This window comes from Rhodobacter sp. JA431, assembly GCF_900217725.1.
Taxonomy (GTDB): Bacteria; Pseudomonadota; Alphaproteobacteria; order Rhodobacterales; family Rhodobacteraceae; genus Rhodobacter; species Rhodobacter aestuarii.
The window spans coordinates 1-41,340 of sequence record NZ_OBMP01000013.1; the positions used below are offsets into that span (position 1 = coordinate 1).

General features: G+C 61.4%; 42 protein-coding genes and 3 pseudogenes. 19 read left to right on the forward strand and 26 right to left on the reverse strand.

The genetic code is table 11. The features are described from left to right. The coding region (locus tag CRO18_RS17640; protein ID WP_249276105.1) for a cache domain-containing protein at positions 1-896 on the reverse strand (896 nt) is incomplete at its 3' end. Between the two features lie 421 nt (positions 897-1,317). On the opposite strand from CRO18_RS17640, the pseudogene CRO18_RS17645 reads away from it, so the two are divergent. The 6 genes and pseudogenes from CRO18_RS17645 (at position 1,318) to CRO18_RS17670 (ending at position 8,967) form a co-directional block, all read left to right on the forward strand. Further along, positions 1,318-2,116 (forward strand): annotated as a pseudogene (locus CRO18_RS17645) (IS110 family transposase). A gap of 509 nt (positions 2,117-2,625) precedes the next feature. Next, entirely contained in the window at positions 2,626-3,630 is a 1,005-nt protein-coding gene (locus CRO18_RS17650; protein ID WP_097083104.1) for an HlyD family secretion protein, read from the forward strand. Positions 3,631-3,634: 4 nt separating this feature from the next. Continuing rightward, positions 3,635-6,343 carry a ribosome-associated ATPase/putative transporter RbbA gene (gene rbbA, locus CRO18_RS17655; RefSeq protein WP_097083105.1) on the forward strand — a complete coding sequence of 903 codons (2,709 nt, stop codon included), beginning with the start codon at positions 3,635-3,637 and terminating at the stop codon, positions 6,341-6,343. Then, a complete protein-coding gene (locus CRO18_RS17660) occupies positions 6,344-7,462 on the forward strand; it encodes an ABC transporter permease (RefSeq protein ID WP_097083106.1) in 1,119 nt (372 codons plus the stop codon). Between the two features lie 441 nt (positions 7,463-7,903). Next, on the forward strand, positions 7,904-8,350 hold the full coding sequence (locus CRO18_RS17665) for a MarR family winged helix-turn-helix transcriptional regulator (RefSeq protein WP_097083107.1): 447 nt from the start codon (positions 7,904-7,906) through the stop codon (positions 8,348-8,350). Continuing rightward, on the forward strand, positions 8,347-8,967 hold the full coding sequence (locus tag CRO18_RS17670) for a cysteine hydrolase family protein (protein ID WP_097083108.1): 621 nt from the start codon (positions 8,347-8,349) through the stop codon (positions 8,965-8,967). Before CRO18_RS17665 ends, CRO18_RS17670 begins: the two co-directional genes overlap by 4 nt. 134 nt (positions 8,968-9,101) lie before the next feature. Here CRO18_RS17670 and CRO18_RS17675 read toward each other — a convergent pair whose 3' ends face one another. The 5 genes and pseudogenes from CRO18_RS17675 to CRO18_RS19265 form a co-directional block, all read right to left on the reverse strand. Then, entirely contained in the window at positions 9,102-9,554 is a 453-nt protein-coding gene (locus CRO18_RS17675; RefSeq protein ID WP_170952730.1) for an integrase core domain-containing protein, read from the reverse strand. Between the two features lie 159 nt (positions 9,555-9,713). Continuing rightward, positions 9,714-10,151 carry a YMGG-like glycine zipper-containing protein gene (locus CRO18_RS17680; RefSeq protein WP_097083109.1) on the reverse strand — a complete coding sequence of 146 codons (438 nt, stop codon included), beginning with the start codon at positions 10,149-10,151 and terminating at the stop codon, positions 9,714-9,716. Between the two features lie 232 nt (positions 10,152-10,383). Further along, positions 10,384-10,665 (reverse strand): WGR domain-containing protein, encoded by a 282-nt coding sequence (locus tag CRO18_RS17685; protein WP_097083110.1) that lies wholly within the window; start codon positions 10,663-10,665, stop codon positions 10,384-10,386. 146 nt (positions 10,666-10,811) lie between these two features. After that, positions 10,812-11,735: pseudogene (locus CRO18_RS19260) on the reverse strand (strawberry notch C-terminal domain-containing protein); the annotation flags it as partial. Continuing rightward, complete coding sequence (locus CRO18_RS19265; RefSeq protein ID WP_394341462.1) at positions 11,690-12,334, reverse strand: hypothetical protein; 645 nt, start codon at positions 12,332-12,334, stop codon at positions 11,690-11,692. The gene CRO18_RS19265 and the pseudogene CRO18_RS19260, both read right to left, overlap by 46 nt. Positions 12,335-12,509: 175 nt before the next feature. Here CRO18_RS19265 and CRO18_RS17695 point away from each other — a divergent pair, with 175 nt between their 5' ends. From CRO18_RS17695 to CRO18_RS17705, 3 genes are all read left to right on the forward strand, one after another. Beyond that, positions 12,510-12,806 (forward strand): hypothetical protein, encoded by a 297-nt coding sequence (locus tag CRO18_RS17695; RefSeq protein WP_076367748.1) that lies wholly within the window; start codon positions 12,510-12,512, stop codon positions 12,804-12,806. A gap of 84 nt (positions 12,807-12,890) precedes the next feature. Continuing rightward, on the forward strand, positions 12,891-13,154 hold the full coding sequence (locus tag CRO18_RS17700) for a hypothetical protein (protein WP_076367746.1): 264 nt from the start codon (positions 12,891-12,893) through the stop codon (positions 13,152-13,154). Then, positions 13,155-13,844: a nucleotidyl transferase AbiEii/AbiGii toxin family protein gene (locus tag CRO18_RS17705; protein ID WP_076367744.1), complete on the forward strand. Its 690-nt coding sequence runs from the start codon at positions 13,155-13,157 to the stop codon at positions 13,842-13,844. On the opposite strand, the pseudogene CRO18_RS17710 reads toward CRO18_RS17705, so the two are convergent. The 9 genes and pseudogenes from CRO18_RS17710 to CRO18_RS17750 form a co-directional block, all read right to left on the reverse strand. Next, positions 13,816-14,049: pseudogene (locus tag CRO18_RS17710) on the reverse strand (antitoxin of toxin-antitoxin stability system); the annotation flags it as partial. The gene CRO18_RS17705 and the pseudogene CRO18_RS17710 overlap by 29 nt on opposite strands. Before the next feature lie 32 nt (positions 14,050-14,081). Continuing rightward, the gene (locus CRO18_RS17715; RefSeq protein WP_076367740.1) at positions 14,082-14,660 is read right to left on the reverse strand and encodes a PIN domain-containing protein; all 579 of its coding nucleotides are present in this window, start codon (positions 14,658-14,660) and stop codon (positions 14,082-14,084) included. Continuing rightward, the gene (locus CRO18_RS17720; RefSeq protein ID WP_076367738.1) at positions 14,657-15,121 is read right to left on the reverse strand and encodes a helix-turn-helix domain-containing protein; all 465 of its coding nucleotides are present in this window, start codon (positions 15,119-15,121) and stop codon (positions 14,657-14,659) included. Before CRO18_RS17720 ends, CRO18_RS17715 begins: the two co-directional genes overlap by 4 nt. 108 nt (positions 15,122-15,229) lie before the next feature. Next, a complete protein-coding gene (locus CRO18_RS17725; RefSeq protein ID WP_097083111.1) occupies positions 15,230-15,874 on the reverse strand; it encodes an antitoxin of toxin-antitoxin stability system in 645 nt (214 codons plus the stop codon). Then, the gene (locus tag CRO18_RS17730; RefSeq protein WP_097083112.1) at positions 15,867-16,286 is read right to left on the reverse strand and encodes a hypothetical protein; all 420 of its coding nucleotides are present in this window, start codon (positions 16,284-16,286) and stop codon (positions 15,867-15,869) included. The genes CRO18_RS17725 and CRO18_RS17730 overlap by 8 nt, the downstream gene beginning before the upstream one ends. A 75-nt stretch (positions 16,287-16,361) precedes the next feature. Beyond that, positions 16,362-16,643, reverse strand: coding sequence for a hypothetical protein (locus CRO18_RS17735; protein ID WP_394341464.1), 282 nt, complete (start codon positions 16,641-16,643; stop codon positions 16,362-16,364). Between the two features lie 103 nt (positions 16,644-16,746). Next, positions 16,747-17,262 (reverse strand): DNA repair protein RadC, encoded by a 516-nt coding sequence (locus CRO18_RS17740; RefSeq protein ID WP_097083113.1) that lies wholly within the window; start codon positions 17,260-17,262, stop codon positions 16,747-16,749. A 110-nt stretch (positions 17,263-17,372) separates the two neighbouring features. Beyond that, the gene (locus CRO18_RS17745; RefSeq protein WP_097083114.1) at positions 17,373-17,813 is read right to left on the reverse strand and encodes a RadC family protein; all 441 of its coding nucleotides are present in this window, start codon (positions 17,811-17,813) and stop codon (positions 17,373-17,375) included. Positions 17,814-17,940: 127 nt separating this feature from the next. After that, positions 17,941-19,140 carry a DUF932 domain-containing protein gene (locus CRO18_RS17750; RefSeq protein WP_097083115.1) on the reverse strand — a complete coding sequence of 400 codons (1,200 nt, stop codon included), beginning with the start codon at positions 19,138-19,140 and terminating at the stop codon, positions 17,941-17,943. Positions 19,141-19,443: 303 nt separating this feature from the next. Between CRO18_RS17750 and CRO18_RS17755 the strand changes: the two genes are divergently transcribed. After that, positions 19,444-20,583 (forward strand): hypothetical protein, encoded by a 1,140-nt coding sequence (locus CRO18_RS17755; protein ID WP_249276106.1) that lies wholly within the window; start codon positions 19,444-19,446, stop codon positions 20,581-20,583. Positions 20,584-20,719: 136 nt separating this feature from the next. Here CRO18_RS17755 and CRO18_RS17760 read toward each other — a convergent pair whose 3' ends face one another. Next, entirely contained in the window at positions 20,720-21,124 is a 405-nt protein-coding gene (locus CRO18_RS17760) for a single-stranded DNA-binding protein (RefSeq protein ID WP_076367712.1), read from the reverse strand. Between the two features lie 424 nt (positions 21,125-21,548). On the opposite strand from CRO18_RS17760, the gene CRO18_RS17765 reads away from it, so the two are divergent. Then, positions 21,549-21,869, forward strand: coding sequence for an H-NS family nucleoid-associated regulatory protein (locus CRO18_RS17765; RefSeq protein ID WP_097083116.1), 321 nt, complete (start codon positions 21,549-21,551; stop codon positions 21,867-21,869). Positions 21,870-22,142: 273 nt separating this feature from the next. Next, entirely contained in the window at positions 22,143-22,619 is a 477-nt protein-coding gene (locus CRO18_RS17770; protein WP_097083117.1) for a thermonuclease family protein, read from the forward strand. A 260-nt stretch (positions 22,620-22,879) separates the two neighbouring features. Here CRO18_RS17770 and CRO18_RS17775 read toward each other — a convergent pair whose 3' ends face one another. From CRO18_RS17775 to CRO18_RS17800, 7 genes are all read right to left on the reverse strand, one after another. Further along, positions 22,880-24,700 carry a UvrD-helicase domain-containing protein gene (locus CRO18_RS17775; RefSeq protein WP_097083130.1) on the reverse strand — a complete coding sequence of 607 codons (1,821 nt, stop codon included), beginning with the start codon at positions 24,698-24,700 and terminating at the stop codon, positions 22,880-22,882. Further along, positions 24,687-26,567, reverse strand: coding sequence for an ATP-dependent endonuclease (locus tag CRO18_RS17780; RefSeq protein ID WP_097083118.1), 1,881 nt, complete (start codon positions 26,565-26,567; stop codon positions 24,687-24,689). The genes CRO18_RS17775 and CRO18_RS17780 overlap by 14 nt, the downstream gene beginning before the upstream one ends. A 318-nt stretch (positions 26,568-26,885) precedes the next feature. Then, positions 26,886-27,050, reverse strand: coding sequence for a hypothetical protein (locus CRO18_RS18935; protein ID WP_170952728.1), 165 nt, complete (start codon positions 27,048-27,050; stop codon positions 26,886-26,888). Between the two features lie 405 nt (positions 27,051-27,455). Further along, complete coding sequence (locus tag CRO18_RS17785) at positions 27,456-27,929, reverse strand: hypothetical protein (RefSeq protein ID WP_097083119.1); 474 nt, start codon at positions 27,927-27,929, stop codon at positions 27,456-27,458. A 98-nt stretch (positions 27,930-28,027) separates the two neighbouring features. Beyond that, entirely contained in the window at positions 28,028-30,184 is a 2,157-nt protein-coding gene (locus tag CRO18_RS17790) for a ParB/RepB/Spo0J family partition protein (RefSeq protein ID WP_097083120.1), read from the reverse strand. A 188-nt stretch (positions 30,185-30,372) separates the two neighbouring features. Next, positions 30,373-31,479, reverse strand: coding sequence for a ParB N-terminal domain-containing protein (locus CRO18_RS17795; protein ID WP_097083121.1), 1,107 nt, complete (start codon positions 31,477-31,479; stop codon positions 30,373-30,375). Beyond that, positions 31,476-32,783, reverse strand: a complete 1,308-nt coding sequence (locus CRO18_RS17800; protein WP_097083122.1) for an AAA family ATPase — start codon at positions 32,781-32,783, stop codon at positions 31,476-31,478. The genes CRO18_RS17795 and CRO18_RS17800 overlap by 4 nt, the downstream gene beginning before the upstream one ends. A gap of 522 nt (positions 32,784-33,305) precedes the next feature. Here CRO18_RS17800 and CRO18_RS17805 point away from each other — a divergent pair. Then, a complete protein-coding gene (locus CRO18_RS17805) occupies positions 33,306-33,971 on the forward strand; it encodes a DnaA N-terminal domain-containing protein (protein ID WP_097083131.1) in 666 nt (221 codons plus the stop codon). 25 nt (positions 33,972-33,996) lie between these two features. Here CRO18_RS17805 and CRO18_RS17810 read toward each other — a convergent pair whose 3' ends face one another. Both CRO18_RS17810 and CRO18_RS17815 read right to left on the reverse strand, forming a co-directional pair. Then, positions 33,997-34,839 carry a hypothetical protein gene (locus CRO18_RS17810; protein ID WP_097083123.1) on the reverse strand — a complete coding sequence of 281 codons (843 nt, stop codon included), beginning with the start codon at positions 34,837-34,839 and terminating at the stop codon, positions 33,997-33,999. A gap of 238 nt (positions 34,840-35,077) precedes the next feature. Continuing rightward, a complete protein-coding gene (locus CRO18_RS17815) occupies positions 35,078-35,752 on the reverse strand; it encodes a hypothetical protein (RefSeq protein WP_349290227.1) in 675 nt (224 codons plus the stop codon). Positions 35,753-35,934: 182 nt separating this feature from the next. On the opposite strand from CRO18_RS17815, the gene CRO18_RS19130 reads away from it, so the two are divergent. The 5 genes from CRO18_RS19130 to CRO18_RS17835 all read left to right on the forward strand — a co-directional run bounded on the left by CRO18_RS19130 (position 35,935) and on the right by CRO18_RS17835 (position 40,044). Continuing rightward, positions 35,935-36,288 (forward strand): hypothetical protein, encoded by a 354-nt coding sequence (locus CRO18_RS19130; RefSeq protein ID WP_249276108.1) that lies wholly within the window; start codon positions 35,935-35,937, stop codon positions 36,286-36,288. Positions 36,289-36,441: 153 nt separating this feature from the next. After that, positions 36,442-37,188, forward strand: a complete 747-nt coding sequence (locus CRO18_RS19135) for a hypothetical protein (RefSeq protein ID WP_249276109.1) — start codon at positions 36,442-36,444, stop codon at positions 37,186-37,188. 489 nt (positions 37,189-37,677) lie between these two features. Next, on the forward strand, positions 37,678-39,042 hold the full coding sequence (locus CRO18_RS17825; protein WP_097083124.1) for an FAD/NAD(P)-binding oxidoreductase: 1,365 nt from the start codon (positions 37,678-37,680) through the stop codon (positions 39,040-39,042). 10 nt (positions 39,043-39,052) lie between these two features. Beyond that, a complete protein-coding gene (locus tag CRO18_RS17830; RefSeq protein WP_097083125.1) occupies positions 39,053-39,415 on the forward strand; it encodes a DUF5368 domain-containing protein in 363 nt (120 codons plus the stop codon). Between the two features lie 173 nt (positions 39,416-39,588). Beyond that, a complete protein-coding gene (locus CRO18_RS17835; RefSeq protein ID WP_097083126.1) occupies positions 39,589-40,044 on the forward strand; it encodes a hypothetical protein in 456 nt (151 codons plus the stop codon). Positions 40,045-40,111: 67 nt separating this feature from the next. Here CRO18_RS17835 and CRO18_RS17840 read toward each other — a convergent pair whose 3' ends face one another. After that, positions 40,112-41,035: a hydrogen peroxide-inducible genes activator gene (locus tag CRO18_RS17840; RefSeq protein ID WP_170952729.1), complete on the reverse strand. Its 924-nt coding sequence runs from the start codon at positions 41,033-41,035 to the stop codon at positions 40,112-40,114. A 99-nt stretch (positions 41,036-41,134) separates the two neighbouring features. Between CRO18_RS17840 and CRO18_RS17845 the strand changes: the two genes are divergently transcribed. After that, the coding region (locus CRO18_RS17845; RefSeq protein WP_143128680.1) for a redoxin domain-containing protein at positions 41,135-41,340 on the forward strand (206 nt) is incomplete at its 3' end.

Below are 41,340 nucleotides of genomic sequence, written 5' to 3' on the forward strand. Positions count from 1 at the left end.
GCCTCCGCTTCTGCTTCGCGGCGGGCCAGTTCCTCGTCGCGGGCGCGGGCTTCTTCTTCGGCGCGGGCAAGGCTTTCGGCCTGTGCCCGCTGCTGAGCCTCAAGCGCGTCCTTTTCAGCCAAAGCGGCGCGGAATTTTTCTAGCGCGCGGGCCATGTCGCCAACTTCACTGCTCCCATTCGTGCCCGGCACATCGCTTTGCGTATCCCCTGCGGTCATACGCTCCATCCGCGCATGTACCGCCGAAATGGGGCGCGTCACCGAGCGCGCCAGAACCGTGGCGACACCAATCAGGGCGAACGCGGCGATCACCATCGCAAAATTCGAAACCCTGCGCAAATGGGCCAGTGCTGCCTGAATATCGCTTAGATAGGAGCCGGTGCCCACGATCCACCCCCAAGGGGCGAATTCGCGCACGAAACCCACTTTTTCCTCAGGAATGTCGCTGTCAGGCTTGTTGAAGAAATAGCGCAACGCCCCGCTTTGTTCCGCCTCGGCCAGCGCGATCATCTCTGCAAAGATGCGCGTGCCATGGGGATCGGTGAAATCGATTTGGGAGGTACCGACCCAGTCGGCCCTTGTCGGATGCATCACGATCTTGCCGTCATGATCCAGCACATAAAAGTAGCCAGATTCGTCAAATCGCAGCCCGGCAAGACGTCGCGCGCCTTCTGCCCGGGCGTCCTCTGGCGTGATTGTGCCGGCGGCGACCTCTTCTTCCAATTCGCGCAAAACACTGATCGCGGTGTCGGTCACATCGCTCAGGTGCTGGCTACGCATCTCAAAGGCGTTATCAGCCGCGAACCCCAGAAGCATCTCGGACAAGATAACAAGCGACAGCGCGGCAACGGCCACGATGCCGTAAATACGGGCAGATATTCCAGTCAGTCGGGTCAAGGTGGGCCTGCTTGCTCGAAAAGGATTACATCGTTCCCGGCCACCACTCAAACATCACTATTAGCACCAAACCGGAGTGCAATAAGATCGCTTCAAAAGGTCAAGAAACCCTTATAATAGAGAATAACTCCCCAATTGGGTCCCGAGCCCCTATCGCTTTGTCAAAACTCGGCCGGATGATTGACATACGAGGCGCGCAGATGCCTCTGCAGATTCGGCGCTTTCGAAGGGCGGCAAGAGGGCCGATACAACGCACATTAAGGCAGGGTCGTTTGAGTGCCAATCCAATCTGAGCCGCGCCGCAGAGCCGGGTAAGACCGCACCTCAGCTTTAACGGAGTGAACTGATGCGGTGGATGCCCCCACCAACGGCATCTCATATGCCATGATGGTTCCATCGGAACCGAACGGAGGGCACATCGATGACGACGAAGATCAGCACTCTGGCGATCGATCTTGCGAGAACGGTAGCTTCCAGGTCTGTGCCGTCGGGCCAGAGGGGACGACGTTTCCATAAAACAGAAGGTTGTCGCGGACGCGGCTTGTGGCGCTTCTTGCCGAGCAGCCAGCTTGCATCGTTGCGATGGAGGCTTGGGCCACGTCGCACCATTGGGGCCGGATGGCGCAACGGCACAGCCACGAGGCTCGGCTTGTTCCGGTGGCCTAGTGAAGCCGTTCGTAAAGCGACAGAAGAATGATCGCGCCGACGCGGAAGCCATCGCGAAGGCGGCCTTACGCCCGACCATGCGCTTCGTGGCGATGAAGAGCGCCGAGACCCAAGGGCGCGCGGTCGCATTCCGGACGCACCTATGCCTAGTCCGGCAACGCACGCAGCTTATCAACGGGCCACGAGGAAACCTGGCCGAGTTCGGCATCATGGGGCCAAAGGGATCGGCATTCGCACCGGACCTCGATACATTCAACAGCGGACGAAACTTCGCAGCGTGGCTCGGTCTGGTGCCACGACAGAGGTCCACCGGCGGCAAGACGTGGCTGGGTTCGGTCAGCGAGATGGGCCAGACGGACATCCGCCGCCTGCTGATCGCCGGCTCCATGAGCGTTATCCGCTGGGTTGTTCGCACTGCCGCCCTTGCGAACCGCTGGCTGGCTGCGCTGGTGGCGCACAAGCCCAGGATGGTCGCGGCCGTCGCGCTGGCGAACAAGATGGCTCGCATGATCTGGGCTATGACAACGAAGAAAGAGGATTATCAAATGGCGTGATCCGAGCCCGCGCAGGGTCTGGACACGGCATGGCCGCAAGGCTGGGGTGAGCGATCGACGAGGAGTAGGCGACACGGACTTCGAAGTTCAAGGCGGGAGATTCAGTCCCGGGGCTCGAGCGCTTGCAGTTCTCTGAACCGATGAGAACCCAACCTTCCGAACAGCATACCGGCCCGTGGCGTCATGGAAGGCCACGTTCAGAGGCCTTACACACGTCCAATCGAAGACCCCGCCGACGAACCGAAGATATCGCTCGCCAAAGAGCGGGCATCCACCGCATCAGTTCACTGTCCTGTGGGAAGGCTGCTGGATATGTCGCTGCAATTGCTCGTGCCCATCATCGCTCCCGCTCCTTGAGATACGCATCTATACAACATCGGGCAGATCAAACGCAAAAATCGCTGCGCTCTTCAAAGGCTCACGCGGTTGGGATGGGCTGGCGGGTTGACCTAGGGCGGAAATGGGTGAACGCTTCTGTTCAGATTTTAGAAGCCCACCGGAGGCCTTCCATGTCCTTAAAAGCCGTCGCCATCTTTTCCCTTGCCAGTTTGTGTGCTGTGGCAGCCCCGGTGCAGGCGCAATCGCCGTTTGCCGGGCTTTTGGCGCGGCTCGAAGGCGCGAAGGATCAGACGGGTGTGACGGCCTCAAATGGTCGGATCGAGGCGCAAAGCGTCGATGTGGCCGGAAAATATGCTGGCCGTTTGACCGAGGTGGCCGCCACAGAAGGCGAGATGGTCGAAGCGGGTGCGGTGCTTGCCCGGCTGGATGACCGCGAGGCGCAGGCACAGGTTTTGGCGGCCGAGGCATCGGTCTTGCAGGCCAAAGCGGCCAAGGCCCAAGCCGATGCGGCTGTGATGCAGGCAGAAAGTGCGCTTGATGTCGCCAACACGAACCGTGACCGGGTGACCACCTTGCATGCAGAGGGCCATGCGGCACAGGCTGCGCTGGATGATGCGGTGAATGCGGCCACAGCCGCCAAAGCCGCCTTGGCCACGGCGCAGGCGCAGGTGGAAAATGCGACCGCCTTGATTGCCGCGGCCGAGGCGAGCCGTGAACAGGCCAAGATCGCACTGGAGGATTTGACAATCCGCGCCCCGATCGGCGGGCGGGTGCTCTATCGGCTGCACGAACCGGGCGAAGTGATCGCGACGGGCACGCCGGTGGTGACGCTGCTCGATCTGACCAATGTCTATATGGTTGTGTATCTGCCGGCCTCGGTCGTGGGTACATTTGCCGTGAACGATGAGGCACGGCTGGTTTTAGATCCGGTGCCGCAATTTGTGGTCCCCGCGCGGGTCAGTTTCGTCGCGCCGCAAGCGCAGTTCACCCCGAAATCGGTTGAGACAAGCGCCGAACGCGCTGATCTGGTGTTTCGGGTCAAGCTGGCGGTCCCGCACGATCTGCTGATGCGCTTTGCCGATAGGGTCAAGGTCGGGGTGCGCGGCATCGGGTTTGTGCGCGCAACGCCCGACACGCCTTGGCCCGCCGATTTGGCGGTCAATGTGCCCGAGTAGCCGCATGGAACCGGTGGCCCGCCTGATCGATGTGTCCCATCGTTATGGGGGCGTCACGGCACTTGATGCGGTGACGCTCGACATTCCCGCGGGCGGAATGGCGGGGTTGATCGGCCCCGATGGGGTCGGGAAATCCACGCTTTTGGCCTTGGTCGCCGGGGTGCGACGCGGGCAAACGGGACAGATCGAAAGCCTTGGCGGGTCAATGGGGCAACGCGCGCATCGCGCAGCGATCGCCCCACGTATCGCCTATATGCCGCAGGGTTTGGGACGAAACCTTTACCCCACACTGACAGTGACGGAAAACCTTCAGTTTTTTGGCCGCCTGTTTGGGCAAGGCGCCGCAGAGCGCGAGGCGCGCATCGCGATGCTGTTGGAGGCAACGGGGCTCGCGCCCTTTCCCGACCGCCCGGCGGGCAAGCTTTCGGGTGGGATGAAGCAAAAGCTTGGGCTCTGTGCGGCGCTGATCCATGATCCGGATTTGTTAATCCTTGATGAGCCAACGACCGGGGTCGACCCACTGTCGCGGCGCCAGTTTTGGGAACTCATTGACCGGGTCCGGGACGCCCGGCCCGGCATAAGCGTGCTGACCGCCACCGCCTATATGGAAGAGGCTGACCATTTCGACTGGATCGCCGCGCTGGACGCGGGCCGTGTCATTGCCACTGGCAGCCCGGAGGAGCTACGCACCCGAACCGGGGCCGACAGTTTGGAGGAGGCGTTTGTCGCGCTGCTGCCGGAAGAGATCCGCACCCGTCACAAAGCGGTGCCAAGCCCGCCAAGACCGCAATCAGGTGGCCGGATCGCCATCGAGGCCAAAGGCTTGGTGAAGCGCTTTGGCGATTTTACCGCCGTCGATCATGTCAGCTTTTCGATCCCCGAAGGCGAGATTTTCGGCTTTCTCGGCTCGAATGGCTGCGGCAAAACCACGACGATGAAAATGCTGACCGGGCTTTTGGACCCGACCGAGGGCACCACCAAATTGTTCGGGCGCGCACTGGGCCGCGCCGATATGGCCGCGCGGCTGGGCATTGGCTATATGTCGCAAGCGTTTTCGCTATATGGCGAGCTAACAGTGCGGCAAAATCTGGTTTTGCACGCAAGGCTTTACGGCGTCGCCCCCGAACGGCGGCTGGCTCGTGTGGCGGAAGTGATGGCCGAATTCGATCTGGCCGAGGTTGCGGATAAAATGCCCGAAAGCCTGCCACTGGGGTTGCGCCAGCGGCTGCAACTGGCGGTGGCAATGATCCATGAGCCGCCGATCCTGATCCTGGATGAGCCGACCTCGGGCGTGGACCCGGTGGCGCGCGACGGATTCTGGGCCACGCTGATGCGGCTGTCGCGCGAAAAGGGCGTGACGATCTTCATCTCGACCCATTTCATGAACGAGGCCGCGCGCTGCGACCGGATCTCGCTGATGCATGCGGGACGGGTGCTGGACATTGGCACGCCGGAAGACATTGTGGCGCGGCGCGGGGTCGAAAGCCTTGAGGCTGCCTTCATCACTGCCCTTGAGGCCGAGGCCGAAAGCCCCGCCCCAGCGCCCGAAGATGCGCTGCCTGCGTCCGCAGAGCCGACGCCGCACAAACGCTTTGCCGCAGGAACCCGGCTTTATGCCTATTCTTGGCGCGAAACCTTGGAACTCGCTCGCGACCCGATACGACTGTTCTTTGCGCTGCTTGGCCCGGTGATCTTGATGCTGGCGATGGGCTTCGGGATCTCTTTTGACGTAGACCGTCTGTCCTTGGCGGTGCTGGATCAAGACCAAAGCGCTGCGAGCCACCGCCTGACCGAGGGGTTCGCTGCAATCCCACAATTTGCGCTGGCGCCCCCCTTCGCCAGCCCCTCGGACTTGCCAGACCGAATGGGCTTGGGCGCGGTGGCGCTGGCGCTTGACATCCCCGAGGGGTTCGAGCGCGATCTACACCGGGGCGATGTTCCCGAGATCGGACTGACTTTTGACGGGGCGATGCCATTTCGGGCGCAAACCGCGCAGGGCTATGCGCTTGGCGTGTTGCAAGATTATGTGCAAAAGGCCGCCCTGGAAGATGGGCTGGGCACCACCAGTCAGGTCGGCTTTGAAACCCGTTACCTTTTCAACCAGACCTTCGAAAGCGCCAATGCGATGGTGCCCTCGGTCTTGATGCTGATCTTGATGCTGGTGCCTGCGGTGATGGCAGCGGTCAGCGTTGTACGCGAGAAAGAAACCGGCACGATTGCCAATTTCCACGCTACGCCGGTGAGCCGGATCGAGTTTTTGGTCGGCAAGCAACTGCCCTATCTGGCGCTGGCGTGGATCAGTTTTTGGGTGTTGGTGATTTTGGGGCTCACCGTCTTTTCGGTACCGCTGTCGGGGAACCTAGTGGCGCTGGGTCTTGCCGCCTTAGCCTATGTCACGGCAACAACGGGTTTTGGCCAATTGATTTCGGCCTTCACCCGCACGCAGGTGGCCGCCGTTTTTGCTACGGCGGTGATCTCGATCATTCCCACGGTAAACTTTTCGGGGCTGGTCGTCCCCGTTTCGTCACTGGGGGACGGCGGGCGTTTGTTCGGGCTGGCCTTTCCCGGGGCGTGGTTTCAGCCGGTTTCCGTCGGCACATTTCTCAAGGGCTTTGGCTGGACCGAGGCGCTTTCCGCAACCGCTGTTCTGGGCTTGTTCGCCGCGACCTATCTGGTGTTTGCGATCCTTTCCCTTCCCAAGCAGGAGCGATGAATGCGCAGCCTTCGCAACATTCTATGGCTGACCGGGAAGGAGCTGCGCGCGATCCGGGGCGACCGGGTGATGCTGGTGCTGATCGCCTATATCTTTACCTTGGCGGTTTGGCTGGTGTCGGATGCCGGCAGCACCGAGGTCGATCATCTGGCCACCGCCGTGGTGGATGAAGACCGAAGCCAGCTTTCCGCGCGCTTGATCGATGCAATACAACCGCCGCTTTTCGCGCCTCCAGTGGTCCTCTCCGCACCGCAAGCGCAAGCGGCCCAACGGGCGGGCGAGGCGATCTTGGTGTTGACCATACCGCCCGATTTTGAGCGCGACCTGCATGCTGGGCGCGACGTCACGCTACAGATATTGGTCGATGCGACGGCGGTGGCGCAGGCGGGCAATGGCGCCAGTTTCCTGCGCCAGACCCTCGCCCGGGAGCTTGGCGAGGCGCTCTCGCCCGGGGCGGAAAGCGGCGATCTCGTCACCGTGGCGATGCGCAATTTCTTCAACCCGAACCTGACCTCGAGCTGGTTCACCGCGGTGATGCAGTTGATGAACAATGTCACCATCCTGATGCTGATCCTCTCGGGCGCCTCGATGATCCGCGAGCGCGAACATGGCACGATCGAACATGTGCTGGTGATGCCGGTGCGCCCGCATGAGATCGTCGTCTCGAAGATCATCGCTTCGGGGGCGGTGATCCTGACGGCCTCGCTGCTCAGCCTTGTTTGCGTGGTCGAGGGGGCGATGGGGGTGCCGATTGCGGGGGCGCTTTGGCTTTATGCCTTTGGCGCGGCGATCTATGTGGTGGCGGTGGCGAGCCTTGGGCTGCTCTTGGCGTCCTTTACCCGGACGATGGGACAATTCGGGCTTTTGGTCATTCCGGTGATCGTGCTGATGATCTTGCTTTCGGGGGGCATGACCCCGCTTGAATCGATGCCTGACTGGCTGCAAGGGCTCTTGCGCACAATCTCACCGGCAACGCATTTCGTGATCTTTGCGCAGGCGGTGTTGTACCGCGGCGTCGGTTTCAGCCTTGTCTGGCCCGAAATGGCGATGATGGCCGGGATGGCAGCGGTGGCGGTCGTGATCGTTCTGGCCAGGTTTCGCAAAGTTCTTTCGGGCTGAAGATTTGCTCTTTGTGGTCGCTCGTCCGGCCACGGACGGCGCGCCTGAGACGCCGCGTCCGCGCAAGCGATGCTCCGGTGCAAGGTCTTAGGTCATGCGTCGCTCGGGGTATCGGGGCTACTGCCGATACCATCCACCCCGACCTTTTAGCCTGAAGGCATGTCTGCCCGCTCGGGAAGGTCGCACCGCGCAACCTCAGTGGGCTGGCGTTTCCAGTCGCTGTGGCCCGCTCGAGAAGCCGCTTCGGGGAAGGCGTTCTGCGGCGTATGCATCACCCCGACCGGCGGTAAAAGCCGAGCACGTCAATACGACTGCGATGGCGTCAAAACGCCTTGCCGCGGTGCCTTAAGTCCGTTTTGAGCCCAAGTTGTTCGAGGCCGAACGATGCACGGACGTCAGATTTGACATTGCACTTGTCATTATGGCGTGTATGATGTCACAATGAAAGCAGAACAACTTCACCAACTGATTTGGGAGTCACGCCCATTGATGCAAGCTGCGGAAGGCTGCGTAGAAGCTGGTTTGGCCGGAACCAAACTTACAGTCCGTATGCGGGCAGTTCTGGAGATACTATACAAGCACGGAGAGCAAACCGTGCCGGAACTTGCGGCAAGGCTCGAGATTCAACGGCAATACGTCCAGGTCATGTGCAACGAAGCGCTGGCATCAGGTTTCATTGAGCAACGCACAAATCCCCGCCACAAGCGCTCACCGATCATGGCGTTGACCGATCACGGCAGCATACTCATCCAAGAGATCATTGCCAATGAGATGAAGATTATGAAGGAGATGGGTGAAAATCTAAGCAATGAAGACATTGCTACAGCGCTTAAAGTTGTTCTCGCAGTGTCGGACAATTTGAAAAAACGGGCCAGAAAAAAGGAATGACATTCGGATATATCCTTGGTGCTGCGGTCCTTTTCCTCATAATCTGGCTCGGCGACGGAATTAGACGCATTGGCTCAGTCAGTGTCGGAAAAACGATAGGAGAACGTGGTGGATCAGCTCTTCTGCTGATTGATCTGCAGTCAGTCTTCTGGGACTGCGGTCCCTATTCGGACGCTTCAAAAAAATCTGCTTCAGCAGTCATTCTTGAGGAGGTAGCAGCGGCGCGGGTTCAAAACCATCCCGTCATAGCGGTCCGTCAGGAGTGGTCGATTCCTTCAACGAAAGTTCTGGCAAGGCTCACGATGAGGGGACAGGCAATAGAAGGCTGTGAAGGGACGGAACTTGCATGGCTATTCTCGTCATGTCCTGACCATGTCATTGTAAAGCGTGTGCAGGATGCATTTGAAACCGGCGAACTTGATGCTCTTTTGGAACGCCTCGACGTCGGCGAGCTGCGTGTTGTTGGTCTGGATCTAAACTATTGCGTGCAGAAGACGGCGCTGGCTGCCAGAAACAGAGGTTATGGCGTCACTGTCATGAAGTATGGAGTTCTCGCAGCTGGGCCGATGGAAGCTGCTGAGAAGCGGATGTCGTCAGCCGGTGTGGTCTTTTCATGAGCAAACATTAATCCTTCGAGTGCGAGCCGCAGGAATTGTCTGCGCTGCCGCCCTAGAGCCGCCAAGCCGCGCTGCACGATGACATGGATAACCGGTTTGGGAAAGCTGTATTATCCTGGCGGAGTCTGCCTAGGTTAAGCCGCTAATACGAATGCCTCGACAGGCGTGCGCATGGCAAGGGCCTGATGAGGGCGACGGTGGTTGTAGAAACTGATCCAGTCGCCGATGACACGGTTGGCGTGCTGGATGCTATCGAAGCGGTGGCAGTGACTGCATTGCTCCTTGATCGTCCGGATGACGCGCTCCAACATGCCGTTTTGCTGCGGGCAATGCGGGGTGATGAACTCGTGCTTCATGCCATAGCTGCGCACCAGCGCCGTGAAGTGGCGACTGGTAAAAATCAGGCCATTGTTAGACCTCACCAGGAATTCCCGGTTGACCCGGCCAAGCTTTCCGAACCGGCTGATCAGGGCGTGCTCGAGCACGGCGCTGACGGTCGTGGCCTTGCCGGAGCGGGGCAGGTGCCAGCCTAGCAGTTCGCGCGTGTGGCAATCGATCACCAAGGTGAGCGACGCCCAGAGAAGCAGCGCACTTGCTCAAAGAACAAGACCGCGCCGCGGCGGCCCAGGTCGCATGCGGAAAACCGCTTGACTGGGACACCCCCGTTACCGAAGTCATAAGCCTAGGGGAGCAAACGTGTCGTGCCGCGCACTGTATCCGAGAGATGCGCGCGACAGCAAAGTTAGTTATGCTTTTCCGGGATCGGTGAGGACGTTGTATCCCCTGCCGGTCATGCAGCGATCGACCACACGACGCGGGCCATAGGTGACAAGGTCGTGGTCATAATCACCTGAAGTTGCGCCTGCCATGGCGCCTGTGGCTGCCCCTGCGGCAATGTAATCGCCCTGGTAGCCCGAGTTCGACCCTGCAACGGCACCGGCAACTGCTCCAACAAGAATGCCAACCATCATGTTTTGCTGCATCTCTTTTTGCTGGCGTTCTTTGTATTCCGCCTCAACTTTGAATGCGATTGCGCGACACTGTTCGAGGTCTGCCTCATATTTAGCAGGGCGCACCCTAGCGGTGTCGACGACAGGCCGGTATTCTGCAAGGGTCTGAACCGGCTCACAGGCCGCAAGGACTGCGGTTGCCGCGATGAAAAGAGTGACGGGTATCCGTTGCATCGAATATCTCTCCAATTCCAATATCGGTCAGATTTCGCGCAAAACTCCAAGATTCGCAACGTGTTATATGCTTACGTAAGGGCACGCATGATAGTTCGACGCTTCCCGATGTAGTCGACCAGATCACGAATTGGAAAATAATCTATTAGTTAAGGATGAAGATCGGCAAACGCCTATAACTACTACAAAAACACACAAAATATCCGTTTAACAAAATCTGCTTTTCGAAGTCTCACTCTGCGCACTGCTCGGTGACGGCGCGATACCCGCGCCGCGTTTTCCTCGCAGAGAGTTTCATCAGCGCCGTGACCGCTTTGCCTTCGTCATCGTGCTGCTCGATTAGCATCTGCCCTCGAAACCCAATGCGCCCCCATTCCCGAACGAGACAGGCGCCACCAAAGAGATCTGGCTGAACGCTCATCCGATAGAAGCGCCGCATGTTGAGGGACAGATCGATCCGCTTGAGATCAATTGCGGTTGGGAACACGTCCAATTGCTGCGTCAGGTCAAACATGTTGTGGCCGCTCCTCACAATACCACACTATCAAGCGCCACCTTACGTTTCCACAATGTTCTATCGCAGGCAAGAAAAAGGGGGCTTACGCCCCCTTCTCGAACTTCACGACCGGGATACCCAGCTTCTTGGCCTTGTCGGCGAGGTTCATCCTTCAGACCGTTGTCGTCGGTCAGGCTGAGACCCGTCGCATCCTCAAAATCCCCGAGCGAACAGCCTGCGACATCGCCGCGATAGAGGCGGCGATAGAGCTGGCGCAACGCGTCGCGGGCATACGGGCTCTCGAGGTTGTCCTCGGGGCGAAAGAGCCCCTGCCCGCCGGTCTGGCGTTGGCCGCGCGTGATCGCGCCGAGCGTGTCGAGACGGCGGGCAATGGTCGAAAGGAACCGCTTCTCCGCCTTCACATCGGTCGCGACGGGGCGGAAGAGCGGCGGCTGCGCCTGATTGGTGCGGTTGGTGCGCCCCAGCCCCTGGATCGCGGCATCGGCCTTCCAGCCCGGTTCGAGAAGGTAATGCACCCTCAGGCGCTGGTTCTTCGCGCCGAGATCGGCGTGATAGCTGCGCCCGGTGCCGCCCGCATCGGAGAAGATCAGGATGCGTTTTTGATCATCCATGAAGGCGGCGGTTTCCGCGAGATTGGCAGACCCGGCGCGGGTCTCGACGACGAGCCGCGCCGCAGCACCCTCGCCCTTGCGCACGATGCGGCGCGACCGGCCCGTGACCTCGGCCACGAGGTCAGTGCCAAAGCGCTGCACGATCTGGTCGAGCGCGCCCGGCACGGGCGGCAGCGCGGCCAGCTTCTCGATCAATGCGTCGCGCCTGCGGGCGGCCTCGCGGCATTCGACCGGCTGACCGTCGCGCACCACGGGCCGGGACGAGAGATTGCCCTCGCTATCGGTGAAGGGCTCGTAGAGCTGCACCGGAAAGGAATGGGCGAGGTAGTCCAGGACATACTCCCTGGGAGTGATGTCGAGGCGGATGTCGTTCCAGTCCTCGGTCGGGATCTCGGCCAGACGCCGCTCCATCAGTGCCTCGCCGGTGGAGACGATCTGGACGGGCGCAGCCCCGCCTCGAGATGATCGTCGATCTGCGCGGCGTCAAAACGGGTGACGGGGCGGCCCGGGAAGAGCAATTGCAGAAGATCGGCGCGCATGCTCGCGAGCTCGTTCAGCGCGAGGCTGCCCCCCACGATCTCGGCGAGGATCGCCAGAAGCCCGGTCCCGGCCGAAGGTTCGAGGACCAGATCTCGGGGGGTGATCTGCGCCGCGGCAAGGGCCGCGAGCCCCATCGGCAGCGGCGTCGAGAATTGCTGGAACCGCTCCATCTCCTCCGAGCGGCGCGTATGGCTCGGCAGCAGGCCCGCGACCTTCGTCAGGATCGGCATCAGCGCCGCAGGCGAGCCCGCCCGGGCGAGAAGCGCGCGCCCGAATTTCCGCAAAAAGAGGATAAGCGCCACCTCGCCCGCCTCATAGGCGAGCTTCCAATCCCAGGCACCCGATGCATCGGAGCCGCCGAAGGCGCGCTCCATCTCGGGCCGCAGGCGTGAAGCGTCGATCGGCGCGCCTTGCGCCAGATCGGGTTGCAGCGCTTCGGCCACAGCAATGATCGCCGGCGCCGGATCCACGGGCCGCAGGGGCGGCAAAGGCGCAACAGGAGGGAGAAAGGTCATCGGGAAACTCCGGAATGAGGGATAGGGCCAGCCCGGGCACCCTCTCTCGGGCACCCTCAGGCCTGCCCTTTCCCAACCCATCTCTCCCTCTCGACCCGCTGTCTCCCGGCACCCGGCTTGATTTTGTTCGCCCTTTGTTCTATATTGAGAACCACGCCAGCAGGGGAGATCGACCATGGAAAGCACCGCGCCTGCGCTGCCCGCAACGCCTAAGCAGATCGCCTATGCGCACGCGCTCGCGCGGCGCAACGGCACCCTTCTGCCATGGGACGTGCAGCAGGACCGCCGAACCTTGAGCGGATGGATCGACAAGCAGGCCCGGATGAAGCCGATGTCTGAGGTGGATCAGCGGCCGACCTCGAAGCAGGTGGCCTTCGCGGAAAAACTCGCACGGATCAAACGGCGCGCCGTGCCGGAAGAGTGCTTTCGCGACAAGGGCCTGATGTCGAAGTGGATCGACGGGAACAGGTGAAAAACAACTCCAACGGGGCTTTATTGCTTTGTTGAGGGGCATGGACTACATTGATGGGACGGAAATCTGCTCAGAGTTGATGCCATGGCCTCGGTTGCCGCAAAGGTGATGTCGACCGTCAGCGCGCCCTACGGTGTGCTGGTGACGGCTGCGGAGCTTGCCGAGAAGATCGCCGATATCAAGAGTGCCGAGTCCTGCGATTGCAGCGTGTTCGCCTTCCTGTCGGAGGTGTCGCCCAAACTGCAGCATTCGTTCATCGACGAGATGAATGTGAGCAAGGACGCCGTCACCGCCGTCGCCAGGAAGTTCTCCGATCTCGCCGGATACAAGCTTCCGCTCGCGATCTGAATGAACACCCCTCAACCAAGCCACTGGCCCGAACTCTTCGACGTTGCGATGGCGATCGTTGATCAGGCGAATGGTCTGGGTATCGGCATGTCCAACTGGAGCTTCGGCGGCGGCACCGCTCTGATGCTCCAGATCGCGCATCGCGAGAGTCACGACATCGACCTCTTCATCGACGATGCCCAGTATTTGCCCTACCTAAACCCGGAGACGCAGGGGTACGATCTGGCACTCGCAGCGAGCGATTACGAAACCGATGGCACACGCGCCTTGAAGATCGTGTTCGACGGCATCGGTGAGATCGACTTCATCTGCTGCGCACCGGTCACCCAAGACCCCTTCGCGACCACTCAGATCCGCCGACGAAGCCTCAACCTCGAGACCCCCGCCGAAATTCTTGCGAAGAAGGTGGTTTTCCGTGGATCGCACCTGCAGCCGCGGGACATGTTCGACATTGCGGCCGTCGCTCAGGCAAAGGGCGTCGACTATGTCGTCGAGGCCTGTTCCGGGTTTCCCGAGGCCTGTCAGGCAGCGCTCTTGGTGACCGAGAAGATGAATCCAAGGCTGGTCGACTCGGTCACAGATAAATTGCTGATCTCGGAGGGATTTCTGGACCTTCGGACCCGCGCACAGATGATGACGGCCGAAGTCCTCTCCGCGGCCATCACCCGAAGCGCCGCCCCTCTTCGGTGAAGGTATAAGCGTTGACGATGATCCCCTCTTCGATCGCCTCGTCCGAGGTGAGGTGCTCGTATTCGGCCTGAAGCTGGCGGTAGAGCCAACGGGCCAGATCGCGCAGCGCCTCGGTCACGATCTCTTCGGCATCCTCAGTGGGCGGCTGACAGGTCGGGCTGTCGCGCGTGACATCCACGGACATGGTATATTCGTGGTAGTAGCGCCTATCTCAGACTAGCTGGCAGCTGTGTTCTGTTAGATGTACTCGATGTCTTGGCGCGCCAGGGCAGCAAGTTTGGAAAGGCCGTTCTTGGTGAGGTCGAGCAAGAACTCAGAGGCTGTCATTGGCGGATTATCGTAGCGTTGACGTACCTTTCGCAGCGCCCGCGCCCCTCCCTGTCGAAAGAGCGCATAGGTGTTGGCCAACATATCGTCGGCGCCGAGCGTCTCAATGTCATAGGGCGCCAGTTTATCCGACGGGAAGTCTCGATGGTTCTCGGTAACAATCACCTGAGCCGAGCTGCGGATTGCCGCCGCCAGAACATGGCGATCGTTCGGATCCGGTAGATCAAGGCCATCGACCAAAGGTCGATAGCCATCCACGAAGCACTCTTCGAAATGCTCTCGAATCGCCTGCTCCTGTTGACGAACGCTGGTCTCGAGATGAGGCTTCAATCGGATGAGGTTCCGAGTCCACTCGTCGAGAATTTCATCGGTGATGCGCGCTCGAAAGAGCCCCTCTTGGGCGAAGGTAAAGAGGACGTCCCTGATCCGAAACGGGAAAAGCACGTTGGCGTCGAGCACCACCACGAAAGGGTTGGCGACGAAGCTCATTCGTTGTCGAACTCCTGCCCAAGCCGGGCAAGGTCGGCCAACGCACTCTCTTGTTTGCGGGCCTTGTCAGCACGGTAGCGCATCAACTCGTCAATCCTCACACGACGATGCGATCCAACCTGCTCGAACTTGATGTCGCCTCGGAGCAGGAGCTTGGTCAGATAAGGGCGGGAAATATTGAGCATGTCCGCCGCTTCTTGTGTGGTCAGCATCGTACCGACGGGCACAAGCGTGACCATATTGCCATTGCTGACATGGCCCAAGAGCTCGATGATGAGGTTGCCAACCGCAGGGGCAATCTTGACCGCCTCGCCGTGCTCACCTGAAATCTTCAGGCCACCATCCAGCTCCATAGCGATCGCGATCGCCGTCGCGGCATGCGCGGCGCTGTCGATCTCCTCGCGCGTCGGAGGGCGCTCCATGAGCCCTTTGTCTTCCGTCCTCTTTGCAGCCGTCGTCATCGGTCTCTCCCGCTTTTCCCATCAGATATACGCCATGCGCGCCTCACCTCAAGTGAAATAACAGAAATATGTGTAACAACCGTAACTCCGCGCCTTGGAGGTCACAGTTCACCCGAAGCGCCGCCCCTCTTCAGTGAAGGTGTACGCGTTGACGATGATCCCCTCTTCGATCGCCTCGTCCGAGGTGAGGTGCTCGTATTCGGCCTGAAGCTGGCGGTAGAGCCAGCGGGCCAGATCGCGCAGCGCCTCGGTCACGATCTCCTCGGCATCCTCGGTGGGGGGCTGGCTGCTCGGGCTGTCGCGCGTGACATCCACGGACATGGTGTGTTCGTGGTAATAGCGCCCGCGATGACTGGCCTCGGCAGCGAGCCGATAGAAGTTCCTGCGCTGGATGGCCTGCAGCCGGTCGGCAATGCCGTGCAGCGTCGCGTCCATCGGGGCATAGCCCCGAATGCGCGCGGCCGCTCCCTTGGAGTGACCGAGATATCCCTCGAAGCAAGCCCCGTCGCCCTGGCTCCAGAACCCCGAAAACCAGACACAAGGCTTGTGCCGCATGCCACCGCTCATCAGGCGGACGGGCGTGGTCTTCACACGGATGCCGAGGATCTCGCAAATCCGCTCAAAATCCTCATAGACCGCGCCCCACCAATCGTCGTGGGGCGCGAGGTCGCGATACCAGCTGCGCGCTTTTGCCTTGGCCGCATCCGAGAGTTCTGGGAACTGATAGACGGTGGTGCAGATGGTCTCAGGCATCGATGTCCTCCCCGTTCAGCGCCGCAGCCAGCCATTGCTCAGTGCTGGTCCAACCGATGGATTTGCGTGCGCCAAGGTCGATGACATGCGCACCGCCGCCGTAGGCATCGAGGCGCGGGCGCGAACAGGTCAGGGCGTGTTGGACGCCCCAAAGGCCAGTGAGGTCGAGGTCTTCAGCGAGGCGCAGCACGAAGCGGATGACCGCCTCGACATCGCCATGTTCATCGTCATGGATCCACAGGATGCTGCCCTCGGGCGCATCCTGGCGCTTCAGATCGAACCCCGAAACCTCCGGGTCATCGGCGTCCTGATCCGCCGCGCGCAAATCCGCAAACAGCGCGAGCGCGCGGGCGGCCTTTTCGGCCGTCCCGACATCGATCAGGCACGAAAAATGGGTGAAGTAATCCGCCATGGGAGCCTCCTGAGAGTGAGACGCCCAGCCAAGAGGCCGGGCACTGGATTGGAACGAAAGGATGGGCAGGCGCGCTCAGCCGGCGCACTGGTCGCCCGCAGCCTGACGCGCCGCATGGGCGCAAAGCATCTGCCGGTAGAACCGCTTGCGCGCCGCCCGAAACCCACGAACGGCGCGGGTTTCGGGATGAAGCGCCCGGACCGCCGCACGCAGGACGGCGAGGGGCGATGCCGTCAGTGGCAGGCCGAGGCGCAGATATGCGGGATCGGTCATGTCAACGGCCCGGTGAAGATCGGGGCCAGATCGTCGGCCGAGAGCGCCATCTGCGGCGCGCAGGGGGACTTCGGTCATGGTCATCGGGTCAACTCCGGTTCGGGAAAAGGGGGGATGCCGGACTGGGCGATCTCTCTGCCCGGCGGCGCACCCCATGCCCCCCCTGCCCTTCTCGATCTCTCCGCCCTCACGCCACGCGCTGCAGCGCGCGGGCGGCGACGACACGCCAGAGCGGATCGACGAGCCGCCCCTCGAGGTGATCGGCGCGACGGCGCAGATGCGCCACGAACCCATGTTCGCGCCATCCCGCAGCCTGGCTCGCCCGCGCGCGCAAACCGCTCGCCTCGCGCAACACCGAACGGGCCTCGGGCGCGGAGAGCACGGGGTTGCACCAGGCAATCGCACCATCGGCCAGCTCTCCCGCCAGCACGAGCCGCTCTTCACGATCGAGGATCACCATCATGTGCGGAGCAACATCGGGGCCGACTTGCTGCGCCAGCACGACCGCGGCGAACATCGCATCCGCGAGCGTCGCATAGCGATCGAGTTCCACCGGGCGGTCCTGCCCGGCCATCGCCGCTCCAAGATCCGGGGCGACAAGTTTGAGGATGAAGGGCAGATCGGGATTGGGCGCGGGCCGCGCATCGGCGCCAAACCGCATCGTCGGAGTGGCCTTTCGCGCGTGGAACTCTTGATCGAGCATCTCGGATTCTCCTGCGACGGGGGCGGGAAGCCTCTCTCCCCACCATCACCGTCACCCCCAAACCGCCGCCCTCTTCCTCGAGGGCGATGGCTCAGGGTCTGGCTTGATCCTCAGTGCTTGCCCAAGGCCCTCAGGCTCAGCTCCGTTCCCGCGCCGACGATGATGTGGTCATGCAGGGTCAGGCCGAGGTAACGGCAGCCCTTCTGGATCTCCTTCGTCATGCCGAGATCGGCTTCCGAAGGTGTCGGATCCCCCGAGGGGTGGTTGTGGATCAAGATCAGCGCGCTCGCGTTCAGCATCAGCGCCCGCTTGATCACCTCGCGCGGATAGACGGGGACGTGATCGACCGTGCCGGTCGAGAGCAGCTCGTCGGAGATGATGCGGTTCTTGCGGTCGAGATAGAGCACATGGAACCGCTCGATCGGTCCACGCACGGTGAGCGCGCAATAGTCGAGCAGCGCTTGCCAGCTGCCGATCACCGGGTTCTGGCTGAGATAACGGCCAAGGATATCGCGGGCCTCGAGGATGATGGTTTCTTCCTGGGGGGTCATGGGGGTCTCGCTGAAGTGCAAGCGCCGAACCCCCCGCCCTTGCGGGCGTGGGGTCAGCCGCGTTGTGCTGAAAAGGAGAGAGGCGCGACCGCCACTCAGGTGGCCGGTCGCGCCGACGAACGCTGTCTCAGCCGACCCGGTCGAGCAGCTTCTTGGCCCGCCCTTCCATATCGAGGCGGACCTCTTGCTGGGTCTTGTCGCGCGCGAGCCGGGTGATCCCCTGCACGAAGTCAAAGATGCTTTCGGGCGGGCGGCCCTCTTCCATCAGCACCTTCTCGATGATCTTGCCGGATTCGGCCTTCGAGAAGCCACGCTTGCGCAGGAAATCATCCCGGTCCTCGTCGCTCCGCGCCACGATCTGCTGCCGCGCGGCCTGGATGCCGTTCACGAACCCCTGCGGCGAGGAATTGGCGAAGCGCGTCAAGGCCGGGGCCGCCTCATGCGCGAAGCGCGAGGCCGCGTATTTCGAGTGGCGGATCTTGATCTCCTGAAACTCCTCGACACCCCAGAGGTTGCGGTTCTGGCACACCGCCCTGAGGTAGAAGCTCGCCATGCCAAGCGTCTTCGCCCCCACCTCGGAGTTCCAGCAATAAAAACCCCGGAAGTAGAGATCGGGGGAGCCGTCGGCCAACCGCCCCGCCTCGATCGGGTTGTGATCGTCGACGAGGAACAGGAAGACGTCGCGGTCCGAGGCATAGAGCGTGGTCGTGTCGCGGCTGATCTCGACGTCGGGGTTGTAGACCCCCGTCGACCAGTCGAGCACACCCGGCACCTTCCAGCGCGTATCGCCGGTGCCATTGCCCGCGAGGCGCTGCACCGCTTCGACCAGTTCGAAATCGTGGATCCGCCCGTAGTCGGGCCCCGTCACGGCGCGCAATTCGGTGCGGCCATCTTCGGTCTCGAAGGTCTTGACCTGCTCGGCGCGGTGGTTGGAGAGGCCATATTGCAGGTTGATCCCGGCGAGCGGCGCCGGCAGCTGACGCAAGTACGAGGCCGGGGCGCCAACGATGCTGGCAAGCTGGCCAAAGGCCCAGTGCGTCGGCGCAACCGGCTCATGGGCTTTCGGCAGGACCAGATGCAGCCGCTCGGCGCTGTCGCGCGCGGCTTCGACACGAATATCGGCCGTCTGCACCACCCGGCTACGGCTGCGCTCGGAGCGGCCCTTCACCGAGGCCCAAAGATCGTCGAGCGACAGATACCGCTCGTCATCGGGCCGGTTGAACCATTCGGACGACACCCGCCCGTTGCGCTCCCCCCGGCTCACATCCACCTTCCAGCCACCAGCCCGCGCCGGTGCGACCGGATCCAGAACTTCCACAACGCCCATCGGCATTCCTCCGCGACAGGCGCCGGGAGCCTCTCTCCCAGCCCTCAACCCGTCACCGGAAAACCGGCACTCCTCAAACTCTGTCGGGCAAACGGCGCTAAGTCGGAGGCGCCGCACGCCCGCAACTCGCTGGTGTTGACCTGCGTTCAAAAATGGCAGAGGTTAAACAAGGCCTTTCTCGCAGGCCGGTGTGCCCGCCACGCGAAGCTTTGCAGCGATCTTGATTTCGAACAGCAGACCTCATGCCATCGGCGGGTCTGATTAGCAGCGGGCACCTAGTCAGATCCAGCTTGGACATGGATCATGACAGAAAACACTAAGCTTAAAACTTTGAAACTCCTGGCGAAGCGTTACGCTAGGGCGACGGGTCAACCACAGCACGTAGCGCTCGACTTTGTTGCCAGTCGAATGGGCTTTGCTCATTGGAATGCGTTGACAGGCAGCGCCAAAGGAGAGTGGGTTCCCTCCGAAGCACAAGTTGCCACGATCAAGGCCTTCGTGGAACGGATCACTTCCTACGAAGGTGCGACCTTCGACCATATCTTCGGAAGCCCCGATGCCGTCACTCAAGGAGAAGTACGGGGGCATCCATACGAACTGAAAACAATGCTTGGTGACGTCCGCATGGATGGTGAGGGTTGGCAGATCGTGCTGCCAGAAAACCCTTTGGCCGCCCCTCGTGTCGAGATCGACATCAAGCATGCCCAGACCAGCCCGATGAACGATCGCGTGCTACGTGAAGAAGCCATCGGGATTGCGAGGGAATTGATGCAGAGCGTCAAGGCGCGGCGATTTGCCGATTGGCCACGGCGCGCCACAAAGCCGGATGCGGAAGGAAATGTGCGGCACCCGTTCTTGGAGATGGAGGAATCGAACCTCTGGTACTGCCTTCACTGCAACTCAGAGATCACCGGCCCACAGATCGCTGGAAACCAATGGCACTGCCCCAGCTGCGGCGCATCACCAATCAACATTTTTCCAGAAGCCTTCTGGCTGGAACCGACCGATGAAAAACCAGTGCCAGTCCAATCCCGCGCCGATAGGCAAGAGATTGAACCCATCGTGTCAATCATAGATCCGCGGCCAAGGCTTGACCTAAACAGTGACCAGGTGACCCATTTGATCCGGGCTGCCCTGTTCGAGGATGCGACCAATGCCAGCGAGCGCATGGGAGCGAGTCTGGCCGAAATCTGGGTTGATGACGATCTCGACGTGGTTGTTTCCTTCGAGGATCACTACTGGCCCGAGGACAAAGAGCCGACTGCTGCGATCGAAGTGGCCGCACTGCTTGGAATCGAGATTGAGTTGGAAGTTGCTTGGTCGGATCCGTTGTTCGCATGGCCCGGTTTGGGCACCGTGACCCAGAGCACGGCCGAATATACGCGTTTGATGCTCGACGCGTATCGCAGTCACGGCGCGACCAGAACCAAAGACGAAATCTAGCTCGTGCGCACGTTGAACAACTAGGCGCATTCAAGGCGCTCAGCACCGGAAGGCAAGCGTGGATGCCTTTTCCAGTGGCCCGAAGAGACTTTTAGCCCGGCGGGTTTCCCCGCCGGGCCTGAGGGGGAGACCCCGTTCAGAACGGGATCTCGTCGTCGCGATCGACCAGCTCGGGGTTTTCGTTCTCGGCCGACTTCGGGCGGCTCAGGAAGTCGACCTTCTCGGCGATGATCTCGCAGCCGTAGCGGTCGGTCCCCGCGCTGTCGGTCCACTTGGTGTAGTGGATGCGGCCGTGGACGAGGACCTTCATGCCCTTTTCGCAGTGCTCAGCGACCGTCTTGCCGAGACCGTTGAAGCAGGTGATGCGGTGCCATTCCGTGTCCATGACCCGGTAGCCGTTCTCGTCGCGCAGGACGCGACCTTCCGAGAGGCGGGGGCGCGAGGTGGCGAGGCTGAAGTTGGTGATCTTGGTGCCGCCCTGGGTGGTGCGGATTTCGGGGGTCTGACCGATGTTGCCGGCGAGGATGACGATGTTCTGCATGGTAAGCTCCTGTGTTTCCTGTCTTCGGGACCGTCCCTTCGACAAGACCCGGAAAAAGCCCGTCGGTTGACGCGCGCACGGGGGACGGAACGGACACCGGAAACCCCCAGAGGACCGGGGTGGAGCGGGCAGGACGCCGAAGGCGGCCAACACGGCCCGGGCTGACGCGGGGTTGCGCGCAGGAGGCCGAACGGGATTAGGGGATTGTCAGTCGAAGGGATGGCCCAGGAGACAGGATGCACGGGGAGCTCCTGCCAGAACTTGTCACCCCGCCCATCAGGATTACCTGCCCCCAAGCCCAGCACCTCACTGGCGGCGGAAAAGTCGATCACCGTTTCCCGCCCCCTGCCCTGCCCTCGGGAGTTGCGGCGCCTTGCCACGACGGGGTATCGATACCGGAACATTCAGGACACGGACCGCATAGATGACTGATTTCAATCTCGAAGGCATGTCGCTCAGCGAACTGAAGAAACTGCAGAAGGACATCGCCATGGCGATCTCCACCTATCAGGATCGACAGAAGGCAGAAGCCCGCGCCAAGGTGGAAGCTCTCGCCCGGGATCTGGGCTACTCGCTGACAGACCTTGTCGGCACGGCAACGAAAACCACCCGCGCGCCCGCCGCGGCGAAATATCGCCACCCTGAGAATGCGGCGATCACTTGGTCCGGCCGTGGGCGCAAACCGCAGTGGTTCGTGGATGCGCTGGCTGCGGGGATGACCATAAGCGACCTATCGATCGGCTGAGCGAATGCGGCAACGCGCCCGGCCCTCTGCGAACGTGAGGCCAAATCCACGTTGCGCGGGAGGATGCCGCGACACTGCCGTCGGCGGGTGCCCCCTGTGCAAAGGCAATGACGAAGAGCGCTGATCATATTGGCGCGATCATCGGGGGATCGCAAAGATCACCAGCGCAAGTTTGTCTGAGTTGATTGGGGGCGGCGATCTCGCCCTCCCCATGACCCTTTCTGAGGTTCCAGCGGCAATTGCTTTTTCGCGCGACCGGGGTAACCTGCCCGAATGAAGCACATTTTCGCATCCGCATTTCTCGCCACCACCATCACCGCCCAACTTGCTTGGTCGGAGACCATCGCTGGCACCGCCTCGGTGATCGACGGCGACACTCTCGAGATTCACGGTATCCGAATTCGCTTGAGCGCGATCGACGCAATCGAGAGCCGCCAGCTCTGCACCCGATCGGACGGACGCAAATGGAACTGCGGCAAGGATGCGGCTTTTGCCCTCGCGAACAAGATCGGTCGGGCACCCATCTCATGCGACGTAAGCGGAACCGATCGGTATCACCGCTCGGTCGCCGTGTGCTCGCTGCGCGGTGAAGACCTCAATGGTTGGTTGGTCGAGAACGGTTGGGCAGTTGCTTACCGTCGATATGGCACCGACTATGTGCCAGCTGAAGATCGTGCCCGCGCAGCTGGCCGTGGTATTTGGGCGAGCAACTTCATCATGCCGTGGGATTGGCGACGAGGAGCGCGTTGAAACTTGCGTCGCCATGATCGGGTCGTAGGCTGACTGTGTCGGCGGCCTTTACTGCGGCATTATCGCTTCGAGGTTGTGCTGCAGCAGTCAAGGTCGGCCCAGAGCTGCCCTCTATGCTGATCGCGCTGGATTACTGCAATCCAACTAAAGCCGACATGATCCCTACCGCCACTCACGCCGGAATGCCCCGCAAGAAGGGCAGGAATTGGACCTTTGATGCGGCTGCTAAGCCCGAGGGCGTAAGGACATTGGGTTTCCTCCTAATTATCGGAAAGCAGCAGTACACACGGGTCACCTTTTGGTGTCAAAATCGTTGTACGCTTTCGCCCTCTGGTGACGCTTACCCTGAAATTCTGGCGTGATCCGTCATTGATTTCGTCACGGTCATTGTTGCGTACAATACGGTCAGGATTTGCGACGATCTTTCCCTCATTCCTGCGCGGCCAGCCCTCGAAGATGACTACTTCGTCGAATTGCTTTCCCTTTGCCTTGTGCATGTTCATCACAATCACACCAGTCTCAGGCTTACTTCCCGTGGCGAAATGCTCCTGGACAAAGGCCTGCTGCACGATTGCGTGCGCGTTTGCATAGGAACCGTTATCCCGCCAGTCCTGTGTGAGGTCCTGACGTAATTGGCCACCACGCTCTAAGAGACGAATATTGCGAACCTCCAAGCCAATTTCCTTCAGCCGGGAACACTCCCCTGCTTCCAACGTGGCTCTTACGGCTCGCCAGTCCTTATCAGGGTTTCCCGTCAACGCGATTGAGCGCGCCTGCTCGTAGACCGAAGCAAGAGCATGTATCATGCTGTTCGCATGCGGTTTCTTCCCAGCGGCAAGTGCCGCAAGCCACTTTTCGTAAGCACTGCGGACGGCCGCCGCCTCTTTGAGAGCGCCGGTTGTCGGCCGATCACCGCCTTTCCCCTGAAAGAAGTTGCAGACCAGATCAATGAATTCGGAAAAATGAGCGTCGCGCAAGTCAGGCTGTATCAAATGCGCAATAATCTCTGATCCGAGAATAGCCGCTTCGAGTTCAACGACAGCGGTATGGGCAATGGGCTGCATTCCGGCTGGTGGTTCCCGAAAACTGTCAGACACGAGACGGGTCATTTTCTTCGTCGGCACCAGTACAGCCAAGGACCAATCAGATTTACCGGACGCTACAAGTCGTCCTCGTGCAGCATAAATGGTCGTAACCAGCTTGGTCATGGCCGGGTCCGGGAACGGGTCGAAAAGCTCAAAATCGATACCGGTGTAGGAGCTCTGGCTAAAGGTGCCCTTCAGAATGTCGTTCGCGAATGTGGCGATGTCCGTACCGCTACTTCGATAGTTGTCGGTACCGAAGTCGATCTCCGTTGGAGCAAAGGTGCACCGGAAATGATTCAGTCGTTCCGGATCGGCCCCGATGAAATCGAAAATGCGTTGCTCCGGGTCGGCAAGTGCAATGAGGCGACAGAAGGCTCCGAGCGCCTGAACCACACGCCATTGCTCTGGGTTCGTATCTTGAAATTCATCAAGAATGATAACGGGATACATGGTGGAGATAAGCCGCCTCAGTTTCTGGCTTCCATGCAGCAGATCGCCGACATACGGCGCGAAGAGGTCGAAGCAAACGCGGCCCTTGTCAGTGGCCAGACGGTATTTTTTAGCCGTCTCCGCCGCACGCTTTGCCTGCTTCTGAGGGTCGCTCAGTTTGTTGTCGGCTCCGTGGCTGTTACGAATGTCGGAAAGGGCAATCGCTTCGGCGGAAGGCGTAAGAATCGTGAGGTCCCTCGGAAGACCTGCCAGGTAACCGTGCGCCTTGAGGATGCGCCAAAAGAAGGAATGGTAGGTCTCAACGTCTATCCGGAGTTTGATTTCCTTGGGGATTTTTTGCTCAAATTCGATAGCTTCCACGACACGAGATACTGTCGCTCTGGCAAAGCTCAGAAACAGCACCTTTTGCCCCGGCCGGAGGATAGCCTCGGCAACCTGAGCGGCCTTGAATATGGAAATGGTTGTTTTGCCGGACCCCGGCCCTCCGGTAACAAGGAGGTGGCCGTCAGCATCCAAGACCTGGATTTGCTTCTCAGTCAGCTCCATCCGAAGACGCCCCCGGATCAGCATCGCTCTCGCCGACGGGTTCAGCCGCATCATCCAAAGGCGGGGCTGGGTCGCAGGCCGTTTTCAGTTGAGAACAGGCACTTCGTACCCATTCCGGGATTTCATCCTCTGCGCATTGGGCGAAGAAGTCGGCGATGCCCCAATTCCCCTTCGACCATGAGAAATAATCGGCAAGTGCATTGAAAACGTCGGCAGATGGGTCGGGATACTTGCTGGCAAGGTGACCGGGCCAATCGAGAAGAGCGGCGAAGCGCTTGAGCGCATCTTCATTTGTGCCTCTCAGCACAAGATCCTCGAAGCCCTTTTCGGCATGCATGAGCAGGATATCAACTTCCGCCTCGATCAGGCTCTTGTTCGTGGGGTCTTGTTGGTCGCATAGAGCAAAAGTACGTTTTCCGAGTTCCCGATACAACTTGGCCATGCCCGGGATGTTTTTCTCTCCATCGGCATCGACGACGCAAATGCCCAAGGCTTCGAGGGAGCTGTATGTGCCAGGATTGATCTCTGCGAGCCTCCGGCACGCCACTGGAAAGGCGGACGCTTCTGTCGGACCTTCGGCGATCAGAACCCGGCGTGCCAGCAACCCTTCGCAAAAGCGGGTGCGGAATTCCTGCCGGTAACGCTTCAGTTTGACATTATCTGGCAGCACAATCGGCTTTCGAGAGAGAGCCCCATCCGTGTCACGACCGAGAACTACAGTTTCCTCCGTCGCAAATTCCTCAAGCACGTAGGGCGAATGAGAAGTGAAGATGGCTTGTGAGGCCAGTTTGCGGATTTCGTGCACAATCCTTTTCTGCGCATAGGGCGGTATGGCGGTTTCCGGTTCCTCCATCGCAAAGATGACGTTCTGCTTGTCGGCTGCGATCTGGGACAGCATGGCCAGAACGAGCATGTTGATGGTGCCGGTTCCCTGTCTGAAATAAGGCGCAGCATGTTTGCCTTCACCGGTGGCAATAAACGCCGTGATCACCTTTCGGAGGTGGTCACGGGTCAGATTGGATACCTTCAGATGTGGTTCGACGCCCCATTCCTTGGGGACGTATTTCTTCAGGGCTTTGTTGATGCTCTCAAGAACACCTGAAATGCCGAGAGCCGGGTCGGCGGCAACGGAATACTCAGCGAGTGTTCCCAAGGTATCTTCCCACATCTGCGGGCGCACTTCCTTGAGCCGAAGAATGATATCGAGAAGGCTTCCCCGCTCCAGGCTCAATGCCCGTGAACCCGTTCTAAGCGAGCGCAGATACAAGAAGCCGCATATCTGCTTGTCTTTTTTGCTGAACGGGACGGGAGAACTGCTTTCGGAAAGGCTTCGGGAAAAGTATGTTCGCCCCTCAAAGTCATCCTCTTCGGGGTCGTACCAACCATGGAAAGTGACACGAAGCGCCTCCGCGACATGGGCTGGGTCCACGCCAGCTGGGTCGGGCTGGTCGTAGAAGGCATCGGTGGTCGAGTCCCAGAATTCGAGAAAGTCGCCGAAGCGAGCCTTCTGCTCTTCCGAGAGGTCGGTCACCGTCACTTCGATCTCAATGCGCGGTGCTGCATCGTCCGCCACATTCCCGGGCTCACCTTCAACCGTCTCAGCGTCACCCCCCTCAGGTGAGACGTCCTCACCCTCGGTCGATGTGTCAGGAGTTGCCTTGGCGAGGTATCGACCCTCATAAAAGTCATGTTCATCAATTGGCGGTGTACGGTTCAGTCTGTCTGGACCCAGCACCAGGTCGAGCGACTCGAGTAGTGTAGTCTTGCCAGTATTATTATCGCCAATAAGAACAGCGTGGTGGGGAAGCATAATCGTCGCGTCCTTGACGCCTCGAAAATCGCTGACTTTGACACGACATGCTCTCAATACATCACTCCTTCTGTGATTCAGGCTTTCAACCTACGAGCGTATCCGGATTGCATAGAACTGTCAGTAGGGGAGGAGCCAAAGCGGTGGCCGGGTTGACATTTGCAGCTCGTGGAGGGTGTCGGCTTTCTGCGCATCGCTGACCTTGGGGGGGCGCGCAGCGAAGGTCTGGTTTCCGCCCGTTACGCGGGCGCACCCAGACCAGTGCCCGGGAACAACCCGGGCTCATCGGGATGGCATCGCCGATCACGCGGTCGGCGATAGGCGCGGCGGCGTACCGGCACCGCGCCCGGGCCATCAAGAGGTGAGGCCGAAGCCTCACCCGAAGGGATCATACTCCGAGACGATCAGCACCTCGTCGCCGTCGATTTCATCGGCGGGGACGGCGCCAAAGGTTCCATCCCCTGCCTGAAAGACGACGATCGAGACCATGAGCGTGGCGGCGAGGGAGGCGGCGAAGGCGTGGGCATCTTTTCGGGACATCTGTTTGGCTCCTGTCTGGGAGGCGGGGGACCGTCCCCCGCGCGACAAGACCCCGCAGGCCCGAAGACTGGCTGACATCACCGGGTGCGTTCGGCCCCTCTTGTGAAACAGGGCCGAATCCGCCCGGCGGCACGGGCTTGCCCGTAGTCCGACCCCTTGCGGGTTGATCGCAAAGACGAGGTTCGGGGCAAGGAAGGGAATGGCGAGCGGGGGATGGTCCCCCAACGGCAGGAGCCGCTTGTCCCGCTAACGCTTGATACGCCGACAGCCTCCCGGCCAGGCTCTTGGTTGAAGACCTCCGTTTTGGGGGATGGACAATTGGCGCCCGCGACATCGCGGCACGAGGTTACGGTCGGTGAGGTGAGAGGCCCGCCGATTGGCGAGCCCCTCACGCCTTGTCAGGGCTCAGGCGGCCAGGTCCGCGCCCCCTGCCCTATCGCTGTCCGCAGTGCCGACGATTTCGATCCGAGCGTTGCGATAGCCCTCGCGCGCAATCCAGAGCTCGGCCGCGGTGATCGACTCCGCCAGATGCAAAAGTTCGGTGTTGCCGCCGAAATCCAGCAACACGCGCACCTGCCCGGGCGTCGGTTCCTCCGCCACTTCGAACACGAGCGGGCTATCCGCCGAATGGCTGCGCATGATGGTGACGAGGATGACCCCATCGGACGAGAAATTCCCCTCATGCAGCGTGAAGGAGGCAGGCGCGGTCCAGGTCTGATAGGCGCGGGGCGGTTCTTTCTTCACGAGACGGCCAACGCCGTTCGATCGCTCCCAGGCGGCAAGCTTCTTGGTGAAGCGCGCAGGCGGTTTGGGACTGCCGTCGGTGTAGCGGATCAATGCCCCGAGCGGGGCGCTGTCGATGATGGTGGTTGCAGACATGGTTCCTCATCCCGAATGCGAAGACTTGCATTCATCACATTGATATTAAATGATTTTAATGAAAGAGGGCGGATTTCCCCGCCCTCGAATGGGCTCGATCACTCCGCAGCGATCAAAGGCGCGGCGCTGTCGGGCAGATCGGCGCTCAGGAAGGCCGGAAGATCGACCTCCGCAGAACCATCCGTGTCATCCCCCTGCCCTTCCGCGATCACGTCATCGTCCAGAGCGATCAGATCGGCGCGGCGCAAGACCTCGGGCAGCCAGCCGCTCCCCTTGAGCAACCGCTCGGCCTCGGCAGCCATTTCACCCTTCTTCAGATGGTCGAGAAGCTGAGCGGCCCCCTCCCCCTTCGCCTCGCGCACCGCCTCGAGGATGCGGGCCTTGGGCACGCGGCCCAGATAGCCATCGACCGTGGGCTCCCAACCCGCCTCGACCATGTCGAGCCCCGTCGCGCGCGCCACAAGATCGGCATGCGCCATACGCCGCGTCAGGCCACTAGCGGAAATGCCAGCGCCATAGGGGTTCACCTTCTCGTGGAGCGCATTGATCCCGAAGCTGAGGCAATGCGCGAGGAGCGCCAGACGGCTGCCCTGGTCGAGCACCGTCAGGTACTCCCAGAGCGCTGCATCATCGCCGAGGGGCAGATCAGCCTCCCACGCGGCGTGACGCTCATGGACCAGCTGGGCCACCACGCTGTCTTTCAGATCGGGGGCCTGCGCCGACATGAACACATGGCGCACGGAAGCGTCGAGACAGCTGCCCGAGGCATTGGAGGTGCGGAACGTATCCGTCACGAGCTTCAGGAGTAGGAGGGTCAGCGCAACGTCGGGCGACCGTCCGATGGCCTCGCGCAGGGCGAGCGTCCGGTGGGCGGTCAGTTCCATCACCAACCGCTCGGGCAGGGGCTTCAGCGCACCGTCCTCCTCGTCGTCGGGAAGCTCCGCTCCAAGGGGCTGACCGTCAGAGGTGATAACGGTTGCGCCGGGCTGCCAGCCCGCGCCATCCGCATCGCCCCCCTGCCCCATCGCCTCGGCATCTTCAGCACCATCGGTCGGAAGTTCCTCGCTGGGTTCGTCCTCGGGCCGGACATAGCCGCGATAGACCGCAAGACGGCCATCCCGATCCACGGTCACAAAGGCCCCGGCGCGGACGACCTCGGCCGGGTCGAAGATCAGCGGCCGCTGCTCGAGGGTCTCCATCGCCAGCTCAAGCGCCCCGAGCCGAGCGTCGATCTCCTCGGGGTATTCGTCCTGCCCGGAATATTCGTCCTCGAGCGCACGGTACTCGGAGAGCAGCGCGGCATGCGAGGCACTTTCCGCGTCGCTCATCGGCGCCGGATCGCCCGCCAGACGCCGCAGCCCGTGGCTGTAGCCATAGGGCAGGTCGGTCGCCACCTCGATCCACTTCCAGCCCTCAGCGGAAAGCGCTTCGGCCTCGGCCTGAAGTTTCTCGGCGACCAGCCGGTCGAGCAGGGCAGGGGCCTCGAACCAGCCGCCATCATCGCCCTGGAACAGATCGCGCATCACGACACCGCCAGCGGCTTCATAGGCCTCGATGCCGACGAAGATCGCGCGACGATCCGAGGCGCGCACCGAGGTTTCGGTCAGCATGCGTCGGATAGTGTAGGGCTCCTTGTTCCAGGTGTTCTTCACCGCATCCCAGACCTGGACCTGACGCGCATGATCCGGATTCACCGTGAAGGCCATCAGCTGTTCGAGCGTCATGCCATCATCGGCATAGACTTCGAGCAGGGCAGGGGCCACGGAGGCGAGTTTCAGGCGCTGCTTCACGATCTGCGGCGTGACGAAGAAGGCCGCCGCGATCGCCTCCTCCCCCTGACCTTTCTCACGCAGAGCCTGAAAAGCGCGGAATTGGTCGAGCGGGTGCAGCGCCACGCGCTGCATGTTCTCGGCAAGCGAGTCGTCCTCGGCAAGGATGTCGGAGGCGGCGTCGCGCAGGATGCAGGGGATCGGCGCGGTCTTCGCCAGCCGCTTTTGCTTGACCAGCAGCGACAGCGCCTGGAACCGGCGACCCCCGGCCGGGATTTCGAACATGCCGGTTTCGACACCTTCTGCATTGAGCACGGGGCGGACGCTCAGGCCCTGCAGAAGCCCGCGGCGCGCGATATCTTCCGCCAGTTCCTCGACCGAAACGCCCGCCTTGATGCGCCGGACATTGGACTGGCTCAACACGAGCTTGTCGAAGGGGATATCCCGCGAGGGGGACAGGGTGATTTTCTGGGCAGCTTTCGCCATCAGATCTTCTCCGCGACGGGCGCCGGAAGCCTCTCTCCCGATCTCACTTCCCGTCACCCCTCAAACAGCCCCTCTCTCACTTTCAACCCCGTTTGGGGCGGCTCACAAAACGAAATCGCCCGCGCGAATGCCAAGGAGATAGGCATCCGCGCGGGCGAAAAAAGTTGAGATCTTCCCCGCGGGGAAGATCAGACGATGTCTCCAAGAAGACGGATCAACGCCGCTTCCAACTTGCGTCGGTCTAGGGCAGAGAAATCGCGGTCAAGCTTGATTTCGAGACGCCCGTTCGCGGCGGTACATTTGGCGGCCCCAAGCGGCGAGGCCACCTGAAACGTGGTTTTGGCGCGCGCCGGGGGCCGGGCCTTGGCAACACCCGCACCGAGCGGCGGAGCGCCCTGCCCTTCCGCTTCGACCTCGCCCCCCGCAGCTTTACGCAAAACCTCCAATTCGTCGGCCACCGAACGGTTCTCCCAATCGCGCAATACTGCGCTGATCTGCGCGACCAGTTCGGGCCGTTCTTCGATCGCCGCCGCGAGCTTAAGCCCGAGTGCGCGCGGAATATGGGGCGCGAAACGCAAATCGTCGCCCAGCCGATCCATCACTCGGATGAACTGCCGGATATAGCTGCGCTTCTGATAGCCGGCCGATTTGAACAACTCGGCCACGGCGCGATCTGCATCGCTCTCGGCCGTCTGCGGATCCCGCGCATAGTTCAGTGCCAGCATCGCCATTTCAGCGAATGAAATGTCCTTGCGCACGAGGTTCTCGTCGACCATGCGCCGATAAAGCCCCTCCAGATCTTCCCCGCGGGGAAGAATGCCAGCGGGAATTCTACCCCACCGCTCTGCGTCGCCGGTCTCGGCGAGAAGCGCCCTGTAGGCGGCCAAACGACGGAAGCCCTGCACCAGTTCGAACCTGCCATCCTCGCGCGCTTCGACGCGGATCGGGTTCGACAGGCCGATGTCGCGGATCGAAGCCACCAACTCGGCCAGTTCGAGATCATCGCCCTTGGCCCGGTCGCGCACCAGCTTCCAGCTGTCGATCGCCTCGAGCGCCACCATGTCGACAATCAGGCCGAGCCGTTTCATCCGCACATGCTCGGCGGCCAGGGCATCGTTCTCGGCGCGGATCCGGTCTTCGAGCGCGCGCCGGTCGCGCAGCGCCTCGGCATTTTCGGAAATGGCAGCGGCCATGGGCGAGCGGCGCGGGGCAGGGGAGGGGGGCTGATCCTTCCCCGCGGGGAAGGTCTGCTCCTCCTCGGGCAGATCGATGTCGAATGTGCGGCGCTTCTTCATTGCTCATCCTCCATCTTGTCCCAGGCCGCCAGCATGCAGGCTTTGAATTCCTCGTAAGCGCGATCGAAGGAGGCGCGTGCCCGGCGCCAAGTCTCGCGGGTCATGGTGCGATAGTCGATCTCGTAGACCGACGAGAGGAACCGGCCCGATTGCTCGACTGCCCGCGTCATCTCGATCGGCTCCTTGCAGACGGTGTCGCCGAAAACCTTGCAGAAAGCCTCATACATCGCGCGGTGCAATTCGTTGCCCGGCTCATAGCGCGTCATCAGGAAGCGCATGTCGATGAACGCCTTCGGCAGGCGCATCTTCCCCGCGGGGAAGGTGCCGTCGAACCCATGCGAAAGATCCTCGAGCGCCTCGGCCAACTGTCCGATGAACGAGGTGGTGCTGTCATATTCCCAATAGCCGGGGCCCGAAGGGATATAGAGCACATCGGCCGCAAAGACCGCGTTCATCGACTGATAGCCGATGGCGGGAGGGCAATCGAACAGGATGATGTCATAAGCATCGTTCGACAGCGCATCGAGGTAGCGCGACACGGCCGCGAAAAAGGACCAGTCCGGGTTCAGATGTCGATACTGGGCGCTGGCGAATTCGACGAAGGCGGCGTTGGCGCAGCTGGGAACGATATCGATGGTTGGCCAGGCGGTGGGCCTGATGAAGTCGGTCACGCGCAGATCGCCCAGACCCAGATCGCGCACGGAAGCCGGCAGTCGGCGCTGGGGCAGGGCGGTGCCGCTCTCGGCGGCGCGGGGCGCGGCGTTCATCCGGTCGGTCTCATGCACGAGATCGCGCGCGATGATCCCCCAGACGGTCAGCTCTTCGCTGACATCGTGCAGCCCCATCGAATGGGTCAACGTGGCTTGCGGGTCGAAATCGACGACCAGCACGCGATAGCCGTCGAGCGCCGCCGCATGCGCCATGTGCAGCGCCACGGTCGATTTGCCCGCGCCGCCCTTGAAGTTGGATATCGCCGCACGGATCGCGCGCTTGCCGGCGGGACGTTTGGGCATGAGCGAGCTGCGGTTGATTTTCATCTTGCGCCGCAGCTCGTTGATCTCGGTCAGCGAGAACCAGCGCTGGCGCCCATCCTCCTCGACTTCCCCGCCGGGAAGGTCGGGGTCGGCGGCGAAGCGCCCGCGAAAGGTCGACTGGTTGATCTTGAAGATCAGCTCCGACACCTCCCAGGATGAGAAGCGGCGCAGGGTCTTTTCATGCTCGGGCGAGAAGGTCTGGCGTCGGATAAAGCCCTGCATCTTCAGGGACTGCGCCTGAAGAGCGGCGAGATCTTCATGGGTATACATGCTCGGTTCCATTGTCTGGACGTAGATTGTTTGTGCTTTCTGAAATACGATGGATTTGCCAAAACATCAAAACCTAAGTTATGCTCGGATCACGTTTTGCCTCAACGCTGAAATCTCCTTGCTTTTCGAGCCCTGAGCGATTCGGCACCGGTGCCCGAAGCCCCCGGGCAGGTTGGGTCAGGACCGGAGCGCAGGAGTAAATATTGGGGGGACATTCGGCGCCCTCCCCCAAAGATTGAGGGGACATCAAGGCCCCAATTGGGGGACATTCTGGGTGTCCCCCAATACCATTAAGAACCTTTTCTTTTTGATTTTGATCGCGGGTTCGAAGCATCCAGGCAGCGGAATGGCGGCACCCCTCTTGACAGAATCGCCCAGCAGGACGCTAATGCCGACAACGAAATGAAAAACGCTTGGCAGTGGCGTGGAGAGTCGAGAAGCAACGTTCTTCCGAGATCTCTGCAGGATAACAACGTGACTGCCAGTTCATGAGCGATGGGGCATCGTCTCCGAGGGCAGGACATGTTGATAAAGAAGGCCGTCGGTCGTGGCGGGGCTACGCGCAAATACGATCTACTGACGATCCTTGGTGTGCATGCGCTCTCTCAAGGGAAGACCTTGCAGAGGCAAACCCTCCGACTCATCTGTCTGATAACTGCCCGCTACAATTGGCAAAACGATCATCTCTCTGTAGGTCAGAACGAAATCGCGCGGCTTTGGTCGGTTGATACCCGAACAGTTAAGCGCGAGATGGCTGCCTTTCGCGAGCGCGGCTGGTTGATCGAGAAGCGACCGGCCGCGCGGGGACGAGTGACCGTATACGGTCTCGGAATTTTGCGAATTCTGGAAGACACGCGCGCGAGTTGGGAAATGGTCGGGCCCGATCTAGTTGCTCGGCTTGATAGCCCCGCACCTGAGGTTGAGGATCGCAACGTGATACCCTTTCCGCAAGTCGCTTTGCCAGCAGGGGAGGGGGTCTGGCCTCGGATCGCGCGTCGCTTGCAAGAAGAGGATGCGAGCATCTATCGCGCGTGGTTTGCGGCATTCCAAGTGGAGGAGATGGCGGAGGAGCTGTGGCTCCGCGCGCCGTCGGCGTTTCATGCCGCATATGTGCGCACACATCACATGTCCCGGCTCGAGGCTGCTCTAGCTTTGGAAGCGCCGGGATTTGGGTTACGTCTCACCTGAGACTCGCGCGAACATTCCTCACCCTTCATCGCTCGATCTCTCCGGTTAACACAGCCTGCCCGTGCACTGCGAGGCTGGCCGAGAACCTCGGGCAGCCGAAGTCTCGAATGACCTCGAGGATACGGGCCTCATAGGCGGCTTCGCCGATGAGGCGGCATAGATCTGACGCGTGAAACTCGCGGTTCGAAGTTGGAGCTGCCTTGATCCGATCGAGCAACTCCTGCTCCTTCGGTTCCAATACCCGCGGTGGCTGCGATTGCGCTTCGGGCAGAGGGGCCGGGCCTAGCGAGGTGCGCCATCGCCGCATGAAGCCCAGCAAGAAACCGGCCGGTACCTTGTCATTGCCGCGCGCCCTGTTGAAGGCGATGAAACGGTCCCAAATCAGCTGCGTATCGACGTTCCAGCAGGGCAGAGCCCCTTTTGCAGAGTTGATCGCGTCCGCCCAGACAGTTTGGAAAACGTTCGAGTCTGCGCCAATAGTGATTTGTCCGAAGAATATTGTTTTGTTATTTTTCTCTATAGATAGTGATCTGTCGCCTGTCGCTGACTCAACATCCCGAGATGCAGCCTCGCTTTCAAAAGCGGCGAAGCGAAAGAGCCAAGGTGCGAATTTCCCGTTGGGCTTTTCGCGCCGCAGTTTCAGGCCTGATGCCGCGAGCTCACTCAGCAATTCGGTGAGGTACTGGCGCGAGATTCCCATTTTTGCTGCGAGATCGGTGAGGGTAAAAGCCGCCGTCCCGCGCGGCAGGCCGTTGAAACCATCCTTCCATGCAATGGCATCTAGGATGACAGTTGCCAGCTTGTGGGCGGAAACGGATAATTCGGTCTGGGTGATCCTCCGCAGGATCAGGCCGGTTGTGGGTTCCATGGTCGGTGTCTCCTTAAAGAGACGAGGCCAAGCTGCGAGCAAAAAACATTATTGCCAGCAAAACAACTTTGCTGGTTGCAGAAGTTTTGACAGTGCGCTAGAAGACCCTTGTTCACGGGGCCTATCTAACGCGGCGTCAGGCTTCACGGCTTGGCGTCGTTTCCCTTTTGGGTGCGGTGCACGGTGAAAGGTGTAAATTCATCGAGTGCGAGCCAAAATTCTGTAGGCAATCGCAGGTTCAGTAGCGGACTTCCTCGAAGCCGTAGTTTCCCTCGTGATCGCGCCAATCGACGAAGACCGAGCGGTAATTGATCCGATTGCAATAGTCGATATTAGGCAACTCGGATGCGGGAGGCACCTGGGCCGCGCTGGATCGCGTCCAATGATAGTCACCTTGGATGCCATAGGACCCGAGGCGTGTCGCGTCCGAGGTGATGCAGTCGCCGTCATGGTTCTGATGCTGGCTGAACTGTACATGAAAAACGCGAATGCTTCGGACGAAGTCAAAGGCCTGCCCCGAAATGTCGATGTCTGCTTTTTCGTCAGCTCGCACCTGAACCAGAGGCAAAGCTGGCTCTGGCACAGAGAGGTGAGGCCCTTTGCGGAACGAAGCATTACGCAGTTGGTCCTGCGGTGAGAGAAGGGCAGGGGCGTTGAACGAGGCCCCCATCGGACAGCGCCAGATTTGGAGGGGGGGCTCGATCGGCCAGGGGGTGATCCTCTGAATGAAAACTGACCGTGCATGTGCACAGGGCGCCGAAGCTGGCCAACCGCCTGCAAGGCACAGCAAGATTGCGCAGTCGACCTGATATGCCTGCGCCGGAGTGATCGAACCCACGAGGCTCGATACGCTGATGGCTGCGGCAGCGGCCGCAGTTCGGACCCTGTGTTTCATATCGTCGAATCCCTCCATAATGGTTCTGCGATACAAAACAACACTAATGAGAGCAAGAAGATTTCAGCGCGGAGGCTGATTGCCGCTTCATCGAACACGCCAAACGGCAACACGTGCTGGAAGTGGTATGTCGGCGGTGTCCTGTCTTCATTCTCATCTTCCCCCGTGTCATAGTTCGGCATTGGCGGAAGAGGTGATAAATGGCACGCAAGCCGAGCCATGTATGGTCGTTCAGGCCCGGCATGCGTGCGGGCGTTCTTGGCTGGCGCGGTTCGGCTAAGGCGGCAGAACGACTGAAATCGGCAGGCGCCGAGATCATCGCTTTGCGCCGGACCGATCCAGTGACAGCGGCTGAAGGCGTGGTCGTGTTGGCCGAGCGGATCTGGCCCGCCTTCGAACACATCGATACATCCTCCGGCGCTCTTGGCTCGGCGGTGCGGCTAACCCTAGACAAACTCCTGCCGATCCTGATCGATGCCCCCGCCGACGAGAAAACCCGCGCCAAATGGCTCGATCGGCTGCGCACGGCGATCCTCGAGGACGGCGTGGACTAACTCGCGCCGATTTCGGATAGGTTCGGCGAGATCGCCGTTTTCCCCGGGTTAAAGAATGCGCATGCGGACCTCGATCTCGATCTGATCCATCGTGCGTGGTCGGATCACGAGCATTATTCCCATGTCCCCACGGCCACCCTTACGCTCTCTTGCTTGCTGGAGGCCGGTCGTTTCGACGATTTGCTTGCCCTGCTCGCCGTGAAGAAGACTCGGCTTTGGTTCGACGAGAAATTCGCGGCAGAGGCCATGCTGCGTCAGGGGCGAGAGGATGACGCACTTGCCCGAGCCGAGGCCCTTCTTGAGGGCAATCAGCGACCTTGGGACTACGGCGATATCGCACGTTTTTGCGAGAGCATCCTAGAGAAGCACGGCAGGGCGGAAGAGGCGTATTGCCGTTTCGGCCTGCCCTCGGCTGCGGGCAATACCTGGCTCGCAATGTGGCGCGATCTGGTAAGGCGCTATCCTGATCGCGATCCTCGAGAGGTGCTTCTGGATCTGATCGCGCGGTACGGGCGAAGGGGTAAATGGTTCGCGGCCGCCAAGACGGCCGGTTATCTGGATATCGCACTCGACTGCGCCGCGGATAGCGAGGCCGCCCCCGCGACGCTCATCCGCGCAGCGCGGGATTTCAGCGCGAAGGATTCCGCTTTTGCCGCGCGTGTGGCACTGTATGCCATCGAGCACCTGCTCGCCGGTGGTGGGTACGAGCCAAGCCCGCTTGATATCGACGAGGCGGTGTCGCAGCTAATGGCGGCCAGCAGCCGGGTTGGTCAGGGGCAACGGGCCATCGAAGAGATGCGCCGAATGTCGGAAGGGCAGGCGAGTGAAGATCTCATGGTCCGCCGCCTGCGGGGCAAACTGGCGGCATATGAGGAAGAGGCCTCTCGCGCATGCGGCTGAGGTAATTCGGACGTCTACTGTGTTTCGTGGTTGATCTGCAAAGCCGCTACTCAAGCGCGTCGGAGCTCTTTGCCGTCGAGCGCGTACACCAACTCATCGCGGTCGCGGAGGGTGGAGAGCCAACTGTGAGATCGCCGCATCACATCTGCAGAAACCGGCGATAACCGCCGTTCACAGGATTCATCGGGCGCAACGTGACGCGCAGACAGCGGACATTGCGCGCGGGAAAGTACCTGTCGTAGCCCCGGGCGGCCGCGTCACGATCGGCATGTCGCAGTATCTTGAGAGACTATCTAGCTCGTGCCGCTGGAGGCGGGGGCGCAGGCCCGCGTCTGCCGACCGAAGGCCCGGATGCGCGAGCGCGCGATTTTGCCGCGCCAGTGCGACGATTTGTCATACGATGTGTATCGTATCTTCCGGTTTTTCGGGTCGTAGCCCGGGCCATGGCCTGATATTCCGAAAATTGAATATCAAAGGGAGATCACATTCATGTCCGACATGCAGGACTTCCGCCCCTCGCGGCGGGGTTTTCTGGGCCTTGCCGGGGGAGCGGCGATGCTCGGGCTTGCGGCGCCCGCACCGGCCAAGGCGCAAACCGTTGCCACCAAAGCGAAAATCGTCATTCTGGGGGCGGGCGCAGGCGGCACTGGCATGGCCAATCGTCTGGCCGAGCGGCTCGAGGGTGCCGAGATCACCATCGTCGATGCGCGCAAGCAGCACTGGTATCAGCCGGGCTTCACGCTGATCGCCTCGGGGCTCAAACCCGCCGGTTACTCGGTTTCGGGCACCGGCGACTGGCTGCCCGAGGGCGTGAAATGGATCGCCGATCATGCCGCGGGCATCGACCCCGAGGCGCAGGTCATCACCACCGCGGGCGGCGAGAAACTACCCTATGATTATCTGGTCGTCGCCACCGGCCTGACGCTTGACTGGGATGCGATCGAGGGGTTCTCGCTCGATCAGGTCGGGCAGAACGGCATCGGCGCGGTCTATGCCGGCCCCGAGCATGCCGAGGCGACCTGGCGCGCGATGGATGCCTTTACCGCCAAGGGCGGCGTCGGGCTGTTTGGGCGCCCCGCGACCGAGATGAAATGCGCCGGCGCGCCGCTGAAATATACCTTCATCACCGATGACTACCTGCGCCGCAAGGGCACCCGGGCGGCCTCGCAGATCATCTATGCGGCCAATAACGAGGCTCTGTTCTCGGTGCCGGTGGTGAACGAGAAGGTGAAACTGCTATTCTCCGACCGCGGCTTCGACACCCGCTGGAACCACATCCTGACCGGCATCGACGCGGCCAGCAAGACCGCCTATTTCAAGGTGCCCGAGAAGCGCAGCCTTGCCGCCGATGGCACAGTGGAGGTGACGCCCGAGCGGACCGAGGCGATCGGCTTTGACTTCACCAATGTGATCCCGCCGCAACGCGCGCCGAAAGTGGTGCGCGAATCTGGGCTGAGCTGGGCCGACAAATGGGTCGATCAGGGCTGGATCGAGGTCGATCAGGGCACATTGCGGCATCTGCGCTATCCCAATGTCTTCGGCGTGGGCGACATCAACGGCGTGCCCAAGGGCAAGACCGCCGCCAGCGTGAAATGGCAGATCACCGTGGTCGAGGATCATCTGGTGGCCGATATCGCCGGGCGGCAGGGCACCGAGGTCTACAACGGCTACACCTCCTGCCCGATGATCACCAAGATCGGCCGCGCGATGCTGGTCGAATTCGACTACAAGAACAACCTCACCCCCTCCTTCCCCGGGGTGATCGCGCCGCTCGAGGAGCTGTGGATTTCCTGGCTGATGAAGGAAATCGCGCTCAAACCCACCTATAACGCGATGCTGCGCGGCAAGGCCTGAGGAGAGGACGATGAAGGAACTGACGCTGCAAACCCTGCTGGCGGTTTTCGAGGAAATCTTCGGTCGGGGCCTGTTTTGGAGCATGGTCGCGGTCGCGGTGGCGATCACGCTGGCCTATCTTTTCGTGTTGATCCGCGACCGCCACATGTCGGCGCGCAAATTCCTGACCGCGCAGCTGTTCATGCCGGCGGGCGCGGTTGCCGCCGTGGTGTTCGTGCAATGGGTGACCCATTCGGGCCTTGGCGATATCGGCGGGCCGATCGACTGGATCGTGCTGCTCGGGGTCGCCATGCTGGGCGCGGGCGGCACCGCGATCCTTGTCTACACGATCGAGGCGCTGATTGCCGGGAAAAGCCCCAAGACCAACGGCTGACCCGCGCGGCCCCGGCCTTGTGACGCAATCGGAAGGCGGCCTTCGGGCCGCCTTTTTCGTGCAGGCGCTCACAAGACCGTGCGCGGGAGGGGGGGTGTGAACAAGTCACATCCTCGCGCGCGCGCCTCCGCTAGGGGTGGTCCGATCGTGACCACAATCTCAGGGAGGACCCGATGATCAACACCCTCAAGGCCGCCGCCACCGCCGGCACCCTCGCGCTTGCTCTGGCCACCGCCGCCCCTGCGCCGGTGCTGGCGCAAGACGTCAAGACCCTTGCCACCGTCGTCACCAGCGACAACCCGCAGACCCAGCTCATGAGCATGATCCTGACGCTGCAAGCAGTCGAGCGCGGGGTGACGACGCAGATCCTGCTCTGCGGTCCGGCGGGCGATATTGCGCTGAAACAGGCGCCCGAAACCGCCACCACCGGGCAGCCGCCGAAGAATATGAGCCCGCAGGGGCTGCTGAAGGCGGCGCTCGCGAAAGGCGCCAAGGCCGAGGTCTGCGCGGTCTATCTGCCGGGCAAGGGGGTGAGCCCCGAGGCGCTTATCGACGGTGTCGGCGTGGCCGCGCCCAATGATATGGCGCGGGCGCTGCTGGCCCGCGATACCCGCGTCTGGTCGTTCTAAGGCGCGCCACCCCGTCGTACCAAGGGCGGCACCGCGCGTGTCGCCCTTGGGTGCCGTGGGCTGGTGCCTAAAGGTCTTGCGCCGCGCCCCCTGTCCGGGCCATCGCCCCGCGCGCCGCGATCAGTTCTGCGCCGATGCGGCGGTAAAGCGGCGCTTTGGCCGAGGTCTTGCGCCAGCCCAGCACCACCCGGCGCGGGCAGGCCTCGGGCAGCGGCGCGGTGTCGATCTCGGCCCCCGTCGCAACCCCTGCCGCGATCGCAAGATCGGGCAGAAGCGTGATCCCGAGCCCCTCGCCGACCATCGCGATCAGGGTCGGCAGCGAGGTCGCCGCGAAGCTGTCGTCTTGCGCGATGTCGCGGTCGGGAAAGGCCGAAAGCGCATGGCGTTGCAGGCAGTGGCCGCGCTCGAGCAGCATCAGCCGCGCCCCCTCCAGCGCCTCGGCCCGCACCGCGCCCGCGCCCAAAGTGCCGGGCGGCGCGGCAAGGTGATAGCCGTCGTCGAACAGGTCCATCACCTCGATCCCCTCGGCCTCGAAGGGCAGCGCGAACAAGATCAGATCGAGTCGCCCCGCCGTCAGCCCGGCAATCAGGCTTTCGGTCATTTCCTCGCGCAGGAACAGCCGCAGATCGGGAAAGCGCGCGCGCAGGCCGGGCAGCGCGCGCGGGATCAGATAGGGGCCGATGGTGGGAATGGCGCCAAACCGCAGATCGCCGCCCTCGGGCGCGGCCTGCGCGCGGGCAAGGTCTTCGATCTCCTGCGCCGCCAGCAACAGACCTCGCGCCCGCGCCGCGATCTCGTTGCCCAGCGGGGTCAGGATCACGCTGCGCCGGGGGCGCTCGGCTAGGGCCATGCCAAGCCGCGTCTCAAGCTCTGCCAAAGCGGTCGAAAGCGTCGGCTGCGTCACCGCGCAAATCTCGGCGGCGCGCGAGAAACTGAGCGTGTCGGCCAGCGCGACCAGAAAGCGCAACTGGCGCAGGGTGAGATGCGGCATATACATTGGTTTTGTCTATCACAGATCGCCGCACAATCAATTTCAACTATGATGTGCCCAAGGCTAGATCTTCCGCAACGCAACCAAGGAGGATCTCCGATGACGACCGACACCCCCACCGCCCTGCCGATGCCGCAACTCAACGCCCCGGCGCCCGCCTTTGACGCGCCCACCACGCATGGCCAGCGCAAACTTTCCGATTACGCGGGAAAATGGCTGATCCTGTTCTCGCATCCGGCCGATTTCACCCCGGTCTGCACCACCGAATTCATCGCTTTCGCGAAGCTTCAGCCCGAATTCGAGGC

What these genes read in the sequence shown, in the direction of transcription:
- CRO18_RS17735 (WP_394341464.1), bottom strand. Translation starts at nt 16,643, where the DNA reads ATGACCATGACCGAAGTCCCCCTGCGCGCCGCAGATGGCGCTCTCGGC.
- CRO18_RS17725 (WP_097083111.1), bottom strand. Translation starts at nt 15,874, where the DNA reads ATGCCTGAGACCATCTGCACCACCGTCTATCAGTTCCCAGAACTCTCG.
- rbbA (WP_097083105.1), top strand. Translation starts at nt 3,635, where the DNA reads ATGGAACCGGTGGCCCGCCTGATCGATGTGTCCCATCGTTATGGGGGC.
- CRO18_RS17660 (WP_097083106.1), top strand. Translation starts at nt 6,344, where the DNA reads ATGCGCAGCCTTCGCAACATTCTATGGCTGACCGGGAAGGAGCTGCGC.
- CRO18_RS17695 (WP_076367748.1), top strand. Translation starts at nt 12,510, where the DNA reads ATGGAAAGCACCGCGCCTGCGCTGCCCGCAACGCCTAAGCAGATCGCC.
- CRO18_RS17770 (WP_097083117.1), top strand. Translation starts at nt 22,143, where the DNA reads ATGAAGCACATTTTCGCATCCGCATTTCTCGCCACCACCATCACCGCC.
- CRO18_RS17790 (WP_097083120.1), bottom strand. Translation starts at nt 30,184, where the DNA reads ATGGCGAAAGCTGCCCAGAAAATCACCCTGTCCCCCTCGCGGGATATC.
- CRO18_RS17795 (WP_097083121.1), bottom strand. Translation starts at nt 31,479, where the DNA reads ATGAAGAAGCGCCGCACATTCGACATCGATCTGCCCGAGGAGGAGCAG.
- CRO18_RS17785 (WP_097083119.1), bottom strand. Translation starts at nt 27,929, where the DNA reads ATGTCTGCAACCACCATCATCGACAGCGCCCCGCTCGGGGCATTGATC.
- CRO18_RS17815 (WP_349290227.1), bottom strand. Translation starts at nt 35,752, where the DNA reads ATGGAGGGATTCGACGATATGAAACACAGGGTCCGAACTGCGGCCGCT.
- CRO18_RS17720 (WP_076367738.1), bottom strand. Translation starts at nt 15,121, where the DNA reads ATGACGACGGCTGCAAAGAGGACGGAAGACAAAGGGCTCATGGAGCGC.
- CRO18_RS17700 (WP_076367746.1), top strand. Translation starts at nt 12,891, where the DNA reads ATGGCCTCGGTTGCCGCAAAGGTGATGTCGACCGTCAGCGCGCCCTAC.
- CRO18_RS17650 (WP_097083104.1), top strand. Translation starts at nt 2,626, where the DNA reads ATGTCCTTAAAAGCCGTCGCCATCTTTTCCCTTGCCAGTTTGTGTGCT.
- CRO18_RS17680 (WP_097083109.1), bottom strand. Translation starts at nt 10,151, where the DNA reads ATGCAACGGATACCCGTCACTCTTTTCATCGCGGCAACCGCAGTCCTT.
- CRO18_RS17750 (WP_097083115.1), bottom strand. Translation starts at nt 19,140, where the DNA reads ATGGGCGTTGTGGAAGTTCTGGATCCGGTCGCACCGGCGCGGGCTGGT.
- CRO18_RS17740 (WP_097083113.1), bottom strand. Translation starts at nt 17,262, where the DNA reads ATGCTCGATCAAGAGTTCCACGCGCGAAAGGCCACTCCGACGATGCGG.
- CRO18_RS18935 (WP_170952728.1), bottom strand. Translation starts at nt 27,050, where the DNA reads ATGTCCCGAAAAGATGCCCACGCCTTCGCCGCCTCCCTCGCCGCCACG.
- CRO18_RS17755 (WP_249276106.1), top strand. Translation starts at nt 19,444, where the DNA reads ATGACAGAAAACACTAAGCTTAAAACTTTGAAACTCCTGGCGAAGCGT.
- CRO18_RS19130 (WP_249276108.1), top strand. Translation starts at nt 35,935, where the DNA reads ATGGCACGCAAGCCGAGCCATGTATGGTCGTTCAGGCCCGGCATGCGT.
- CRO18_RS17685 (WP_097083110.1), bottom strand. Translation starts at nt 10,665, where the DNA reads ATGTTTGACCTGACGCAGCAATTGGACGTGTTCCCAACCGCAATTGAT.
- CRO18_RS17715 (WP_076367740.1), bottom strand. Translation starts at nt 14,660, where the DNA reads ATGAGCTTCGTCGCCAACCCTTTCGTGGTGGTGCTCGACGCCAACGTG.
- CRO18_RS17830 (WP_097083125.1), top strand. Translation starts at nt 39,053, where the DNA reads ATGAAGGAACTGACGCTGCAAACCCTGCTGGCGGTTTTCGAGGAAATC.
- CRO18_RS17800 (WP_097083122.1), bottom strand. Translation starts at nt 32,783, where the DNA reads ATGTATACCCATGAAGATCTCGCCGCTCTTCAGGCGCAGTCCCTGAAG.
- CRO18_RS17730 (WP_097083112.1), bottom strand. Translation starts at nt 16,286, where the DNA reads ATGGCGGATTACTTCACCCATTTTTCGTGCCTGATCGATGTCGGGACG.
- CRO18_RS17705 (WP_076367744.1), top strand. Translation starts at nt 13,155, where the DNA reads ATGAACACCCCTCAACCAAGCCACTGGCCCGAACTCTTCGACGTTGCG.
- CRO18_RS17670 (WP_097083108.1), top strand. Translation starts at nt 8,347, where the DNA reads ATGACATTCGGATATATCCTTGGTGCTGCGGTCCTTTTCCTCATAATC.
- CRO18_RS17805 (WP_097083131.1), top strand. Translation starts at nt 33,306, where the DNA reads ATGTTGATAAAGAAGGCCGTCGGTCGTGGCGGGGCTACGCGCAAATAC.
- CRO18_RS17765 (WP_097083116.1), top strand. Translation starts at nt 21,549, where the DNA reads ATGACTGATTTCAATCTCGAAGGCATGTCGCTCAGCGAACTGAAGAAA.
- CRO18_RS19265 (WP_394341462.1), bottom strand. Translation starts at nt 12,334, where the DNA reads ATGACCTTTCTCCCTCCTGTTGCGCCTTTGCCGCCCCTGCGGCCCGTG.
- CRO18_RS17840 (WP_170952729.1), bottom strand. Translation starts at nt 41,035, where the DNA reads ATGCCGCATCTCACCCTGCGCCAGTTGCGCTTTCTGGTCGCGCTGGCC.
- CRO18_RS17760 (WP_076367712.1), bottom strand. Translation starts at nt 21,124, where the DNA reads ATGCAGAACATCGTCATCCTCGCCGGCAACATCGGTCAGACCCCCGAA.
- CRO18_RS17745 (WP_097083114.1), bottom strand. Translation starts at nt 17,813, where the DNA reads ATGACCCCCCAGGAAGAAACCATCATCCTCGAGGCCCGCGATATCCTT.
- CRO18_RS17665 (WP_097083107.1), top strand. Translation starts at nt 7,904, where the DNA reads ATGAAAGCAGAACAACTTCACCAACTGATTTGGGAGTCACGCCCATTG.
- CRO18_RS17835 (WP_097083126.1), top strand. Translation starts at nt 39,589, where the DNA reads ATGATCAACACCCTCAAGGCCGCCGCCACCGCCGGCACCCTCGCGCTT.
- CRO18_RS17775 (WP_097083130.1), bottom strand. Translation starts at nt 24,700, where the DNA reads ATGGAGCTGACTGAGAAGCAAATCCAGGTCTTGGATGCTGACGGCCAC.
- CRO18_RS17825 (WP_097083124.1), top strand. Translation starts at nt 37,678, where the DNA reads ATGTCCGACATGCAGGACTTCCGCCCCTCGCGGCGGGGTTTTCTGGGC.
- CRO18_RS17810 (WP_097083123.1), bottom strand. Translation starts at nt 34,839, where the DNA reads ATGGAACCCACAACCGGCCTGATCCTGCGGAGGATCACCCAGACCGAA.